The 57671-nt window shown below is 50.5% G+C and carries 52 protein-coding genes, 1 tRNA gene, 1 pseudogene and 1 riboswitch (1 of these 55 running past the window's edge); of the genes and pseudogenes, 28 read left to right on the forward strand and 26 right to left on the reverse strand.

Annotated features, from left to right (window positions below):
* Positions 1–272: pseudogene (locus QZ303_RS00600) on the reverse strand (cell filamentation protein Fic); the annotation flags it as partial.
* A gap of 123 nt (positions 273–395) precedes the next feature.
* Between QZ303_RS00600 and QZ303_RS00605 the strand changes: the two are divergent.
* A complete protein-coding gene (locus tag QZ303_RS00605; protein ID WP_363322812.1) occupies positions 396–1310 on the forward strand; it encodes an IS982 family transposase in 915 nt (304 codons plus the stop codon).
* A gap of 25 nt (positions 1311–1335) precedes the next feature.
* Here QZ303_RS00605 and QZ303_RS00610 read toward each other — a convergent pair whose 3' ends face one another.
* The 3 genes from QZ303_RS00610 to QZ303_RS00620 all read right to left on the reverse strand — a co-directional run bounded on the left by QZ303_RS00610 (position 1336) and on the right by QZ303_RS00620 (position 4748).
* Entirely contained in the window at positions 1336–2196 is an 861-nt protein-coding gene (locus tag QZ303_RS00610) for a DNA adenine methylase (protein WP_295727791.1), read from the reverse strand.
* A 9-nt stretch (positions 2197–2205) separates the two neighbouring features.
* Positions 2206–3798: an ATP/GTP-binding protein gene (locus tag QZ303_RS00615; RefSeq protein WP_295727793.1), complete on the reverse strand. Its 1593-nt coding sequence runs from the start codon at positions 3796–3798 to the stop codon at positions 2206–2208.
* Between the two features lie 878 nt (positions 3799–4676).
* Positions 4677–4748, reverse strand: a tRNA-Arg gene (locus QZ303_RS00620).
* A gap of 259 nt (positions 4749–5007) precedes the next feature.
* On the opposite strand from QZ303_RS00620, the gene ung reads away from it, so the two are divergent.
* The 6 genes from ung to QZ303_RS00650 are packed head-to-tail and all read left to right on the forward strand — an operon-like array spanning position 5008 to position 9672.
* Positions 5008–5682: a uracil-DNA glycosylase gene (gene ung / locus QZ303_RS00625; protein WP_295727795.1), complete on the forward strand. Its 675-nt coding sequence runs from the start codon at positions 5008–5010 to the stop codon at positions 5680–5682.
* Between the two features lie 20 nt (positions 5683–5702).
* Complete coding sequence (locus QZ303_RS00630) at positions 5703–6122, forward strand: C-GCAxxG-C-C family protein (RefSeq protein ID WP_295727797.1); 420 nt, start codon at positions 5703–5705, stop codon at positions 6120–6122.
* A 25-nt stretch (positions 6123–6147) separates the two neighbouring features.
* Positions 6148–7425, forward strand: a complete 1278-nt coding sequence (locus QZ303_RS00635; protein ID WP_295727951.1) for a DUF5103 domain-containing protein — start codon at positions 6148–6150, stop codon at positions 7423–7425.
* 45 nt (positions 7426–7470) lie between these two features.
* Positions 7471–8055: a DUF3109 family protein gene (locus tag QZ303_RS00640; protein WP_295727953.1), complete on the forward strand. Its 585-nt coding sequence runs from the start codon at positions 7471–7473 to the stop codon at positions 8053–8055.
* Positions 8045–8815 carry a polyphenol oxidase family protein gene (locus QZ303_RS00645; RefSeq protein ID WP_295727799.1) on the forward strand — a complete coding sequence of 257 codons (771 nt, stop codon included), beginning with the start codon at positions 8045–8047 and terminating at the stop codon, positions 8813–8815. The genes QZ303_RS00640 and QZ303_RS00645 overlap by 11 nt, the downstream gene beginning before the upstream one ends.
* Before the next feature lie 56 nt (positions 8816–8871).
* On the forward strand, positions 8872–9672 hold the full coding sequence (locus QZ303_RS00650; RefSeq protein ID WP_295727800.1) for an RNA methyltransferase: 801 nt from the start codon (positions 8872–8874) through the stop codon (positions 9670–9672).
* Positions 9673–9684: 12 nt separating this feature from the next.
* Here the strand turns inward: QZ303_RS00650 and QZ303_RS00655 are convergent, their stop codons facing one another.
* The 11 genes from QZ303_RS00655 to yihA form a co-directional block, all read right to left on the reverse strand.
* Complete coding sequence (locus QZ303_RS00655; protein ID WP_295727801.1) at positions 9685–11178, reverse strand: hypothetical protein; 1494 nt, start codon at positions 11176–11178, stop codon at positions 9685–9687.
* A gap of 33 nt (positions 11179–11211) precedes the next feature.
* Entirely contained in the window at positions 11212–11847 is a 636-nt protein-coding gene (locus tag QZ303_RS00660; protein WP_295727802.1) for a hypothetical protein, read from the reverse strand.
* A gap of 30 nt (positions 11848–11877) precedes the next feature.
* Positions 11878–12756, reverse strand: a complete 879-nt coding sequence (locus QZ303_RS00665; RefSeq protein WP_295727803.1) for a hypothetical protein — start codon at positions 12754–12756, stop codon at positions 11878–11880.
* 1 nt (position 12757) lies between these two features.
* Entirely contained in the window at positions 12758–15265 is a 2508-nt protein-coding gene (locus QZ303_RS00670) for a caspase family protein (protein ID WP_295727804.1), read from the reverse strand.
* 102 nt (positions 15266–15367) lie between these two features.
* Entirely contained in the window at positions 15368–17473 is a 2106-nt protein-coding gene (locus tag QZ303_RS00675; protein WP_295727805.1) for a WD40 repeat domain-containing protein, read from the reverse strand.
* A 39-nt stretch (positions 17474–17512) separates the two neighbouring features.
* Entirely contained in the window at positions 17513–18394 is an 882-nt protein-coding gene (locus tag QZ303_RS00680; protein WP_295727806.1) for a hypothetical protein, read from the reverse strand.
* Positions 18391–19503, reverse strand: coding sequence for a CHASE2 domain-containing protein (locus QZ303_RS00685; RefSeq protein WP_295727807.1), 1113 nt, complete (start codon positions 19501–19503; stop codon positions 18391–18393). Before QZ303_RS00685 ends, QZ303_RS00680 begins: the two co-directional genes overlap by 4 nt.
* 216 nt (positions 19504–19719) lie before the next feature.
* A complete protein-coding gene (locus QZ303_RS00690; RefSeq protein WP_295727808.1) occupies positions 19720–20271 on the reverse strand; it encodes an NUDIX hydrolase in 552 nt (183 codons plus the stop codon).
* A gap of 20 nt (positions 20272–20291) precedes the next feature.
* Positions 20292–21161 (reverse strand): hypothetical protein, encoded by an 870-nt coding sequence (locus tag QZ303_RS00695; protein ID WP_295727810.1) that lies wholly within the window; start codon positions 21159–21161, stop codon positions 20292–20294.
* Positions 21142–23346 (reverse strand): RelA/SpoT family protein, encoded by a 2205-nt coding sequence (locus QZ303_RS00700; protein WP_295727812.1) that lies wholly within the window; start codon positions 23344–23346, stop codon positions 21142–21144. The genes QZ303_RS00695 and QZ303_RS00700 overlap by 20 nt, the downstream gene beginning before the upstream one ends.
* Before the next feature lie 51 nt (positions 23347–23397).
* On the reverse strand, positions 23398–24024 hold the full coding sequence (yihA, locus tag QZ303_RS00705) for a ribosome biogenesis GTP-binding protein YihA/YsxC (protein WP_295727813.1): 627 nt from the start codon (positions 24022–24024) through the stop codon (positions 23398–23400).
* 95 nt (positions 24025–24119) lie between these two features.
* On the opposite strand from yihA, the gene QZ303_RS00710 reads away from it, so the two are divergent.
* A complete protein-coding gene (locus tag QZ303_RS00710) occupies positions 24120–24848 on the forward strand; it encodes a methyltransferase (RefSeq protein WP_295727815.1) in 729 nt (242 codons plus the stop codon).
* A gap of 24 nt (positions 24849–24872) precedes the next feature.
* Here QZ303_RS00710 and thiC read toward each other — a convergent pair whose 3' ends face one another.
* The 10 genes from thiC to QZ303_RS00760 all read right to left on the reverse strand — a co-directional run bounded on the left by thiC (position 24873) and on the right by QZ303_RS00760 (position 32273).
* Positions 24873–26579, reverse strand: a complete 1707-nt coding sequence (gene thiC, locus QZ303_RS00715) for a phosphomethylpyrimidine synthase ThiC (protein WP_295727816.1) — start codon at positions 26577–26579, stop codon at positions 24873–24875.
* A 19-nt stretch (positions 26580–26598) separates the two neighbouring features.
* Positions 26599–27369, reverse strand: coding sequence for a thiazole synthase (locus tag QZ303_RS00720; RefSeq protein WP_295727818.1), 771 nt, complete (start codon positions 27367–27369; stop codon positions 26599–26601).
* Between the two features lie 49 nt (positions 27370–27418).
* Positions 27419–28036: a thiamine phosphate synthase gene (locus tag QZ303_RS00725; RefSeq protein WP_295727820.1), complete on the reverse strand. Its 618-nt coding sequence runs from the start codon at positions 28034–28036 to the stop codon at positions 27419–27421.
* Positions 28037–28105: 69 nt separating this feature from the next.
* The gene (locus QZ303_RS00730; RefSeq protein ID WP_295727822.1) at positions 28106–28696 is read right to left on the reverse strand and encodes a thiamine phosphate synthase; all 591 of its coding nucleotides are present in this window, start codon (positions 28694–28696) and stop codon (positions 28106–28108) included.
* Complete coding sequence (gene thiS / locus QZ303_RS00735; RefSeq protein WP_295727823.1) at positions 28686–28886, reverse strand: sulfur carrier protein ThiS; 201 nt, start codon at positions 28884–28886, stop codon at positions 28686–28688. Before thiS ends, QZ303_RS00730 begins: the two co-directional genes overlap by 11 nt.
* A gap of 58 nt (positions 28887–28944) precedes the next feature.
* Positions 28945–29760, reverse strand: a complete 816-nt coding sequence (gene thiD / locus QZ303_RS00740) for a bifunctional hydroxymethylpyrimidine kinase/phosphomethylpyrimidine kinase (protein WP_295727825.1) — start codon at positions 29758–29760, stop codon at positions 28945–28947.
* Positions 29761–29835: 75 nt separating this feature from the next.
* Positions 29836–29932, reverse strand: a riboswitch (TPP riboswitch).
* A 31-nt stretch (positions 29933–29963) separates the two neighbouring features.
* Complete coding sequence (locus QZ303_RS00745; RefSeq protein ID WP_295727826.1) at positions 29964–30791, reverse strand: nitrilase-related carbon-nitrogen hydrolase; 828 nt, start codon at positions 30789–30791, stop codon at positions 29964–29966.
* Complete coding sequence (locus QZ303_RS00750; protein ID WP_295727827.1) at positions 30788–31336, reverse strand: 1-acyl-sn-glycerol-3-phosphate acyltransferase; 549 nt, start codon at positions 31334–31336, stop codon at positions 30788–30790. Before QZ303_RS00750 ends, QZ303_RS00745 begins: the two co-directional genes overlap by 4 nt.
* 15 nt (positions 31337–31351) lie before the next feature.
* Positions 31352–31699, reverse strand: a complete 348-nt coding sequence (locus QZ303_RS00755) for a hypothetical protein (RefSeq protein ID WP_295727828.1) — start codon at positions 31697–31699, stop codon at positions 31352–31354.
* A gap of 136 nt (positions 31700–31835) precedes the next feature.
* The gene (locus QZ303_RS00760; RefSeq protein ID WP_295727829.1) at positions 31836–32273 is read right to left on the reverse strand and encodes an energy transducer TonB; all 438 of its coding nucleotides are present in this window, start codon (positions 32271–32273) and stop codon (positions 31836–31838) included.
* 291 nt (positions 32274–32564) lie between these two features.
* On the opposite strand from QZ303_RS00760, the gene porQ reads away from it, so the two are divergent.
* From porQ to QZ303_RS00855, 19 genes are all read left to right on the forward strand, one after another.
* Entirely contained in the window at positions 32565–33584 is a 1020-nt protein-coding gene (gene porQ, locus QZ303_RS00765) for a type IX secretion system protein PorQ (protein ID WP_295727831.1), read from the forward strand.
* 43 nt (positions 33585–33627) lie between these two features.
* Positions 33628–34188, forward strand: a complete 561-nt coding sequence (locus tag QZ303_RS00770; RefSeq protein ID WP_295727833.1) for a hypothetical protein — start codon at positions 33628–33630, stop codon at positions 34186–34188.
* 95 nt (positions 34189–34283) lie between these two features.
* Positions 34284–36116, forward strand: a complete 1833-nt coding sequence (locus QZ303_RS00775; protein ID WP_295727835.1) for a transglutaminase family protein — start codon at positions 34284–34286, stop codon at positions 36114–36116.
* Positions 36117–36173: 57 nt separating this feature from the next.
* Complete coding sequence (locus QZ303_RS00780; RefSeq protein ID WP_295727836.1) at positions 36174–38381, forward strand: DUF3857 domain-containing protein; 2208 nt, start codon at positions 36174–36176, stop codon at positions 38379–38381.
* A 184-nt stretch (positions 38382–38565) separates the two neighbouring features.
* Positions 38566–39270, forward strand: coding sequence for a (d)CMP kinase (cmk, locus tag QZ303_RS00785; protein WP_295727838.1), 705 nt, complete (start codon positions 38566–38568; stop codon positions 39268–39270).
* Positions 39267–40133, forward strand: a complete 867-nt coding sequence (locus QZ303_RS00790; protein ID WP_295727840.1) for a 4-hydroxy-3-methylbut-2-enyl diphosphate reductase — start codon at positions 39267–39269, stop codon at positions 40131–40133. The genes cmk and QZ303_RS00790 overlap by 4 nt, the downstream gene beginning before the upstream one ends.
* Entirely contained in the window at positions 40126–40650 is a 525-nt protein-coding gene (locus QZ303_RS00795; RefSeq protein ID WP_295727841.1) for an exonuclease domain-containing protein, read from the forward strand. The genes QZ303_RS00790 and QZ303_RS00795 overlap by 8 nt, the downstream gene beginning before the upstream one ends.
* A complete protein-coding gene (locus QZ303_RS00800) occupies positions 40647–41129 on the forward strand; it encodes a hypothetical protein (RefSeq protein WP_295727842.1) in 483 nt (160 codons plus the stop codon). The genes QZ303_RS00795 and QZ303_RS00800 overlap by 4 nt, the downstream gene beginning before the upstream one ends.
* A 22-nt stretch (positions 41130–41151) precedes the next feature.
* A complete protein-coding gene (locus QZ303_RS00805) occupies positions 41152–42120 on the forward strand; it encodes a polyprenyl synthetase family protein (RefSeq protein WP_295727843.1) in 969 nt (322 codons plus the stop codon).
* A gap of 12 nt (positions 42121–42132) precedes the next feature.
* Positions 42133–42915, forward strand: coding sequence for a TatD family hydrolase (locus QZ303_RS00810; protein WP_295727844.1), 783 nt, complete (start codon positions 42133–42135; stop codon positions 42913–42915).
* A 95-nt stretch (positions 42916–43010) separates the two neighbouring features.
* Positions 43011–44186: a glycosyltransferase gene (locus QZ303_RS00815; protein ID WP_295727845.1), complete on the forward strand. Its 1176-nt coding sequence runs from the start codon at positions 43011–43013 to the stop codon at positions 44184–44186.
* A complete protein-coding gene (locus QZ303_RS00820) occupies positions 44170–45321 on the forward strand; it encodes a lysylphosphatidylglycerol synthase transmembrane domain-containing protein (protein ID WP_295727846.1) in 1152 nt (383 codons plus the stop codon). Before QZ303_RS00815 ends, QZ303_RS00820 begins: the two co-directional genes overlap by 17 nt.
* Before the next feature lie 15 nt (positions 45322–45336).
* Positions 45337–46104 (forward strand): 3-deoxy-manno-octulosonate cytidylyltransferase, encoded by a 768-nt coding sequence (gene kdsB, locus QZ303_RS00825; protein ID WP_295727847.1) that lies wholly within the window; start codon positions 45337–45339, stop codon positions 46102–46104.
* On the forward strand, positions 46097–47389 hold the full coding sequence (locus QZ303_RS00830; RefSeq protein WP_295727848.1) for a pitrilysin family protein: 1293 nt from the start codon (positions 46097–46099) through the stop codon (positions 47387–47389). The genes kdsB and QZ303_RS00830 overlap by 8 nt, the downstream gene beginning before the upstream one ends.
* A 211-nt stretch (positions 47390–47600) precedes the next feature.
* Entirely contained in the window at positions 47601–48779 is a 1179-nt protein-coding gene (locus tag QZ303_RS00835; RefSeq protein WP_295727849.1) for a hypothetical protein, read from the forward strand.
* A 59-nt stretch (positions 48780–48838) separates the two neighbouring features.
* On the forward strand, positions 48839–50521 hold the full coding sequence (locus QZ303_RS00840) for a hypothetical protein (RefSeq protein ID WP_295727850.1): 1683 nt from the start codon (positions 48839–48841) through the stop codon (positions 50519–50521).
* 171 nt (positions 50522–50692) lie between these two features.
* Positions 50693–52402, forward strand: a complete 1710-nt coding sequence (locus QZ303_RS00845; RefSeq protein WP_295727851.1) for a glutamine--tRNA ligase/YqeY domain fusion protein — start codon at positions 50693–50695, stop codon at positions 52400–52402.
* Positions 52403–52457: 55 nt separating this feature from the next.
* Positions 52458–53954 (forward strand): hypothetical protein, encoded by a 1497-nt coding sequence (locus QZ303_RS00850; RefSeq protein WP_295727852.1) that lies wholly within the window; start codon positions 52458–52460, stop codon positions 53952–53954.
* A complete protein-coding gene (locus QZ303_RS00855) occupies positions 53951–55990 on the forward strand; it encodes a putative porin (protein ID WP_295727853.1) in 2040 nt (679 codons plus the stop codon). The genes QZ303_RS00850 and QZ303_RS00855 overlap by 4 nt, the downstream gene beginning before the upstream one ends.
* 253 nt (positions 55991–56243) lie before the next feature.
* On the opposite strand, the gene rbr is transcribed toward QZ303_RS00855, so the two are convergent.
* On the reverse strand, positions 56244–56825 hold the full coding sequence (gene rbr, locus QZ303_RS00860; protein WP_295727854.1) for a rubrerythrin: 582 nt from the start codon (positions 56823–56825) through the stop codon (positions 56244–56246).
* A gap of 140 nt (positions 56826–56965) precedes the next feature.
* Here rbr and prmA point away from each other — a divergent pair, with 140 nt between their 5' ends.
* Positions 56966–57671, forward strand: partial view of a 50S ribosomal protein L11 methyltransferase gene (gene prmA, locus QZ303_RS00865; RefSeq protein ID WP_295727855.1) — the 5' portion only. Its footprint extends 143 nt past the window's final position; 706 of the gene's 849 nt are visible here — the first part of the coding sequence; the start codon lies at positions 56966–56968; its stop codon lies off the right edge, out of view.

Here is a 57671-nt window from a genome sequence, read left to right on the forward strand (position 1 = left end):
TGTAACAGACCGCTCTCATACAACTGATATGCTTTTTTACGGCTTTGCCCGTCCAATGTATTGTCACTATATGTGAACCAATCAAGAAATTCATTTGCCCGATTGTTAGGATAATGTTTAGCCAATAGCGAAACACCTTCACCGTTAAGCACATCCGCGATACGGAGTTTACCATCAGGAGCCTCAAATTTGAACTTGTGAGTGTCACTCACGACTTCAATACCTTCTTTCAGCAATTTGCGTTTAAGCCACCTCCAATAGTTTCCTGATTTTTCAAATTAAATAGATTTAGCTTAACGTGAGTTCGATGAAAATTAAGTAGTTGAAAAATTGGTGATTAGCGATAAAAGTATTAATTTTAAAGTACTCAATTTCAAACAAATACTCTTATCGCTATGCTCACCGATGACAAAATTACCGAAATTTTTGTGATGGCAGACGAATTCTGCAAGGTTTTTAATGCAATGTTACATCGCAGGGGGCTTGAAGAACCTCGCAAAGACAAAATGCGGGAATATCACCGAGACGGTCGTCTGTCACAAGCCGAGGTTATCCTCATCATGATCATGTTCCACTGTTCCAATCACAAATGCCTGAAACACTTTTATCTTAACGAGATCTGCGTCAGATACAGGCATTTGTTTCCCCGGGTTGTTTCTTACAACAGATTTACGGAACTGGAGAAGTCCGTAGTCGTGCAGTTTGTCATCTTCGTCAAGAAGTGCCTGTTGGGCAAATGCACAGGCATCTGCTTTGTAGACAGTACATTGCTGCGGGTGTGCCGCAACCAACGCATACACATGCACAAGGTTTTCAAGGGCATTGCGCAACGTGGCAAGTGCTCGTTGGGGTGGTTCTACGGCTTCAAGTTGCATCTGATATGCAATGACAAAGGAGAGATTCTGAACTTCATGATTACTCCCGGTGATGTAGATGACCGCGAACCGTTAAAAATGAGGTCATTTGTTGAGTTTATATACGGTAAACTTGTCGGAGACAAAGGGTATATCGGCAAAGACCTGTTCAACAAACTTTTCATTGACGGCATACAGATGATTACCAAGCTGAAAAACAACATGAAAGGCGGAGTGAGGTCAATGTACGACAGAATCCTGCTGAGAAAGAGGGCTATAATCGAGACTATCAACGATGAACTGAAAAATATAGCCCAGATAGAACACTCCCGACATCGATCATTCCCAAATTTCATCGTAAATCTGATCGGAGGAATCGCAGCATACTGCCTGTTCCCGAAGAAACCAATGATCAATCTTGAACGCGTCTATGATAATCAGCTGACGCTCTTTTGATTATTTTCATCGAACTCACGTTAGCTTAACATAAACGTTTAGGATTTTTGAGATAATTGATAGAATCTTCAAACCTCAACAGATGAGAGCATATCAATATTTCTGTATCAGTCCTATTGGACGCGCATTGTGATAGCCTATATAAGACACTTTCATATATCGAGTACAACTCTTTTATGATATCTTGGTTATCATATGAAATGAGCCATTTCTTGCGAAGTTTAGCTACTGCATTTCGTAATGCAATATGATCCTCACGGATGAAATAGTTCATGTAAAGTTCTGCTCCTTTTTTGACATACGGAGGATCAAGATATACAAAAACATCATTATGTTTACGATTGATTTTCCTAAGAAAATCCATTCCTTCTAAATTAGAAATCTCTATGCGCTTTTTATATTGTGCAATTTTCTCAATACGATCAATCAAATCAACTTTCTTAAACCTCGCATCAATCTTGTATTTGCCGAGCTGTTCATTTCCTCCAATTGGACCTCCAGTAATAATACCTGATACGTTGGTGCGATTTAGGAAAAATGTCGCCTTTGCTAATTCAAATATATCTTCTCTCCTTTGTGTATAAACTTGTTTCGCCCACTCCCAAGTACGCATGGATACCTCAACATCCCTTATCCATTGACAAAGTCTATCCGTTTCGTTAATAACAGCGTGCCAAAAAGCATATATGGCCCTATCGTAATCGTTGATATATATTTTATCTACGAATCCTTCAAGAAGAAGATGCAATGCCAACCCGGCGCCGCCGGCAAAAGGTTCAGCATAGCTACACCCAACCATATGGTTCATTTCTAGGAATCGAACCATAAAAGGAAAGATGCAGTTCTTTCCTCCAGGATATCGTAATGGAGAATAATACTGGGCCATTTAATATGATTATCTCTTTACTATTTGAGGTATACTCAATTCCTTTGCTATCTTATTAAACAATTCAACAAAAGAATTTACGAAATCTTGAGCTGCTGTTTTATTTTGATTGGATTCCTTAATCCATCGCCTGATAGATTTGTTACACCATGAGGATGAAATTGCCTCCTGCTGCCTGAACCATTCCTTCGCTTTGACGCGGTCGGCCAAGATATCCTCCAAGTTATAATCACGGAAGCAAACTTGCTTCCTATAATCCGGATGTATTGATGACCAATATGAATCTGCTTCGGGAAGGGCTTCTAGGAAAGATGCAATCAATCTCTCTGGCGATGTAACGGATGGCAACACCAACCAATTATGAGATTTAAGTTTTTGCAGTTTTACCCACAATGCATGGTCTTCTTTGACATCACCGTCAAGAATAACGATGCTGTCAGGGAATGTAAAGGTTGGAATATGTCGCTGTATTAGGTCAACAATAAGATTACAAGAGATTGGCGATTTAATGAAATTCAACCTATTTACAAAACCCTTCAGAAGACATTTTGCCATTTTGACCGCTTCCTCATCTTCCGTATAGACCGGAATCCGAGTTGTCTTGGTTGTAGATATGGAAACTTTCAGCCTATTATCAATTGTGGCGTAGCTTACATCCTGCAATATCGAGATATGGTCATCCTCTTTTTCCAGGTAGACTAACTGAATCTGATTTGCCGTGTGCAGATTCTCTTGCGCCTCCTTGTAGAGGTTGCTTGCTAATTGAAGCAATCTCAAGGAATGGGTGGTGAATACAATCTGTATGCCAAATTTAGATGAATATTTACGAAGAATTTTCAATAATTTCTCTTGGGAGCCAGGATACATTGTCGCATCTAATTCATCTATGAACAATAGACCTCCCTTATAATCCTTTTGGTACTTCTCCTTCAACCTTTTGAACGAGAGAAGTGCTAAAATAATTTTACCAACATTGTCTTGTCCGGCAGAATTAAGCATCCAATCATACCTATCAGTATTGACACCCAAAGTTGTTTTGTTTGAACTTTCCAGGACCTCTGCCGCATTGATATTATCCCTGCTTATGAGAATTTCATTGTGCAATTCTTTGAATAATTGTTTTTCTTCATCAGAAAAAACAGCAGTAGCCTTGGTGTGTATTTTGTTGTCTTCGCCGATAGGCAAGAGACGCTTAAGACTCAGATAGATTACGGGATAACGAAGATAGCCAGAATCTGCTTCGTGCGTTCCCTTTTGCCAAAATCGAGCGGTTCCCTTTCGTTTATCGCGGTTAATGCTCACTACTGTATATGGATCATCATATTTGGTGAAGATAGTCCATTCATGGGAGCCTACTTTGTCATAGACTGGCGATAGCTTGAATTTTTCAGAGAACGATGATTTATAGTTTCCACCACATAGCGGGCTTTCATCAGCCATAAGAGGATGCCTTACCAAACTGAATGGCTGACTAAGTAATCCCAGTAACGTGGTCTTCTGGGTGCCATTCTGTCCGGATATAATAGTAATTTGAGACCCAAGATTAAATCCTACGTCTTCAAAGCCTCGAAAATGCTTAATATGTATCTTTTCTATAATCATCTTAATCGGGGATAAAATATCCTGTCACAAAAGTAGCTAAAAAAATTCACCTTGACAAATCCATTCTACACATACTTGCCATATTATGAGGATTTTGATTCGACAAAATTTTGTTTGGTCAAAATTTATTCCTAATTTTGCAGTTGACAAGACGAGAGAGTTTGTTGCCAACAATTAATCAAAGCACTACGGTGAGGCAATTCGCAGAAGAGCGATGCAAACGGTCTTAGGAGCAGATGTTGGACTTAAAGCGAACAAGGATTGTAAATCTTTGATTTCAAGGATATTCCAAAATATAGGTTTCCCAAGTGGGACCACTTTCGAAATTGATGAAAACCAGTTTGCACTGTACAGCATGTGTGGACTGGTTTTTGTCATATATGATTGAAAAACCGTGGATTAGGCCTGCCACGGACCGCCGCGAGCTATGTACAGCTTGGCGTGGTTCACGCAGTTTGGAGGCCCCGTCAGTCGGATTTGTGCATTTTTTGTTACTGCAAATTTGTGATCATTTTTCGACTGATAAAAAACAATGTATGATAACTGTAAATTACCAGGCTTTCGGAACAAAGGGTTTCCAGTTGAGATTACGTCTCTACCAGGACGGGGAGACGAGGTTCGTTTCGGTCACAAAACTTCTGAAAGGTGCCATACTCAAACGAAACCATGATGATTATCTCACGAGCTTTCACTAATCTTGCACTGATATGAGAAGAGAAATCCTATCAGTTACAGTATGATTGGCTTGGATACCATAGCGCAAGCTGCGGAAAACAGCGATTTTTGTAATGCACCTATCCAGTAAAAAACGCGTAATGTTCACCCCTCCGAAAAGTGTGGAAACAAAAAAGCCAACTTCTGAAAGTTGACTCAATTTGTACTCCCGAAGGGAATCGAACCCTTATCAAAAGAACCGGAATCTTTCATTCTATCCATTGAACTACAGGAGCTTATGCCATTATTTTGACTTGGCAATCTCTTTTGCCAATTTGTGTAGCTCGGTGCTTGTCGGTTATTTTACGCTCTTGCATCGAAGTCTATTGTTCGTATCCATTGATACAGACACGTGGATATTTCAAGGCGTGCAGGTGTCGCATATCCGTCATCTTGACGCTCATGGAAGCTGTCTTGCGAAAGCGTCGGCAAAACTACAAATTATTTCGTATATTTGCAAAATAAAAATTATTTAATTAACGGAGACAATTACTCATGAATGTAAGGATAGACCCTTCGTGGCGAAATGAACTGGCTGAAGAGTGGGGGAAACCATATTTCTTGGCGCTCACGGACTTTGTTAGACATGAATACCGTGCAGGCACAGCATCGATATATCCTCCGGCTGGCAAGATTTTCGCGGCTTTCGATAGTTGTCCGTTCAATGATGTGAAAGTGGTGATTCTTGGCCAGGATCCTTATCATGGTCCCGGTCAGGCCAATGGTTTATGTTTTTCCGTGAATCGTGGGGTAGCGCTTCCACCATCACTTGTAAACATATTCAAGGAGGTAAAAGATGATCTCGGCCTTGCACAGACGCCTGTCGACGGGGATCTCTCGCGTTGGGCACGTCAAGGTGTGCTTTTGCTCAACTCCACGCTTACCGTCGAAGCGCATCGTGCCGCCTCGCATCAGGGACGTGGATGGGAGACCTTTACCGACGCTGTAGTACATCGTCTGAACGATGACCGCGACGGTCTCGTTTTCATTCTTTGGGGAAGCTATGCAATAAAGAAAGGTGCTTTCATCGACCGTACACGCCATTTGGTGATAGAGTCGGCCCATCCTTCGCCGTTGTCTGCCTATAGGGGATTTTTCGGATCACGTCCATTCAGCCGTGCCAATGATTACCTTGTCAAGCATGGTAAGACTCCGATTGACTGGAAATAAGTATTATCGAATTCATAGATATGGAATATACACTTGAATCACGGCTTGAACGAGCCAGAGGTCTTAGAAAGCAGGGACATACATGTTCGCAATGTGTCGTAATGGTATTTGATGACGTGCATCGCCTTCCGGAAGCCGCTGCCGCATCGGTGTCCATCGGTCTTGGCGGCGGGATAGGGGGTCAGCATCAAGCTTGCGGCACGGTAACAGGTATGGCCATGGTCAGCGGATTCTCAGTGCAAGGCAATCCTGCCGAGAAAGCGCGCGCTTATTCGGGAATCAAGGAAATGTGTGCGAAGTTCGCATCAATGAACGGGTCGATTGTTTGTGGTGAACTGCTTGCCGACAAGGCTACCAGAAAGCCATGCATGCAATATATCGAGGACTCAATTACAATACTTCACCACTATCTGGAGGATGCCGGCAACGTGGTGGAATAGCCGCCAAATGTGTGGCTTTTTGCGCATGAGGACCATGTCGGTACTCCTCGCACTCTCCATATGCGGTGTCTCCGCGATTTGCTCGGAAGCGGTCGATACGCACACACGGACGGTTGATGCACGCGTAGGTGCGCTTCAGGTGCATCCCGCAGGGGCGGACATGCTCCCTCCCGTGGTGAGGATTGGAAGCGGACGTGCCATAGAGGTCTCGTTTGACATAATCGGCGACGAGCGTCTTTATCTGCGTTATAATCTGACACATTGCAGCGCTGACTGGCAACCCGATGCCTTGGTCGCAAGCGAATACCTTGATGGGTTCAATGACGCCGAGGTCGACGACTGGGAGTTTTCCGGAGCAACGACTGTGCCGTATGTGCATTATCGTATCGTCATTCCTGATGCTAATATGAATCCCCTCTTGTCGGGCAATTATCTGCTTAAGGTGTATGAGGACGGCAAGCCTGACGACACATTGCTTCAAGCGCGCTTTTCTCTTGAGGAAGGGGCTGTAGGCATCTCGGCGCAAGTATCAGGTGTGACCGACATAGACTATATGCAGGCTCATCACCAGCTTGAGATAGACGTAGACGGGGGAGATTTACTGAGTATGGATGACATTAACAATCGTTTGACAATCAAGGTGCGCCAGAATAGCCGAGAGGACGACGTGCGCACATTGTCCCGTCCTACTTATGCCGATGGGCGTGGGAGCAACGGTGGCGTATGTGCGCATTATTCCCATCAGCGACCGCTGATATTCAAGGCCGGTAATGAATACCGCAGGTTTGAGACCGTGTCGACAGACCATCCTAATATGGGAGTGACCGAGGTGGTATATGCCGACCCGTATTATCATTTCCGGTTACAGGACGATTCACTGAGGCACGCTTATGCATACGACCGCACTCAACAGGGCCGTTATCGCGTGCGTGAGCTTAATTCCCCGAATGGTGCTACCGGGGCCGACTATGCGGTGGTGCACTTTACGCTGGCAATGCCTGAGATAAAGGATGCCGATGTGTATGTCGACGGCGATCTTACCAACCGCAGGCTTGATTCGGCATCGCGTATGCATTATGACAGCTCTGCAGGTGTATATCGCCATGCAATGCTGCTAAAGCAGGGAAGTTACAACTATCAGTATCTTGTCGTGCCGGGAGGAGATTCGGTTGGGCGAACAACTCCTGTGGAGGGAGATTTCTCCTCGACTGTAGACGAATATCGTGTCGATGTCTATTACCGTGCGCCCGGTGTCCGCTACGACCGTCTGATCGGCAGCCGGACAGTGATGTCCATCCAATAATATTTGCGACATAATTTAATGGAAACAGAAAAGGAAGAAGTAATAATGCTACAGATTCAGAATACCCTGGTATCGCTCGACCTTGCTGAGCGGTTTTTCTGTTGCGACCTTTCTAAGTGCATGGGTGAATGCTGTATCGAGGGCGATGCCGGCGCTCCCATCACCAAGGATGAGTATGAAAAGCTCAAGGAGGTGTTCCCGGTTGTCAGCGACGATCTTACTCCTGCCGGGAGGAAGGCAATAGAGGCGAATGGAGTGGGCTATGTGGATGAGGAGGGTGATCTCGTCACCACTATAGTCGACGGTCGTGACTGCGCGTTTTGCACCTATGGCCCTGGCGGGGTGTGTCTGTGTGCTGTGGAAAAAGCTTACCGAGAAGGCCGCATATCCGATTTCCGCAAGCCGGCTTCTTGTGCGCTTTATCCTGTAAGGATTACGCGTTACCCTACGTTTACGGCTGTGAACTATCATAGATGGAAGGTGTGCCGTGCCGCTGAGGTTCTCGGACGCAAGGAGGGAATCAGGCTTTATCAGTTCCTTGCCGGCCCGCTTATTGAATATTTCGGCAAGGAATGGTACGACGAACTCTGCATGGCCTGTGACGCTTATCTTGAACAATATGGAAAATGATGGACGTCGCTCCCTTGAGATTCCGGTCAAGCCTCTCTACGATTCTCCGCAAGTGATTGCCGCCACCACTTCGCGCGGCTTGCATTCTGATTCTGATCCATACTCAGGCTTCTCGCTATGTCATTATGTAGGCGACCGCAAGGGGCATTGGACGCAATGCCGAAGAGCGTTGGCACGGTATCTTGGAATATCGTCCGAATACCTTGTAGTGCCGAGGCAGACTCATAGTGTGCGAGTAGCTTTGATAGGGGAGTTGCCTGCCGGCGATGACTGTCTTGACGGGGTTGATGCGGTGGTCACGAAGTTGCCGCGTGTGGCGGTAGGTGTGAATACGGCTGACTGTCTGCCTTTGCTTCTGTTTGACGAGCATGCGCATGTAATAGCGGCTGTTCATGCCGGATGGCGCGGTGCTGTAGGAGGGATTGTCGACAATGCTCTTGATGTGATGATACAGGCCGGTGCGCATATCGGAGACATCCATGCGTACATTGCTCCGCATATCGGCGCATGTTGTTTCGAAGTGGGCGATGAGGTTGCGGCCCGGTTTGACTCCGATGATGTGACGCGGATGGCAGGAAGGCGTCCTCATGTCAGCTTGGCGTCGTCGGTAGTCCGTTCGCTCATGGGATTCGGTTTGCTTGCGGATAATATCATCTCCTCTGGCGAATGCACTCGCTGTACTCCCGGACGTTATTTCTCTGCGCGTGCTCTCGGCATCGCGTCAGGACGCAATTTCTCATTCGTAATGCTAAAAGAGTGAGTTGATTAATCCCTCAAAAAAATAGCGGTATTGTTCCGCTTCCAGGTAAGTAAGATATGATTATAAGGATTGAAAGTCTCGATATAAAGGGTGTGGAGGTATTCGCTTCTCTTACTGAGGCTCAGTTGCGCAATCGCCTTGACCCTTCTCAGGCCATTTTCATAGCCGAGAGTCCTAAAGTTATAGGTGTGGCGTTGGATGCCGGTTATCAGCCCCTGTCGCTGTTGTGTGAGGAACGTCATATTACCGGCGACGCATCCGGCATAATAGCGCGTTGCGGCGATATACCGGTATATACCGGAAGCCGCGAACTGCTTGCGAGACTCACCGGATATACGCTTACGCGCGGCGTACTGTGTGCCATGCGTCGTCCTGTGGAGAAAACTACGGAAGAGATATGTGAGGGTGCACGCCGTATCGTGGTGATAGACGGTGTTGTCGACACTACCAACATCGGTGCCATATTCCGCTCTGCCGCCGCACTCGGCATAGATGGTGTGCTCCTCACGACTACATCGTGCGATCCTCTCAACCGGCGTGCGGTGAGAGTGTCGATGGGTTCCGTATTCCTTGTGCCTTGGGGATGGCTCCCTGCCGACGGCTATCGCCGTCTACAGCAGCTTGGGTTCAAGGTAGCCGCTATGGCGCTTACCGACGACTCGGTGAGTATCGATGACGAGAGGCTCATGGCAGAGCCTCGGCTGGCCATAACTATGGGGACTGAAGGTGACGGCCTTTCTGCCGGAGTGATTGCCGAAGCCGACTATGTCGTCAGGATTCCGATGTCGCATTGTGTAGATTCGTTGAATGTCGCAGCCGCTTCTGCTTTAGCTTTCTGGCAGCTTCGTTCCAGATAGTCTCCGCTTTATCTATTGATGTGCGTCGGAGCAATAAACGTTGTCAATAACGGGCGATTCATTGACGTAAACGGGCATGCACTGGCCCGTAGAGGCTCCTATATATGTTGGATCGGAGATGAGGTAGCGCTTCCCGTCATAATGGTAGGAGTCTCCGGATAAAAGTTCGTCCATTACCACCGAGGCGCTTTCATGGCCAGGATAGCCTATGAGGTGATTAGGAATCCCGAGTACGTTCCAAAGCATATAGGTATAGAAGATTGCTCGATCCTCACAGTCATTCTTCGGATAGAATAGGTTCTCTTCGAGGAAATAAGGTTTCTCATAGCCGTGAAATTCCTCGTCAGTCGCATAATCAAAGCCGTTTTGAATGAATTTCAGAAGCTCGTCGACGGCTTGTGGCAGCGGCTTTCCGGCGAGTTGAGATGAAAGTTGGGCGACAATCTCGTCACGTACCTGAGGCTGCACGGTTGAACGTGCAAAATCTCCTACGCGCATGAGAGGATAGCGGCGTAGTACCGGGAATATGTTGGCATTTATATCACCTTCGATATGAAGTGTGCCGTTGTCAATCTTGTAGTGATGTGGACGATAAGGCAGCGCAAGATTGTTCATAGTGCAATCGATATCGGCCAAAGACCCGTCGGATGTCACATCGCATGTACTTATGCCCATGTGTGCATAGTCAAAGTCACCGGCTTTCTTGTCGGTGAATATGTAATATTTTTTCCCGTCCAGCTTCAAAAAAGGATGTTCGGCTATATCTTGTTTCAAAGGCACGAGAAGTATTCCCGAGCGTTCGCAGGTCAGTCCAAGCCGTACATCGTATCCTAACCCGACTAATAGGAAATGTGATAGAGACGCGCGTGACGCGCTGCTTGACGAAGCATATCTGTCAGTCACATAGTCACGGATCAGTTCCAATGTAAGATAATCATTGAGATTTAATTCTGAGGCCAGTGAACGCAGTGAGCCAAGTAGGGCCATAGCTTTCTTGCTCTTGCATAATTGACGCCAGCGCGTTGCCAGATCCTGCTTGTCGATCACTGTCCGAGGGATTTCCAATCCTGATTCCGGGATATGCAGAGTTATCCCGTAGAAGTTGAATTCCACTTGTACATCAGTTGCCGCCGCGGTACTCTCGGGCGTGACGGGAGCTTTCGTACGCTCCCTGTCAGCCTGAGATTTGGGTATGTCAGTCGCCGTAGAAGATATCTCTGTTGGAGCTTTCATCTCATGTGGCGACATACGCACTGGAGCATCCTGTATTTTCGGAGCTGTGCGGGGTTTGGGGACGGGAGTGCGTTTCTGGCCGGCAATCACTTCATATTCAGACCATGCGCCGGCCAGGAACTCGTCATAACGCTCATACATCCCGTTGCGGAAGTCATTGTAGCGTTCATATATTCCTCGGCGGAACTCTTCGTAGGATGACGATGTTCCTTGGGCTGTGGCGTGGCTGACCGAGATGGCGGCGATAAATGGAATAAATATATGTAATTTCATCGGTAAGTGTGATTGCCGTAGTTTAGAATATTATTATTCGAAAGCTTCCTGCACGAAACCGGATATTTTCTCGGCATGTGAACGTGCCATGTCGCTCTCCTGAATGGAATTTTCCATTGCTCGCATGCGGGCTTTTGCGGCAGCGTTCTCGCTGATGATGAAATAGGATTGTACTTCATATGTACCGTCAGGATTGGTGCGGATTATGGTGAAGCTTTCTTCCATTTCACCTTTGATCTCTTTCTCGACTTCCCGTTCGTATGCCTGGAAGAAGTTCTCGAATTCTGTAGATGCATCGGCGGTATTGGCGTTAGACTCCGCAAGCACACGTCCGCGTAGGGTTGAACCGGCTTGTTGGCCATAGGTTATGCATGCGTTGTTTGTCGCGATTTGTTTCCCGTTGTTCTTCGATCTGACGGATGTCGCTATTCCGGCCACTTCACGACCGTCATCGCCGAGTTTATATAGCTTTTCATAGTGTCGCATCAAAGTTCCGTCGAGTGTACGCGTCGAGCCGAGAAGTTGCCATCCTTGTTTTTTGTATTCTTTCAACTTTTCTTTTTTCTCTTTCTCAAGACGTTTCATGGCTTTTTTGTCGAGTTCGGCGCCTAAAGCCACCGTGGACATCATGACGCATAGCGTCACCAAGATTGAAATAAATCTTTTCATATGATATCTGATTTTATTGGTTGGTTGATTTCAGGGTACTACGGTAATTCCGATGTTCTTTATCGAAACGGATTGGTCTCTATCGCTGATGCGTTGGAGCCAACGGTTGAAGTCGGTGAGTTTCAGTTGTCGGGGTATAAGTGTTCCGATGGAAGCGTCATTCGGCTTGACGAATCTGTTAGGAGAGTACACTACGCACAGACGGTAATGGTCTAGTTCGGAATCGGCGGTTAACCGCAGTTCGTCGACCAGATGTCTTTCGGCTTCCTTTACGAAGGCCGGGTCGAAGAATATGATGTCGGTGCCCCCTTTCAAGCGCACCGCGTCGGCCGATGCTTCGGAGTAGGGCAGGAGGGTGTTGACTGTGTGGTCGTCTCCAATAAGAAACACTGCGGCATATCCTGCGGACGGCGCATGCATTAGCAGCCGGAAAGAGTCCCCGCTATGGAACTGTTCCGTCGCATCACGGCGGTCCGTTCCATTGCGTAGAGGTATCGCTTCGAACTCCAGTCGTTCGTTGCTCAATGGACGTGCAAATCCGTTTACCTTACATGTGACCGTAAGGCATCCCTCGCTGTCGAATGCGTACTCGTATCGCGGTTCTCCGTCATCGGCAATCCATTCGCCGCGTGCCACACGTTGATGGTCCTGCTGGAAGTACAGATTCTCTTTTCCGTGTGAGGATGTCTCGACCTGTGAGGTTGTGCCGCTTACTATCCATCCGAACTTGTTGCCCACGGCTTCTACGCAAGCCCCGCGATAAGCTTTCTCGCGGCATGCGTCGCGGGATTCATGCCCTTGGCCTATGTAGGTGTATGTGCCGCTCACATGTTCGTTTTTCCCGGCAAACAGTGTGAGGAATGAAACGAATGCAAGCATGGATGTCAATACTCGTGTTATATTGGTCATTTCAGTCTTTTAGTTTCTCGTTGCGCCATTTCCCGGAAAGATGTCCGGAAGCGGAGGCTGTTGGTGTCTGTTTTTTGCTGTTGACGATTACCGACTGGCGGCTTACATTGTCGATTACATAGTCGGAAAGTTCACCGAGAGACACCTTTCCCTTGCTTTCCTGTAGTTTCTTAAGAAGGAAGTATGTGAAAAGTCCATGGGATTTCTCCTTATATGGAAGTGCCGTCTCGCTGTCTGAGGCAGCCGAGAGCACGAACATGTTGCCTTTCGGCACTTCCGCTTTAGGTTTTATTTCCACTCCACGGGCCTGATTGAGCATCTTGCCTTCGCGGGTAGAGCCTGAGAAGCATGCGTCGAGAAACACCAGTACCCGGCGAGTGTCCAGTCCCGCCAGATTATCATAAAGATTCCTGAGCGACAGGCATGTCTCCGTTACCGCAGCGTCTCCGTCGGTCGGAAGCAGGTAGGCATCCTTGGTGGCGTCGTCGGGCACACCGTGGCCGGCATAATAGAATATGAGGTCGGCTTTTCCGGATGTTACCGAGGCGATATTGCGCATGTCGGCCATTGCACGCAGCATTTCGGCAAGCGACGCGTCGTTGTATATGCGGATGTTGCTTTTGGGCAGTCCGAGGGTCAGATTGCAATAATCGGCGAATGAAGCGCCATCATGTGAAGCTGCCTCTACATTGACGGCTTTTGAATAGTTCTCGTTGGCGATAATCATTGCGAATGTATTGGCTGCGTCGGTCTTGTTGACAGGGATATCCCGGTCTACATCACTTGGGGCGTACGTGCGTTTTGACTTGACATGGGCGAGATTTTTCCCTTCTACAGCACTTCCGGAAAGCGTGATTTCCGGTTTTTCTATATCTACAGTGGTAGTCTTTGATGCTGCATCATAGTTTTCCGCGATATAGCTCTTGCCCGATGGCAGAATTACGTTGAGTCGTGCCAGTCTGACCTTGTTGTCATCGATTGAGTAAGTTGGCTCACGCAGTTTGGCCATCTCCCATTCGCTCTTGAATCCTTCGGCTTCTCCATTGTCAAGTGGAACGCGTATCGATACCGGGCCATATGACGTTTCAAGCGTATAGAGTTCGGTGTCGGTGTCGTATGGAAGAAGTCTGGTGTCAGATAATGTCAGACGTCGAGTATAAAGGGTAAGATATTCTTTCTCCGCATCTTTCAGCAATGCGGCTTCACGCTCTTCCATTCCATCGCCGCTTACGCGGTCTATGAATGCTTCCGTTCTCTCGAATTCGCCTTTCTTTGCCCAATCGGCAAGACGTTTCTCTACATAGCTTTTGGCAAAATCGCTGTAGCGCGGCGCATCATTGATTCGTTTATCAGAACTTCCTGAAGCGGAAGCGGAGAACGCGCTTCCATCGACACTAACCATTGCCGGCATATCCTTCTCCGAGACGGGATTGGAGCCTAAAGCCTTGATACGGTTGTTTACTTCGGCGAAACGGTCGAGACGACCGAGGCAGCCATAACTCACTCCTAACGCCTTTAGATATTTCAGCGAGAACGGATCGTTGGCTACCGCCGGTTCGAGATAATTGCATGCCGCCTCGAAAAATTCATTGCTCTGTCGCTTGAACTTGCGCTGGTTTTTCTCGTCGGTCTCGTAAATCATCTGGTTGTAGTTGTCGACGCCCAGGTTGAAGTAGGCGATAGCAACATGCCTTACGATGTTGAGGTTGTCGGGCCGCATTTCCAGAAGCGTCTGATAAGTGTCGAGGGCTTTTTGCAGTTCACCCTGTGACTCATAAAGCTGGCCTTGTATATTGAGCAACTGCTCGTCGCCGGGCTTAAGAATCATCAGTCTGTCGAGCAATCCCTGCAGGTGGTCGGGATTGTGTCCGTTCACACTCGCTTGCACACCTGCGAGCATAAGGTTCTGGTCATCCGGGAAGCGCTTCAGGCCTTCGATAGCCGTTTCCACGGCTTCGTCGAATTGCTTCAGGTTGGCGTGGGAGTGGAGTTTGAAAAGATAGATGCTCGCCAGCTGTTCTGCCGGCCCTACCTTTATGTATTCATCGAAATATTTCAAAGCTTTGGCATAATCTCCTCCGTTAAAGGCTCCGGATGCGGAGATGTAGACCAGTACCGGGTACATCCCTTCCGGTTCGATCAGCTTTTCATCCTTGAAGTCAGGGCGCAGTTTGGCATCTACGTAGGCCGAAGCGAATTTTTTCAACTCAGAATCGTCCTTCCCGGAATAATAAGATGCACCACGAAGAATATCAGGCATGATGTCGGCAAGTATCCCTCGTGCACGATTGCATAGCTCCGAGCCTGGAACGGTCGAGTCAAGAGCTTTTACGGATGCCTGATATGCCTTGTAGGCCAAGGGGTAGATTTTTTCATCGGTTTCGCCGTCATATTTTTGCCATTTGAACTGCTTGTATAGGTCCGTGGCCTGTTCGACGGCTTCTTCGGCACTTTCCGAGGTGACACCCGGAAGCCCCATGACCGGTACTGTCATTGCCGGCATTGGCATGGCTCCAGGTAGTGTTTCCGGATTCTGTGATTGTGAATCCAGCGACATTGCCGCAATCAGCACTGCGAAAAATAATTGTCTGTCCATTATTAAACACTCTTCTTAGAATGCGTCGATGAAAGTGAATTCGGTGGTTATACGTCGGTACTGGCCGCCCTTGTCATGCGCTACATTCACCTCGTAGCGATAATCTGTATTCATTTTGGCAAAGTCATCCACATTGTCGCTTAGATATTTCTTCACACCAAGAGCACGGAGAAGGGCGAGCTGTTCGTTTTGCATTGCTTTGTCGGTAATGGTTATTGATGAGAGGGAGCCATTCATCCACACCGGTACATCGACAATCTCTCCGAACGAGCCGTCATAGGTTATGCCATGGATTATCGGCGATGAATCGGCCGTGCCTGAAATGTTTATCCTCACCTTTTTGCCATCTTTGAGATATTGTGCGAAATCACCTCTGAAAGCTTCTTTGACTATGGTAAGCATGGAGGACGCGGCTCCGGACTGCTCCACATGATACTTCCCGGGAAGGAAATCCTCGTCGGCGGAGAATTCCGGGTCGACTTCGTAAGTAAACTTGACAAGGTAGTTGAGTATGCGCTCACCATCGGCGTTGACATCGGGAACCACACGGGAGTCTACCGTGATGTTCGTGTGGTCGGAAATTACATTCTGCTGTTTCGACCGTTCTACGACATCCTGGCGTATCTCCTGGAGTTTCTTTTCTTCCATCATCTGCTGCTGAATGATTTCAAGCGAGACAACGTTGTCATCTCCGTCCATGAAGCTCAGCGGCATGCGTTCGATATTATCATAGACATATGTCTGTCCGTTGGCTTTGTTGAGCACCTTCGCATAGATAATCTCGAAATTATCATCTGAAAGTACCCCGTAACGTACATCTGAGAAACTTAGACCGTCAGCATCGGTAAATGCTCCGATCTCGCTTTCCGGCACGGGCAGAAGGATGGAAGGCATGGAAGAGAAGTCGAGCTGTAGCATTCCGTTTGTACGGTTGTACTTTCCTAATGATACTTCAGCCATGGATAGTCTGTCTCCTGCCATCTGGGTCGAAATCTCCGACTCGAAAAGGCGTGTCTGTGCGGCTCGGCTCTGTTCGTTGACACGTGCCTGGTATTGTTCAAGTGTCTCTCCCGGTAGCATCTTCATCCACTCGTTCATCCGTTCTGCCACTTGTTCGGCGATTAGCTTGCCGTAATATGGCGCCAGATGCGCCATCCGTCGTGCGTTTGCCGTATTCCCTGAGTTATAGGCCATGAGGACATTACGTCGTGAGTCAGGTATGAAGTGCAGGTCAGATACAGATCCATCGATTATATCATAGGTCTCGCGTTTGCCGTCAAGCAGGTTTATGAGCACTATCTGGGTGGGATCAACTACTACCGCGAGATATTTCCCGTCGAAGTTGTAGTCGCACGATATGCCTTTTCCGAGATCATCAATGCTCTTTTTTATAAGCATCGTGCGTGTGTCGTAGATGCTTGCTACTCCGTCATCGGTCAGCACTGCGAAACGGCTGCTTTCGGTATTGAAAACCATATCGTTGACTTTAGTGCCGAAATCCCATTCCTTGCGCAGCTTCTTGTCATCAAGGTTGTAGATCGCCACCTTGTTTCCTCCGCTTACGGCAAGGAAATAGCCGTTGGGGCTGATTGTCATGGAGGATACTTCGAAAGGAATGTCGAACAGGCCTGTTTCTGAAAATTCGCGTGGCTCTATCTGGTGTATTCCGGTTGTGGTAGCTATGTAGATGTTGCGGGCATCGGGATAATACGCGCCTGCTGTGGGATTGCCGAGTTTTTTATTGTTGAAACGGAATTTCTTATTCGGACCTTTACTGTTGATTGTCCATACTTCGGCTACACTTTTTCCCTTGGTGTTGTATATGGTGATGAAAGTGTTGCCGGCAGGACTCATGGCTATATCGGCGATAGTGTCATTCTTTCCGGCTTCGAACAGTTTTTCACCACGTAAGGTTGTCATCTGCCTGGAGTCGACAGGATAAAAGGCGGAACTATATGTCATCAGTTCCGTGGGATTGAATCCAAGTTTAAAAGAATATTCTTTCTTGGGGATTGGATTATACGCTTTCTTGGCCTCGGCCTTTTTTTCTGCATGCGCCCCATAAGTGAGCGTCGCGGTAGCCATAATAGCTATAGCGACGGTCTTAAACCATTGGTTCATAGTGTATGATGATTGGTGTGATTAATTTGCGGCTGTTTTTCAAAGAGTCCCTACAAATACCGGAAGCATGCGGTCTGTGTTTCCTTCCTGGACGGATTGGGCGTTTTCCATGTGGGCATCGATGGACTCCAATAGCTTGTCTATATCAAAGAAGCATTGTGTGATGATCACTACATGTTTTTCTCCTGCGGCAAGTCCTCTCTGTTGACCTCGCATCAGCGTTTGCCCCGGACGCACCACGTAGTTTCCCGTAGGCTGGCCGAGTTCTGAAATCTCTACTTTGGGAACAACTCCCGATTTGTTTACTTTCAGTATGTTGAAATACACCGGATATGAAAGTGTGTTGGCCATGGTGAAAGTGGCTCCTCCACGTATTTCATCTGTCATGTGTGTGAAACTTACGGGACACTCTTCTTCTGAAAAGCTACCGTTGATTATTCTGGGGGAAATTATCGCAGCGAGTGAATCCGGATCAATCTGCATGTTTCGTGCATCGGGATCGAATTTAGCCATTGAGCGCGTAGTACGTCCTGCCGTGCTATAGACCGGTTGGCCTTCGGATGCACCACGTTTTGAGAATGTAGTGAATTTGTTGAATGCTCCGGAATTGTCGGCTGCGAGATTCTTGGCATTGATTATCAGGCTATTTACTGATATTGTTCCGGGTGTGTTCCAGACATATATCTTATGCATTGGCTTGTGGAGAATCTGTATTTCCCCTCCGTCTGCTATAATCACGTTGTCCGATCCTTTTACGCCCATTCCTTTCTCTGCGCCTTTTGTACCTCCGTTGACGGTTATTTTTACCGGACCACTTACCTCGTGTACGGTGTAGGGCATATTCTGTGCTGCCACAGATCCTGAGGCTAAGATAAGTGTGGCAACAGCGAGCATGTGGGTGATTGTGTGGTATGATTTCATGTCTGTGGTAGAGTTTTGTTTATCTGTTGCGTGTCTTGTTTCATGGTATCTCTTCCTTTATTGAAAAAAGTACAAATAAGATAGCGACCGAAAGCCGTTATGCCAAGCCAGATGTCGGCTGCGAACAGTCCGAAAGTTACCATAAGCAGTGAATACGAGAAATTCATTATCACCGAATGGTCGACGAAGAATGTATAGCCGACTCTTATGATAATATATAGAAGAGAAATCTGCAATATGCGTAGTATGAGTCCCTTCCCTGCCAATGGAAAAGCCAATGATGAGAATATTACTACGAAAGCCAAAATAAATGCTATAATCCAGTTGACCGAGTCCGGAAGTTTGTAATAGTAGCTGTTGTTGAGTATGGTGGATATGGAGTGTGCATGAATTTCGACACCGGACATTCGTCGTTTCACTGGCGTGGAGTGCATGTCGTTGACCTCGTGCATGGCTCCTACAAGCACGATCTTATTGGTCAGTTCATCCGCATTGGCAACCATCTCCTCAGGAGTGAAGATGAGATACGATCGTGACACGTAGTTGATGACTTCGTCTTTGTTTCCACGGTTGACAAGGCCTTTCCATCTTTCTGGATAGGCCAGACGTACGACCGCCGATGCGAATGACAGCGCTATGCTATCATCACTCATGAGGAATTGGGGTGAGAATTCGCGTACCGGGCTATTCTCCGATTTAGTAGGAAGGTTTACAATTCCACCGTTGTAATGAGGTAAGGAGTCGCGTAAAAATGATATTTCTTCGTAGTTGAAGTGTATGCGTCCATCGTTGTTACCGGCGCTGACTGTTTCTGCGAGAACTCCTTGAGGTAAAGATTGCAGCGCGGCAATAAGAAGAGAGTCATTCTCGGAAGGACTCTTGAATACAATATCGATACCTACGGCACGCGGCGAGCATTCACTAATGAAATCGAGCACTTGTGCCGTGCCGAGGCGGTCGCATTCTGTGATGTCTATTATGACTATGTCGGAATCAAGCGTGCGCACCGCACGGCCATCGGCCGCCATATTATAGAAATCGTTGATCGTGAAATCATTCTGTTCGGGGGCCGCAAGGAGTGCCGTGGCCGAAAATGAGAATGGTGACATGAGCACAAGCGAAAGCACAAACGCTAGAATTGTGATACCTAACGCTTGTAATGCTTTGATTATGAGAAAATTACCCCCCCCCTATGGGCGCGGGGACAACTTTATGTCTCATGTGTGCCGATGAAATGCTGATGGTTTATTTCGCAAATATAGTAACTTTTATGATTATTTTAGTTCGATTACTTCAAATTTTTAGATAAAGGTAAAGAAAGCCCGTTATTTTAGGGGACATTCGCCTCGTTGTGCGAAGTACTTCCATAGCGGGGCTGCCATGAGCGACTGTTTTATGCGATTATCAAGCAGAAGCCGCTTTACTTCTTCGGGATAGAGCAGATGTACGTTGATATCCTCCGTTTCATCGAGATGTTGCTCGCTGATGCGTTCCACTCCGGTGGCTATGAATGAATAGTTGAGATTGGTCATTGCCGATGGATTGGCGCTCGACACCATATTGAGAGTCCATTCGCCTCCGCCGAATCCGGTTTCTTCCGACAATTCGCGTCTGGCTGCCTCGATTGGTGTTTCGCCGTTCTCTACAGTACCTGCACACAATTCCATGAATATGTCGTCAAGCCCGTGGCGGTATTGCTCTACGAATACCATTTTGCCGTCGCGGGTTATAGCGATTACGTTGACCCATGCCGGGTACTCAAGGACGTAGTATTCATCGTTGACCCTTCCGTCGGGATGTCGGATGGTGTCGCATCGCGCCGTGAGCCACGGGCGCTGGATTATATATCGGCTATCGATGGTTGCCCACTTTTCCATGTGCGTAGTTGGCTATTGTGTTATTGTTGTGTCTGTTCGGCTGTACGGGCTATTTGGTCGCGGGTAAGAGCGAGCTTGCGTTCAAGGAAATCGCGTTTTACCCCGAGCCTACGGCGTTCTTTCATGAATGATGAGAGTTTCCAACCCTCGGCAAGCGAGCGGCGGTCGTTGGCCGAAAGCTGTGCGGAGTATGTGCGGTCACCTTTGAATATGAGCTTCACAGGACCGGCCGCAGTGTTGTTGCTGAGCCAGTTGCCGAGAGTGTCGCAGTCGGCTCCGATAAAAGTGATCATCTCGGTGCCCCCCGAACGGTAGTTGCGTTCACCGTCGTAGGGCACTGTGGCTGTAGTCACTTCTCCTGCTGCGCCCGAAAGGGATATGGATGTGTGGCGCACGGGCGATGCGGTGAGTGACGACAGTACCTTATATTCTCCGGATGGCTCGACGCGTCCTTCGACACCGGTACGCGAGAATAGGTTGGATTGCGCGTATTCCTTTATGACGTAGTAATCATAGTCGTCACCGAGCGAAGGATCGTGCACGAGCTTGAACTGAGGCATGATGGAATCTATGCGATAGGAGATATACGCGCTTAAAGAGTCGGTCTGCTCTATCTCACGGATGGTGCCGCCTTCCTCGACCTTGGGGCGCAAAGCCATGGCCTTGCGCTGCAGGGATATTTCCGTAGGAAACTGCGATTTGATGGTGTCGAGAAGTTCGAGTGCAAGAGTGAAGTCGCGCACGTTTGCGGCGCTGTCGGCCTGTTGTAGTAGCATTTCTCCCTGCTGCCCGTCTTTTGACGATCCTGAGCAGGAAGTGGTTAGGAGCATTCCGGCTGTGACTATGGCCGATGTGATAATTGAAAATGGTTTATTTGCTGCGTTGGACATCTTTTACGCCTTTTACGGTTTTTAGTTTCTTTATGAGGGTGTTGAGCGCGGAAGTGTCGCTGACTCCGACACCGATGAATCCCTGGAATATGCCGTCGTTGCTGTCGATGGATATGCTGCGCAGGGATGTGGATGATTCCTTGTTGATGATTGACGTGATGGAGGTCACGATGCCTATGTCATCGTTGCCGATGATGCGCAGGGTAGCTCCGAACTGCTCGCCGACTTTTCCCGACCATCTCGTCGGGATGAGGCGGTAGGGGTAGCGCTGACGGATATTGGCGGCGTTCGGGCAATCGTTGCGGTGGATCTTTATTACACCCTCGGAAGATATGAAGCCGAACACGTCGTCACCGTATATTGGATTGCAACATTTCGATAGCCGGTAGTTGACCCCCTTTATCCCTTCGCCGATGACAAGGATGTCGGATGACGTGCGTGAGTCGTCGGAAACCGGTTGTAGCTGGAACTCTTCCGCCGACACCTTGTCGGGCATCGTCTCGACAGGCTTGTCGATAGCGGCATATTGTTCGATGATATCGTTTATGTCAATCTGCTCGGCGGCTACGGCATTGAAGAAGTCGGTCACGGTGCGGTAGCCCATCTTTTTGATGAGCTTCATGAGGGTGGCTTCCACAAGGTCTATCTTGCGGTTCTTCATGCGGCGTTCGAGCATTTCCTTGCCCAGGATTGAGGCCCGGTTCTCCATCTCATGCACGCTTTGGCGTATGCGGTTGCGTGCTTTTCCCGTAACGACGAATGAGAGCCAGTCGATCTTCGGCATCTGCTGCGGCGATGTGAGTATCTCCACCGTGTCGCCGGACCGGAGTTTGTAGTTGATTTTCTGGTTGCGGTCGTTGACACGCGCGCCGGTACACGACATGCCGAGCTTCGTGTGGATGTGGAAGGCAAAATCGAGAACTGTGGCCCCGTATGGGAGTTTGAACAGGTCGCCTTTCGGAGTGAACACGAACACTTCCTTGTCGTAAAAGTCCATGCGCATGTTCTTCATCAGCTCCATGGGCCCTGTCTCGGCTGTCTCGAGGATGTCGCGGACGTTGTTCATCCATGCGTCGAGGGTCTCCTCGCTCTTTATGCCCTTGTATTTCCAATGGGCCGCAAGCCCTTTCTCGGCTATAAGGTCCATGCGGCGTGTGCGTATCTGCACCTCTACCCAACGGTCGCCCGGCCCTTTGACTGTGATGTGGAGCGACTCGTAGCCGTTGCTCTTCGGTATGCTCAGCCAATCCTTCATGCGCGAAGGGTTGGGCTGGTACATGTCGGTGATCAGCGAGTATGCGAGCCAGCAGTCGCTCTTTTCTTTTTCCGGCTCGGCATCGATGATGATGCGTATGGCGAAAAGGTCGTAGATGTGGTCAAGGTCGGTCTTTTGCTTTACGAGCTTGTTCCAGATCGAGTAGATTGATTTGGTGCGCCCCTTTATCTCGTATTTGAGTGGCGTCGCGTCAAGCTTCTCGCGTATGGGCGCTATGAACTCGGCGATATATGCATCGCGGCTCGCCTTGGTCTGGTTGAGCTTATGGGCGATTTCAGTGTAAGTCTGCCGGTTGGTATATTTGAGCGACAGGTCCTCAAGCTCGCTTTTTATGGAGTATAGTCCTAAGCGATGGGAGAGGGGGGCATAGAGGTAATTGCTCTCATAGGCCACATCGTGCACCATCTTCTCGTCGGGGTGATGGTTGATGGCACGCATCATTGCCAGACGGTCGACGATCATTATTATGATCACGCGTATGTCCTCGGCAAACGTGAGCAGGAGTTTGCGGAAGTTGTCGCTTTCCATAGCTGCTTGCTTTGCGTAGAGGGTCGATACCTTGAGGAGTCCTCGGATAAGGCGTGCAATATCGTCTCCCCATTCCTTGACAAGCTCTTTCTCCTCGATGAATTCGCTTTTGCAGAGGATAAAGAGGAGTATCGCCAGAACCATGTTACGGTCGGGTGATATCTTTTCGCATAGGAGCAGAGCGGTGTCGAGGTTGTGTATGACGGGATTTATGCCGAAACGGTCGCGCGGGCAATGCTGCTGTTCGATTCCATCGGCAATGATTCTACGCACTTTGGCGATATCTCCGGGGAGGGTGATGTCGCAGGTTAGCCGTAGCAGCCGACGTGCTGCATCGACAAGCTTCAAGCGTTCTTCGTCAGTGAAATAAGCGTTAGGCATTACATGATGGGAAGAAAATTCTTTATAGGTTTTAATCGCGTATCTTATGTGTCAGCATGTCGCCGGCGTGTCATCGCAAATGGTGGGTAGTTTGTTGAGTTCCTCTATGTAGTCGAGCAGCTCGGCACGTCCACGACCGTCATTGCTCGATGTATAGAATATCGGGGGAAGCTCTTCCCATGACTCTCTCAGGCGGTCGAGATATTTGCCCAGGACTATCTTGGACGCAGCCGACGACATCTTGTCGAGTTTGGTGAATACTATTGCAAACGGCACTTCGTTTTCAGCGAGCCATTCCATGAACCCGAGGTCGATTTTCTGCGGTTCATGGCGTGAATCAATGAGTAGGAACAGGCATGTCATCTGTCTGCGTCCAAGGATGTATTCGTCGATGATACGTCGTATCTGTCTTTGCTGTTCTTTGCCTCTTTGGGCATATCCATATCCCGGAAGATCCACTATGTACCATGAATCGTTGATGAGGAAGTGGTTTATCAGGGTGGTCTTGCCGGGAGTTGATGATGTCATGGCCAGACCTTTGTGCCGTGTCAGCATATTGATCAGGGATGATTTTCCCACGTTGCTTCGTCCGATGAACGCGTATTCGTGACGGCATGAGTCGGGACATTTGTTTACGTCGGAATTGCTTATCTCGAATTTCGATGATGTTATCTCCATAGGCCTGAATTTTATTTTGTAAAGGTAGTACTTTTTTTGTTATAACAACTCCGGTTATACGGTTTATGTTTAACTTTGATGCCAAAAAGGACAAGATGGGAACGAGTAAGACGCGTGAGATTGTATTCCGGTTCAAGCGGTTTGAGATTGCCAACTCGCTGAGCGCGATGAAAGTCGGCACCGACGGTGTGCTGCTCGGAGCATGGGCGGCGCTACCTGTTATGGATTGTGCGCCGCATGTGCTTGACGTTGGTAGCGGTAGTGGTCTCATATCGTTGATGCTTGCCCAGCGTTTTCCTGACGCGGTGATTACAGGTGTAGATATTGAGGAGGAGGCATGTGCCGAGGCACGGATGAATGCTGACAGGAGCGGGTGGGGCGACCGGGTGGAGATTGTATGTGATGATTTCGCAACATACGCTGCAAGCAGCGGTGCCGGAGTTTTTGATGCAGTGGTGAGTAATCCGCCATTCTTCAAGACCGATCTGAAAGCTCCGGATCGAGGCCGGATGATGGCGCGTCACGGATGCGGTCTTGATTATGCGGTGATAATGCGGGCATGTGCCTCGGGGTTGCTTGATTCCGGTGGCATATTGTCGATGATTTCTCCTGCCGATAGGGAGGGGGATATAACTTTTGATATGGAACTGGCCGGATTGAGCCTTTCGCGTATTACACGTGTATGGACAAAAAGCACGGCGCAGTCGCCGTCGCGTCTGCTCTGGGAGATGCGTCGCATGAAAATGGAATCGCCACCTGTCGTGGATGATCTCCTGATAGGTGGCGACGATTACAAGGCCCTTACGGGTGATTTCTATCTGTAATTAAAGTATATGGGATAGTGATACTCACTGTTTGGCACACTCCTCGGAGACCGATTGGGAGATGCGCATCGCACAGAAGTTTGGGCCACACATGGTGCAGAACTTCTCGCCGTCGGCTTTGTGGCTTTCGACATAATATTGGCGTGCACGAGCCGGGTCGAGCGACAGATTGAACTGGTCTTTCCATCGGAATTCATAGCGTGCCTTGCTCATAGCGTTGTCGCGCACTTGTGCTCCTGGATGTCCTTTGGCGAGGTCGGCCGCGTGGGCGGCGATTTTGTAGGCGATCACGCCGTTGCGCACATCCTCAAGATCGGGCAACGCGAGATGTTCTTTAGGAGTGACGTAGCATATCATGGCCGTACCCATCCACGCTATCTGTGCGGCTCCGATGGCAGAGGTGATATGGTCATATCCGGGGGCTATGTCGGTGGTGAGAGGCCCGAGGGTATAGAACGGCGCTTCGTGGCACGACGATATCTGTCGATCCATATTTTCACGGATTTTGTGCATAGGCACGTGTCCGGGGCCTTCGATCAGCACCTGCACTCCGTGTGCCCAGGCCTTTTCGGTAAGCTCACCGAGAACGTCGAGTTCGAGGAACTGCGACTCGTCGTTGGCATCATGTATTGAGCCGGGGCGCATGCCGTCGCCGAGCGATACGGCCACGTCGTAGCGGGCGAGAATCTCGCATATTTCGTCGAAATGGGTATATAGGAAGTTCTCTTCGTCGTGCATCACCGCCCATTGCGTCATTATGGAGCCTCCGCGGCTCACAATACCGGTAAGACGTTCGGGAATCAGTTCGGCATGGCGGCGTAGCACTCCGGCATGTATGGTGAAATAGTCGACGCCCTGCTCGGCCTGTTCGATGAGGGTGTCGCGGTAGATTTCCCATGTGAGGTTTCGCACGTTGCCGTTGACCTTCTCCAACGTCTGATAGACGGGTACTGTTCCCATGGGTACGGGACAGTTGCGGATAATCCATTCGCGCGTCTCGTGTATATTGTCGCCTGTGGATAAGTCCATCAGCGTGTCGCCGCCCCAATAGCAGCTCCACACGGCTTTGCTTACCTCCTCTTCTATGCCGGAAGAAAGAGCCGAGTTTCCGATGTTGGTATTGAGCTTTACCAGGAATTTACTGCCGATAATCATCGGCTCACTCTCGGGATGGTTTATGTTGGCCGGGATTACGGCACGTCCGGCGGCTACTTCCTCGCGAACCATTTCAGGGGTTATGTGCGACATGATTCCGAGCGCTTTGTTGTTCATGTTCTCGCGTATGGCTACATACTCCATCTCAGGTGTGACGATACCCTTGCGGGCAAGCGACATCTGGGTGATTGCGCATCCATCCTTGGCCCGGCGTGGTGCGTAGCGATGGGCAAAGCGAATAGAGTCGAGGCTCGGGTCGGATTCTCGCATACGGCCATATTCCGAAGTGATTCTCGGCAGTTGCTCGAGGTCGGTGCGCGCCGCGATCCATTTCTCCCGTGTGCGCGGTAGGCCTCGGTTTATGTCTACTGTCACGGACGGGTCAGTGTAGACGCCCGATGTATCGTAGACATATACCGGCTCGTTCTGGCGCGTCATGCGTTCGCCGTCGATAATCTTGACTGTGGGAGTAAGGTTGATGCGGCGCATCGGCACATCTATGTCGTGGATTTTGCCGTGGACGTATATTTTATCTGACGACGGGTAGTTGCGCACGTCGATATCGTTGATTTTCATTCTGTGTGTGGTTGTGTGGTTATGAAAGGAATGAGGTCAGCGGAGAGGAGGCTTCGGCGCGGTGGCTGACACGGCCCAGACCGGCCAGATATGCCTTGCGGCCTGCATCTACCGCCAGACGGAATGCCTCGGCCATCTCCACGGGATTGCCCGCGACTGCGATGGCGGTGTTGACGAGCACGGCGTCCGCACCCATCTCAAGTGCCTCGGCGGCATGCGATGGTGCTCCGAGTCCGGCATCGACCACGACGGGGACGCGGCTCTCTGCTATGATTATTTCGAGCAGGTCGCGGGTCTTTAGGCCTTTGTTGGTGCCTATCGGCGCGCCGAGTGGCATTACTGCCGCCGCACCTGCGTCCTCCAGTCTTTTGCAGAGCACGGGGTCGGCTTGTATGTATGGGAGCACGTGAAATCCTTCGGCGGCAAGTATCTCGGTGGCTTTCAATGTCTCGACGGGGTCGGGGAGGAGATATTTAGGTTCGGGATGTATCTCCAGCTTTAGAAAATCCGTGTGGAATATCTCGCGCGAAAGATGTGCGGCAAGCACGGCTTCTTTGGCATCGCGGACGCCCGACGTGTTTGGTAGGAATTGCACTTTGTCGCGGTTTATGTGGGCGAGCATGTCGTCGGTATCGGCATTATCCATGTCGATACGTTTCATTGCCACTGTGATCATTTGTGATCCGGAAGCTATGATTGCGTCGAGCATCAGGCGGTTGCTGCTGAACTTGCCTGTGCCCAAGAAGAGCCGTGAAGTGAATTCACGGCCTCCGATAGTAAGTTTATCCATTGCAATATGATTTTGTGATATTTATACTATGGTTTAGGGGACGGTCATGTCATCTGTCGAGCCGTTCAAGCACTTTGGAGGTATATTCCGCAGGGTCGTCGGCGTTGATTATGGCTCCGGACATCGCTATTCCGTTGATGCCGGTTTCCATCAGCGGCACAACGTCGTCAATGGTTATCCCGCCTATGGCAACCACGGGGAGCTCGCAGCCTGCGCCGCGTATCGTCGACATTATCTCGCGGTATCCTTCGAGTCCGATTATCGGAGAGAGGGCGCTCTTCGTGGTGGTGAACCTGAACGGGCCGAGACCAACGTAGTCGACGTCGATGCCGCGCATGGCTAGGATATCATCGGCGGTGTTGGCGGTGACGCCGATAATGGCATGTGGGCCGAGTTCTTCGCGTGCAGCTATTGGAGGCATGTCGTGTTTGCCGAGATGCACGCCATGTACACGCAGCTCGTCGGTGAGCTTGACATTGTCGTCAATCACCATTATCGCTTCGTGCTCTTTACACAAAGGGATTATCTCCAAGGCGGTGTCACGCATCTCGTCGTAGGTGGCGTCTTTCATCCGCAATTGGATCCATTTGCATCCTCCTTCGAGTACCATGCGTACTTCTTCGGTGAGCGTGAAGCGCGGGGAGGGGTGGGTGATAAACTGAAGCATATCTGGTTGGAATCTGAATTTTATGTTTAACAATATATTAAAATACAAGATGTGATGATTTACGCCTTGTTACTTTGTCGGGGCGAATGCATCAAGGCGTTCAGTGATATTTCCGGGAGTTACACCGTCAGCCCACAGATAGCCGAGGACGGCATATCCGACGAAAGGGTAGTCGGCAATCATGCCGATGCGATCCGGAGTTATTCCTCCGAGAGCCACCACTTTCCCCGCAGGCAATGCGATGAGATCATCGTGGCCTAACGTCCCGATATATCCCTGTTTGGATATGCTCGGGAATATTGGACTGAGTGTCACGTAGCGGCACGACGGAGCATAAAGCCTCACCTCGTCAATAGTGTGGCAGCTTCTGGATACCTCTCCATTAAAGTATGCCGGAATCTCAGGGCAACGGCGGTTGAGGTGCACTCCTCCGAGATTGAAGTCGCACAGCAGGTCAAAATGGCCGTGCAATTTCAGCCGCCGGTGGTGGCGCTGCGGAATCTCCTCCACAAGATTGCGCATGTCGCGCAACGATGCGGCGGGATGGCGCAGGTGCACGTAGTCCCATCCGGCATCGAGTATGGCTGTTATCACGGCAGCCTCAGCGGGGCATATCTCATGTGGCGTGATCGCTATCCTGAGCATCCTCTCAGCCGCCATAGAAAGGCTGTATGACGAGAACCGCGTCCCCGTTTTTAAGGATGGTCGAATCGCGTTGCGTTAGGGGCACTACTTCACCGTTAAGGGCCGTGGCTACACCTTCGGGGTTGATTCCTGCCAGGTTGAGAGCACCTTGAAGCGATGTGTTGTCGGGCACTGTGATCTTCTTGTCGTTGACTGTTACTTCCATATCTCAGATATTATATTTTATATTTAAAACGCATCGGACACGTAAAAAGATGCGCATGTCATGATTCTTCTTTTATGAGCGGTATCGGAGCGAAAAAATGATCGACCGGTCCGTGGCCGTGTCCCACCGATACATACGAGCCTGTAGATATGGCGCTTGAGATATATTCCTTCGCCTTGAATACAGCTTCGGCAACCGGATATCCGATGGCAAGGAATGAGGCTATCGCTGACGATAATGTGCATCCGGTGCCATGAGTGTTGAATGAACGGATACGAGACGAGTCGATTCTGACGGTTCCATCATGTGGAGTGTAAAGCCAGTCGGTAACGGTGTCGTTGGTGGTGTCTTTATCCCCTCCTTTTATGAGTATGGCACGTGCACCCTTGTCAAGCAACCTTTCTATCTGTTGCGATGGGTCTGTCGTGGCGGTTAGCGCTTCCGCCTCCATTGCGTTCGGGGTGATTATGTCGGCGATCGGTATCAGTTGGCGCACGATCACGTCTATGGCGTCCTCCGACAGAAGTCGTGATCCGGAGGTGGATATCATCACCGGATCGAGCACTATGTTGTATGCATGATGGCATGCGAGGGCGTCCGCGACAGCGCAGGCTGTGGCTGCATCAAAGAGCATCCCTATCTTCACGGCGTGTGGCGGGATGTCGGCGAACACGGCATCGATCTGTCCGGTTATTATCTCGGGACGGATGGCTTGCACGGCAGTCACGCCGAGGGTGTTCTGCACTGTTATCGCAGTGATTGCCGTCATGGCATATACACCAAGGGCCGACATTGTCTTGATGTCAGCCTGTATACCGGCGCCTCCGGATGAGTCGGAGCCGGCTATCGATAGCACGGGAATATATGTCGGCATATATCGGTATATCGTCGGGGCGATTCTCTGCCGAGATTATTCCTCAGATCCATCAGGATCATGTCTGCCGCATCATGCGGAGCGGAAAACAATCCCTTCGGCGGCATTATCCGCGTCAGGTTCGGAGGGTATGATCTCAGCGCACTGTGGAGTGGCACCCCTTTGTCATTAAATTTTTACGTATTACGTTTACGCTTGTGTATTCAGTCGAGCGTGAACATGTCGCCATGAAGATAGGCGGGGAACTTGTCGCGGAAGTCGTAGAGGGCGGATCGAGACAGGCGGCTGACCACACATTGTGTGCCGTCAGGAGTGTGTGCCTCGGTGCCGATATCGATCCCTTTGGGGTCGATTATGGCCGACGTACCGGCATATGTCCCGAAAACGTCTTTTCCGCAGCGGTTGCATCCGGCCACATAGGCCTGATTCTCTATGGCTCTTGCGATAAGGAGCTGACGCCATGCGTATGCACGGGAATCGGGCCATTCGGCGACTACGATCAGCAGGTCGTAGTCGCCGTGTATGTTGCGCAGCCATACCGGGAAACGGAGGTCGTAGCATACGGCGATGGCGATATTCCATCCGCGGAAACGCGCCAATGGTATCGGTTCGGTGCCCGGAGTATAGACTTTGTTTTCTCCCCCGGGAGCAAATAAATGCCGTTTGTCGTAGTAGGTAGTCTCGCCCGATGGTTCGGTAAAGAAAGCCTTGTTGAAGAGCCGGCCGTCGTGGTCGAGCGCTATGAACGACCCGGCAACGGCCATGTTGCAAGATGAGGCTACAGCTATGGCCCATTCTATTGTAGGGCCGTCGGACGGTTCTGCCAAAGCGCGTGCTTCACCGCTGTCGAGGATAAAGCCCGTGGAGAACATCTCGGGGAGAATTGCCACGTCAGCATGTCCTGACAGTTCTTTGATTGCAGCGGAAGCCCGATCCAGATTGGCTTTCTTATCGCACGGTAATATGTCAAGGCCGATTGCAGCTACCGTGAGTGGCCCGTTGAGCAATGGGCGTGATTCGCTTTCTGTCATGGCTGGTCGATGATGAATTTATCGGGGTAACGTCCGTGAAAGCGGCTGTAGTATTTCTTTATCGCACGCATATCTCTGTCGATGTCGCCTGTCGGTTTGTAGCAACGGTCTACAACTATGCGCTTGTCCTTGTAGTCGATTGCACCAAGTACAAGCGGCACATGGGCCTCTTGTGCTATATAAAGGAATCCAGTGTGCCATTTTGCATTGGCTTTTCGAGTACCTTCCGGGGTTATGGCAAGCACAAGACGGTCGGTCTCGTTGAATTTTTTCACAATCACTTCCGTAAGCGACTGCTTCTTATTCTTACGAGGGACTGGAATGCCGCCTATGGCACGGAAAATGGCTCCCAAGGGCCATCTGAACCACGACTCCTTCATCAGGAATCCTGCTTTCCGGCCGACAGAGCGTATAGTAAGCTCGCCGAGAATGAAATCCCAGTTGGAAGTGTGCGGCGCCACGCATATTATACATTTCGGATAGTCGGGGACTGTGTATTCCACTTTCCATCCGGCTATGTGCAGCAGCCATTTGGATAAACCCATATGCAGGTAATGTGGTTATGCTTCGGTGGCCTTGCGGTCGGCTGGTAGGGCTGAGTTCATCAGTGCTACGACATCCTCGATGCCCTTGTTGAAGTCGGCTGCCAGACGTGTGTAGGCTTTACGGAAATACTTGTCGCGGGCGGTGCGGTAGTCATGTGTGTTTTCGAACGACTTAGGCGTCTTGTCGAAAGAGAAAGACGTATTGGCTATTGTGACATACTGGAGATCGGCTACTTTTAGCACAGCTTCATTCATTTTCTCGACATCAATTCCGGGGATGAGATTACGGGAGATTATGCATTCGCCGGCTATATTGCCGCATACAGCCTTGACGGCTTTCTTGAGGTTGCGTTTGTTTGCCATGTCTGATATGTTGTTAGTTTATTTTGTTTGCGAATATAACACTTATTTCCCGAAAAAGGGTGAGAAATAGCAATAAAGTTAAGGCCGTGAACGAATCGATTCCGTTCACGGCCTTGTACGGTTATATGTAATGCTATTATAATCTGAATGTTATTGGGAAGATGCAATATACCGGCACATTGTTGCCATTCATTCGTCCTGCATGCCATCGGGGCATCTCGTCGAGCACGCGCACCGCTTCGCGGTCGAGCGACGGTTCTATTCCGCGCAGCACATTTACATGGGTTATGTCTCCGTCCGGCTGCACTATGAAAGAGCAAAGCACACGTCCCTGTATCTTTCGTGCATAGGCATTGGCTGGATAGGTGCGCGTGGCATTGATGAATTGCATCAGTGCACCGTAGCCTCCCGGGAAAGTCGGCGGTTCGTCAACTGTTTCGAAGTCGTATGCCTCGATTATGTCGGCGCAAAAATTATGTCCGTGACTTATCTCTGTGAGTGCAAGTGTCTGGTCGGTGGTATGCACAGCGATGCGACGCATTTGTGCGTCGGCAGATAATGCTGTAAGCAGCATTGTTATGATTAAGAAAGGAGAGGGGCAGGATAGGCGGCTGGGTATTTTTTTTATCATAAAATATGTGAGTAGAGTAATCCGGCAGTGGCGAGAGGGCGGCTTCAGCCGGGACTTTTGCAAATTTATAGCGCGGTTATGTTAAATGCAACAGATACACCGTGATTTTCGATTTGTTTAGTGATGTTTTAAGTTTATTTGCATTTTACTGTATGCTTCGTGCAATATGGAGTCTTGCGTAGCGTTTTATCCATATGGATGGAATCGCATACCGGCGATTCGAACACGATATAAATGACTGTCATAAAACGTATCATACCCTTGTTTGGCGCATTGGCGGCATGTGTGTTGCCGTGCTATGCTGCCGATGGCTCTACCGCCTATAACTTTCTGAACATCACGTCATCGAGCCGGATATATGGTCTTGGCGGGGTCAATATTTCTCTCGTCGACGATGACATCAACAGCGTAGACCAGAATCCGGCGCTTCTTGGCGCTGAAGTGGAAAAACAGCTCGGGCTGAACTACATGCATTATGTCGGAGAGTCGAATTTCGCCGGCGCGCGCTATGGTATGGCTGCCGGTGAGCATGGTGCGTGGGCTGCCGGATTGCAATATTTCGGCTATGGCGACATGAAGGCCACGGACGTGTCGGGTAACATCACCGGCACATTCTCTGCAAAAGACATAGCTTTTTCCGCGACATACAGTCATGATATCACCGGTAATCTGCGTGGCGGCATAACGCTCAGGGGCATTTATTCTTCCTATGAATCCTATTCGGCGTTTGCGCTCGGCACCGACCTTGGCATCAATTACTACGATCCCGACCGTGGTCTGTCGCTGTCGGCTGTAGTTGCCAATCTTGGAGGCCAGATAAAGCGGTTCAACGAACGCTACGACCGCCTTCCTGTCGATGTTCGTCTCGGGCTCAGCAAGCAGCTTGCGGATGTACCTTTGCGTCTGTCGGTCACCGCATGGAATCTGACAAAATGGCATCTGCCTTATTATGATGCCGGCGACGGCTCATCTACAGCCGAGATGGAGAAGAAAGATTCATTCGGATCCAACCTGTTTCGCCATCTGGTTTTCGGGGTGGAATGGCTGCCTTCCGAGCGCTTCTATGCCGGAATAGGCTACAATTATAAGACACGTACAGATATGGCGACTTACTCGCGCAGTTTCCTGAGCGGTTTTTCCGCATGCGCGGGTATTAATGTGCGTCAGTTCTCGGTGGGAATCGCGCTCGCGCAGCCTCACACCGGCGCCACTACTTTCATGGTCAATCTGTCTACCCGGCTTTGGGAATTCTGAACAGGTTTCGTATAATAAATGTATCCAGGAGTGACAGAAGCGGATGGCTGATCTTAAGCTTTATGACGTGTTCGACCTGACGCCATTGCGGGATTTCTTGCGCAGTAACGGCGAACCACGAGTATTCAGCAAGGGTGAATGCTTTTGTCGGTTCGGTACTCCCTCCCAGAAGATCGGGGTGGTTAATTCCGGCGGTTTCGCATTCATGCGCCCCGACTATAAGGGTGACAACCAGACTTGTTCGCTCGCTTTCAGAGACGAACTTGTCGGAGCATACATATCAAGAATGCCTGGACGTGTGGCTGAGTTCGACGTGTGCGCAGTCTGCCGTTCGGAGATATCGGTTATGCCTGTTGACGAGATGATAGCACATATATCCGACATCTCTCCGACCTATGGCTACGAATTCGTGTATGCTATAGCCTATGGATTTATGATGCGAGCTATCGCTTACAGGTGTGAGTCGGTGGACGCGCGCTATACGGAATTGCTTACACGTGTGCCGGATATCCACAGGTTCATGTCGAATTCTGCCATAGCGTCATATCTCGGAGTCACCAGAGAGACATTCGCCAGAATGCGGGCGAAAAATCGCAGCATGTAGCCTGTTTTTCTGATTTTGTGGCCGGTTTGTCGTGATGATTTCATGGGTGTGATTTAAATCACACATTTTTTTCATATGTATGTATATATTTGTGCATGCGATACACTGATACCATATGTGCCATGAAAAGCGGATTCATGGCCTCGATTTCATTATTCATATTTCCTACAGTGCTTTACGCCGCTTCTCCCGAAAGGAATGTGGTGATTGCGGAAGGAGAAGAAGTGTATAAATTTGTTTCCGGCAAGAGGGGAATTGAAGTAGTACACTCCGTTTCCGACGAATACCTCGCGACACGGCGTTCGGAGCGCATATGTCCGCATATATTCCACACAAGCAACATACGTCTTGACAAAGCTTCCGGGGGTAAACCGCTCTATCGTAATGTTAATTCCCCCTCGGTGTTTCATGATGACAGCAAAGTGTGTTACTTTGATATTTTTCTTGAACGAAAGGACAAGAAGGCCAAGGTGAACTTCAAACGTACGTTTACCGATCCGGCGCATTTTACCGGCATATTCCCTCTTGACGAATATCCTGTGCTTCATAAGACATTTACTGTGGAAATCCCCGCATCGTTGGCGGGGATAGAGCTTGTCGAGACAAATTTCCCCGACACGGGTATTACAAGGTCTGACGAGACTATGGCCGGAGGTGCGAGGCGCATCACTTACACTGTCACAGACGTGGACAAGGCTCCGGATGATCGGGCTTCACCGTCGCCCAAGGAATTATTGCCCTACATTATGGTGAAAGGCTATTTTCCTGACACGGATTCGCTTTACCGCTATCACGAACGGTTGCTCGCGGTCGATACTGTCATCCCTGATGTCGGAAAGCTTGTACGTTCAATTGTAGGTGGAATGGAGGATGTCGATGCCGGAATCTCAGCTTTATACCGCTATGTGCAGGACAATGTGCGATATGTGGCCTTTGAGGAGGGTGAGGCCGGTTATCGTCCCGATGCGCCGGCAGAGGTTCTGCGCAAGCGTTATGGCGACTGCAAGGGTATGTCGATGCTTCTCGCCACGTTGCTTAATCGCGCAGGAGTGGATGCTTCGGTAGCTATCACCGGTACTCGTTCCATACCGTTCCGCATTTCAGAAAATCCGTCGCTGTCGGCGGCTGACCATATGATATGCGTCGTGCCTCGCGGCGCGGCCGGATACCTTTTTCTCGATCCTACCAACGAGCAGATTTCATATCGTCACATACCTTGGAGCATCCGGGGTAAAGATGCCATGATGATACTTCCCGGCGGTGGCTACAGGATGGTTGATATCCCGGCGCAGTCACCTTGTCATTCTGAGGATGTCATCACATACCATTATAGTCTCGCTTCAGGCGGACCGGTAGGCCGGGCGGAAAGGCGTTGCACCGAGGATATGGCCGAGCGGTTCATAACCATTTTCAATGATGTTCCGCGCCAACATCTCGACGAACTTCTTGCAAAGTCATTGATTCCGGGGGCGCAGGCTATGGTAATGGAGGACAGTGTGGGATATGACAGATCAGTCCCGGGGATAGTGACGCTCTCCGCGCCTGTGTGCAATCCGGCGGCCGTGACTTTTGCCGGAGATGTGTTATATGTCGATCTTAATGCGTCAGGTGGACCGTTCGGGGCCCGCATCGACACCGAGGACCGTCGTTCCGACTATGAATTCTCAGTGCCTGCTACCATAGAACGGCGTACCATACTTGACGTCCCGGACGGATATGACATAGTGCTTCCGAGCGATTACGAATCGCAATCGCCGCAGGCACGCCTGTCGTGCACTTTCACGAAGGATGGACGCACTGTGACCATGACAAAACGAATGATCGTTGATGATACGCGCATTCCGCTCTCCGATATCCCGGCATGGAATCGCATACTTACTGAATGGACCGACGCATGCAACCGCCAAGTAGAGTTGAGAAGGCATTGACAAGGATTTTATTTTATACATATTAAATATAATATCTCAAATATAATATTTCAGAATATGAAACGGATTCTGCTGCTGACGGCGCTGGTTATGAGCGTCATTGCGATGCGGGCCGATGACATGGCCGAATATCGCGCATTTGCCGACACTGTCCGTGCGGATGTCTATTCGATGGATCTTCCTGCGTTCAAAATCAAGGAAATACCAGACAAGTATCGAAATGAATCGGCGGTCTATAAGGCCATATATGAGAATTTCGATGCCAAGAAAAAGACCGGTGTCGGTGTACGGCCCGGGCCACTTATGCTCCCTACGGTTTCTCGTCGTGCGCGTGTGGAAGCGGGGCATCTGACGCGCATGCTCATCCATATCAACGATAAGGCCGCCCTCGACAAATATTCGGAGTTTGACTTCGGTACCGACGACAAGAAGAGTTACTACGAGGGCTATGAGAAAAGCCGTCGTGCAATGGGTGTGCGACTCGTGAAGCCGGACGGTCGTATCATTGACATAGACACCTCCGAATTCGTAGAGGTGGAAGAGGGAAAGAAAGGGGAGAAGAAGAGCCGCAAGCTTGCTATCCCGGGCCTCGAAGTAGGCGATGATATCGATGTGTTCTTCTATACAGAGACACGCATGCAGAACGTCCACCCCGACCCCCTTACATTCTATATGAAAGAGGATGCCCCGATACTCAACTATCAGATACATTGTGTGATTGATGACAATCTGACCACACAATACCGTACCCTCAACGGTGCTCCCGAGTTTGCTGTAAGCCGCGATGAAGATGGAAACTATGTGCTCGACCTGATAATGACCGACATATCGTCAAAAGAGCCGAGATTGTGGTATAGCACGTCACAGCAGTCGCCGCAAGTGAAGATGTATGTGTTCAACCGGCGCAACAGCAGTGATTTCACTCCCAAGAGCGCCCGGTTCGACGGCATGCAATGTAATCCTCCCGCCACCTGGATTATTGGCGACCGTTGGGATGAGGATGACTGGTGGCTTGAAAGGGGTGCCGTGTCGGGTGATCTCGTGATGAAGAATTATCTCAAGGATGGCCGCAAGATAGTCAAGGATATAGAGAAAATGGTCAAGGAAGGTAAGATTACCGCACGCGAAGGCGCGGATTATCTTTACAATCTGCTATGCTATTTATATATCGGCAACCGTGCGCGGCTTAACGTGCGCGACTTCGCCATACAGTACAACAGTCTGCTGAAGTCCCACAAGTTCCCGGTAGAAGGGGGCATGTCGTCAATCCCCGACCAGGAGTCTCTCGACGAGGTTATAAACCTTAGCAATACTATATTCTTCACGCGTTTGCAGGGGGATACGACACGCTATTATTTCCCTCCGAGTGGAGGCATCTTTGCACCGTCGGAGATTATCACCGGGGCGCATGGCCGTAAAGCCATCATGTGGCGCAAGCCAAAGGAACGCAAGAAAGAGCCCGACGGTACGAACTATTTCAGGATTCCGGCTTCAACAGCTGCCGACAACCGCAATGTCACCGACGTAGATGCGACCCTTGACGGGACATCTGTTATGATTACTCGCAGGGAATCGCACCTGGGCTCTACCAAAAGCCATGCTTACGGTATTCTCAGCGAGGAGGATATGAACGAAGGCTATCGCAGATACCTCTCCCGTTACGGTCATACAGTCAATGTCAAAGAGAATAAGAAGGAGGCTGCCGACCGTGTCGAGCGTTATGCCGACGGACGCATGGAGCAGAAGGATGATTTCAAAAAAGAAATAGAGAATTACCATGGTTCTGCAGCAGCCGATTTTGTGGAGGGCAATGTAGTGGCTCTTGGAGTTGATCCCGCCGATCCGGCTTTGGTATATGAACTTACCTACCGCATGGACAATCTGTTGAAGCGTGCCGGCAGCAATCTGGTGCTGTCGATAGGTAAACTCCTCAATGACCAGATTGAGGTATTGCCTTCCGACCGTGATCGTGACGTGGATGCATGGATGCGCTCACCGAGGGAATATGTCACTCGTATAAACGTCACGCTGCCCGATGGATATAAGGTAAGCGACAAAGCGCTTGCAGCTCTTGATCGCTCGGTTGTCACGGCTGCCGGGACATTCACGGTAAAGGCCTCATCGTCTCCGGGCAAGCTGGCGGCGGAAATAACCAAGGTCTACTCAAAGTCCGTTGTTCCTGTTGCCGAATGGCCTGATATGCTTAAAGTGCTTGACGCGGCTTCGGCCTGGAATTCCGCCTCGATACTTCTTGAGAAAAATTAATAGCATAATATATTAAAGGAAGTAGGGTGCTATGGTTGATAGCACTATATTGTGGCATGCCCGTTAACTCGACAGGCATGCCATAATTTTGTTTCCTCTCGGCAAAGCTCAAAATAAATTTGGCTTTGCACTCGACTTATTGCTATCTTTGTGAAAATATTTTGCACGGAATAATAGGATACACATGTCAGAAACGGACAAAAAGATAATTATAGCTATTGACGGCTATTCGTCGTCGGGGAAAAGCTCCATGGCTCGCGCGCTTGCATCAGCCATCGGCTACAGATATGTCGATTCGGGCGCCATGTACCGGGCGGTTACTCTATGGGGGCTGCGTCATGGCCTTGTCATTGACGGTAAGGTCGACGAGGATGCTATTGTAGCCGCTCTTCCTGAAATAAACATAGATTTCCTCCCGATAGCCGGTGAAGGCCAGCATACGCTGCTTGACGGTGAGGATGTGGAGCGCGAGATACGCTCGTTGCGTGTGTCAGACAATGTGTCGCAGGTGGCGGTCATCCCAGCTGTACGACATCATCTGGTTGAACTGCAGCAACGTTTCGGAGACGAGAAGGGAATAGTGATGGACGGACGGGACATAGGTACCACGGTGTTCCCACAAGCAGAGATGAAAGTATTTGTGGATGCTTCGGCTGAGACTCGTGCACGCCGCCGTTTTCTGGAATTGCAGGAGAAAGGTGTCGAGTCCGCTTACGAGGATGTTCTCGCCAATGTGCGACAGCGTGACCATATCGATACGACACGTGCCGAAAGCCCTTTGGTAAAAGCTTCCGATGCCGTGAGTCTCGACAACAGCGAAATGACTATCGCGGAGCAGAACAAGTGGCTTATTGACCTGTATCACCGCACTCTCGACGCATTGATATGAGGGTAGAGATCGATCAGGCATCCGGATTTTGCAACGGAGTCGTCACAGCCATCCACAAGGCTGAGCAGGAACTTGACAGTTCTGCACGGCTCTATTGCCTCGGTGACATCGTGCACAACAGCGACGAGGTGGAACGGTTGCGTCGTCGTGGGCTCATCACAATCACACACGATGATTTTTCATCGCTGCGTGACGTTAAGGTGCTGCTACGGGCGCATGGCGAACCGCCATCGACCTATGCAGTGGCACGAGCCAACGGCATAGAGATCATAGATGCCACATGCCCTGTAGTGCTCCATCTACAGAAGCGCATCCGGGAGAGCTATGACCGCCGTACTCCGGGCCAGCAGATAGTGATATACGGCAAGCGTGGCCATGCCGAGGTCAACGGCCTTGTGGGCCAGACCGACGGCGAGGCGGTGGTTGTTGAAGATGTGGCGGGTCTCGACCGTCTCGACTTCTCGCGCGACATAATCCTCTATAGCCAGACCACAAAGTCCGTCCATGGCTTTCATGAGATGATAAGTGAAATCGAGCGCCGTAAGTCTCCTACAGCACGTTTTGAGTATGTAGATACCATATGCCGCCAGGTAGCCAACCGTGTGCCTCAGTTACGGGCATTCGCGGCAGAGCATCAGGTGATACTTTTCGTGAGCGGGCGCAAGTCGAGCAACGGACGTTTTCTCTACGGAGAGTGTCATGACGTGAATCCTCTTACGTATCTCATCTCCAATCCTGATGAGATTGAACCCGCGTGGCTTGTCGGAGTCGAAAGCATAGGAATCTGTGGCGCTACATCCACTCCACGATGGCTGATGGAGCAGGTGCGTGACCGTATCAACTCGCTTGCTACCGATGAATGACTTCATAGCCATAGACGTTGAGACCGCCAACAATGAACCTACAAGCGTGTGTGCCATAGGCGCCGTGCTAGTAAAGGGCGGTACGGTGGCATGCACGTTCTACAGGCTTGTAAAGCCGGAACCGGATTGGTATATCCGCTATTTCTCCACAAACATCCACGGGATATACCCGGCGGATACTGAAAACTGCCCGGGATTCGCCGCCGTATGGGAAAGCATGACCGAGGCGTTCAAGCCCTATGGTGTGGATATGGAGACGATACCTTTCGTGGCTCACAACAAAAGCTTCGACGAAAGGTGTATCCGTGCCTGTCACCGTATGTATCAGATGACATGGCCTGACAATCCATTTTTCTGCACCCTTTCCGCCGCACGGCGTTCCATCCGCAGGGCTGACATAGGAGGTAGTTACTCGCTTCCATATGTGGCCGATTACCTCGGAATACCCTTTAAAGACCACCACAATGCACAAGCCGATGCTCTTGCCTGTGCGAAAATAGCAATGTGCCTGTTATGAACGGAAAATATATAGTCAATGCCTGTGTGGCGGTGATTCTCGTCATGATTGCGGCCTCTTGCGGCTGTTCATCATCGCGGGAGCGTAAATATGTGAGTCAGCGTGGCGCCAAGGATGCCGTTGCATTCGTGGAGAAAGCTCCCTCGATGACCGTGATGCAGATGGAAAGCTTTCTTTTGCAGGTGCGTGCCAATGAACAGGAATATCGAGAGGCAGGCAAGGACAAGATTGCCGACGCATATATCGAGGCGTTCGAGACCACCCTTGCGCAGCGCGACGACAGTCTTGCCATGCGGATTCTCGGAACCGAGGTGGCAGTTGCCCGAAAGTCTGACGCTCCGGTGTCCGTTCCTGAGGCTTTGAACGGGACTGATACGGTCCGTCAGAGTGTCGTTGCACCACCATCATCAACGGTATTGGCTGATGACGATGGCGGCATAGTGAGCGATGAGTCGGGAAACGTGGCTGATATAAAGTAAAAAAACATTTAAAATTGAAAATATGAATACCACGGAATGGTATGCCGGTTACATCAACAAGGCCGTGTCGGAGATAAAATATCCGGCACAACCGGCCGGGCTGTATGAACCGATAGCCTATACACTCGCTTCCGGCGGAAAGCGTCTGCGCCCTATGCTCGTGCTTGCGGCGTGCGAGGCTTGCGGAGGTGATGCAGTCAATGCCCTTCACCAGGCTCTCGGCATAGAAATGTACCATAATTTCACTCTTCTCCATGACGATGTGATGGATCGCGCAGATGTTAGGCGCGGTCGTCCCACCGTGCATGTGCGTTGGAATGACAGTACTGCCATACTCTCCGGAGATGCTATGCTAACAATGGCGGGACAGTTGATGATGGAAGTGTCCTACGAACGGATATTGCGCCCGGTGATGGAGCTTTTCAACACTACGGCAATGGAGATATACGAAGGACAGCAGTATGACATGGACTTCGAGAAGCGTGCCGATGTCACAATCGAAGAGTATCTCGAAATGATACGGCTAAAGACGTCAGTCCTTCTGGGCGCGTCGTGCAAACTCGGTGCTCTTGTGGCCGGCGCACCATCCTCCACAGCCGATCGGCTCTATGAATATGGAGTGATGCTCGGCCTCGCTTTCCAGCTACAGGACGATTATCTCGACACGTTCGGAGATCCCGCTGTATTCGGCAAGGCCATCGGGGGGGATATACTCAACGATAAGAAAACCTACTTGCTTATTTCCGCCCTTCAGTGCGGCGACGATGTTGCGAGAAGCGAGATAGAGTCAATGTTCGGTACTCGCTCCGAGGAAAAGATTCGGCGCGTTCGCGAGCTGTATGTGCAGTATGGCATAGACCGTATGTGCCGCGACGCGATCGACCGCTACAGCGATCTTGCCGAAAAGGCTGTTGCGGAGACTGAAATCCCGGAGGAGTCAAAGAAATTTTTCATTGATCTCGCACGCAAGTCGAGTTCGCGCCATTCATAAGTAGAGGCCTACATGCTTGTAGATACGCACACTCATATTTATCTTCAGGAGGAATTCCCGGATGCCGGTGATGTGCTGCGGCGCGCCGCAGATGCGGGGGTAGGGCACATGGTTCTTCCAAACGTGGATCTCGCCTCGTTGTCTCCTCTGCTTGCCATGCACGCCCGTTATCCGGAACAGACATCTGTTGCCCTCGGACTGCATCCTACCGAGGTTGGCTCAGATTTCAAGTCAGCTCTTGCTGTTGTGAAAAAGCATATCGACGAATCGCCCGAGGGGCTTGTGGCCATAGGCGAGATAGGCATAGACCTGTACTGGGACTCCAGCTATCGCCAAGAGCAACGCGAGGCTTTTGCCATGCAGTGCGATTGGGCCGTAGAGAAAGACCTTCCTGTCATAATCCATTGCCGGGAGGGTCTTGATGACACGCTCGACATACTTTCCTCCATGCCTAAAGCTCCACGTGGTGTGTTCCACAGTTTCGGCGGCACGTGTGAGGATGTCGACCGGATTCGGGAGATTGGTGACTATTATTTCGGTATCAACGGTATCGTCACGTTCAAGAACAGCAAGCTCCGCGATGTCCTTCCGCATATAGGAATCGAACGCATATTGCTTGAGACCGATTCGCCATATCTGGCTCCGGTACCATATCGTGGACGTCGCAATGAATCGGCTTATGTGGCATATGTCGCTGCCGTAACGGCTCAGGCATTGGGAATGTCTGTCGAAGAAACCGGAGCGCGCACCACGGGGAATGCCGCCGCGCTATTCTCGCTCCCGGTTATAAAATAAATTATTCCGGGTGAGAAAAAAGCGGTAAAAAACCGTACATTTGCATCGATTTTAACATTATAGGCCTGAACGGTCAGTATTATTAAAGAACCAGAGTGGATATCGACGATAAAGTAATAGGACTGTTCAACGACAGCTTTCCTCCGGTGCTCGACGGTGTGACTCTTACTGTCGAGAACTATGTGCATTGGCTTACGGCCATGGGGTACCGCTCGTGTGTGGTCACACCTTGGAATCCCGTTCTGCCTCCGCACGAAGGATTCGACCTTTACCGCTTCTTCTCGCTCCCCATACCATCGCGCAACCCCTATCGCTATGGCTACCCTAAGGTGGATCCGTTCATATGGAGGAAGCTGCGGCGCACCCCTTTCGCGCTTGTACATAGCCATTGTCCATTTTCGTCCGGCCGCCTCGCCGTATATGCGTCTCGCTATCACGACGTGCCGCTTGTGGCCACATTCCATTCAAAATATCGTACCGATCTCGAGCATTCACTGCCGCCATGGATGGTGAAGCGTATAATGCGTCGTGTGCTTGACTTTTTCAATGCGGCTGATGAAGTATGGATTCCTCAGGCACAGGTCGAGGAGACAGTGCGTGAGTATGGCTACAAAGGCCCTCTTACTGTTGTCGACAATGGGATAGATCTCGAGATGGAGAGTTTCGACGCGATTTCAGCATACAAGAACGAATCGCGCGCGCAACTCGGGGTAGCTCAGGATGAGATGCTTCTGCTTTTTGTCGGGCAGCATATACTCGAGAAGGGTGTCGACGTGATCATCCGTGCAATGTCGCTTCTCCGCGATCTTCCGGTGCGTGTGGCCTTTGTAGGCACAGGATATGCCGTAGATGAGATGAAGTCGCTCATTGCGTCGCTCAATCTCGGCGACCGTGTGACGCTCCATGGCGTGGTAAGTGATCGTGAGGAGCTGAAACGTTACTATGCGGCTGCAAGTCTCTTCCTGTTCCCTTCATTCTATGACAATGCTCCTCTCGTGGTGCGCGAAGCCGCCATGATGGGAACTCCGTCTGTCCTTCTTCATGGCGCCACGGCTGCCGAAGTGATCGAGGATGGTAAAAACGGCTTTCTTGCCGACCGCACTCCTGAGAGTTACGCCGCGCTAGTGCGTGATTTATACCGGAATCCGGAACGCATAGATGTCGCGGCACGCGGAGCGGCTGCCACCTTGACACGCTCGTGGCGCGAAGTTATGCTGGAGGTAGTGGAGCGTTATAAAGAAATCATCGATCGCCATGCCAAACGAAAATAACAAAACAAATATATCCGGCTCCCCATCACCATTGCAGAAAAACGGCGGCATAACCATCTGGAAAGTACTTGTGCCGGTGATTATCGGCCTTACGGTGGTGGTCTGGCTTTTCCATCGGGAATTTAATGTCCAGGTTTGGGATTCGATACACTTCGACACTCGTGTTGTGGCGTGTATCCTTCTTGCGTGGCTGTTCATGGCAGGACGCGATTTCGGACTTACATGGAGATTCCGTTCCCTTACCGACCGCGACATTACGTGGTGGCAGGCCATAAAGGTCAATTTCATGTGTGAGTTTACCTCGGCTGTCACCCCGTCGGCAGTAGGCGGATCGTCGCTCGGTATGATATTCCTGCATCATGAGGGCATAGCTTTGGGACGCGCTACGACATTGATGATGACTACGCTCTTCCTCGATGAACTTTTCTTTGTAGTGTCATGTCCTGTAATCGTGGCCATAATTCCTTATGACGAGCTTTTCGGATTCAGCCATACCAAGTTCGAGATGGGGTTGAAATGGGTGTTCTGGATTGTATATGCGGTGCTGTTTGCATGGACGCTCATACTTTTCTGCGGTATCATCCTTAAACCCAATGGCGTACGCAAGGCTCTTGTGTGGCTTTTCGGGTTCAGGATTCTGCGCCGTTGGCAGCCTGACATAGTGTCCTTGGGCGACAGTATGGTAGCTACCGCCAGATCATTGCGTACGCGTTCATGGAAATGGTGGGGCGAGGTGTTCGGCGCAACAGCCTTGACATGGACATCCCGCTATCTTGTGGTGAATGCGCTATTTCTCGGCTTTGTTCCTGCTGCCGACCAACTTGTTGTGTTCGGTCGGCAGTTCGTGGTGTGGGTGGTACTGATGGTCAGTCCTACACCCGGCGGTAGCGGTGTCAGCGAATGGCTCTTCACGGAATATTACGGCGATATGCTCCACAATACATCAGTGGCGCTCATCATAGCCCTGTTTTGGCGTATAATCACTTACTATGTATACCTTATCGTCGGGGTGTTCCTTGCTCCGTCGATGTTAAGCAGCCGCACGGCACGCCCGGTGGTTGATGATCCGATGATACCGGCAGACAGTGTTACAGGATCCGGCGAAAAGACAGATGGACTCCATTCCGATAATTGACAATATCCTTTTATCATGACAAAATTCATAGGTATAATCCCGGCACGTTATGCTTCATCGCGCTTTCCAGGGAAACCGCTTGCCGACATATGCGGCATGACAATGATAGAACGTGTGTACCGTCAGGCTTCAAAGGAACTTGACGATGTGGTGGTGGCCACCGATGACGAGCGTATAGCGCGTACCGTAGAGGCGTTCGGTGGTCGCGTTGCCATGACTTCCGAATCACACCGTAGCGGTACCGACCGTTGCCGCGAGGCGTACCACATTGTCGGCTCGTCGGCCGATGTGGTCATAAACATTCAGGGCGATGAGCCGTTTATCGACCCTGCGCAGATTGCGGAACTTAAACAATGTTTCGATTCGCCTGCAACCGACATAGCCACTCTTGTGCGTCCGTTCGATGCTACAGGGAGCTATGAGGAGCTTGCCGATCCGAATCGCCCCAAGGTAGTACTTGGCGATGACATGTCGGCCCTTTATTTCAGCCGCTCTGTCGTCCCTTATCTGCGCAATCATCCTCGTGAGGAGTGGCCGAGGCGTGCGCAGTACTACACCCATGTGGGCATGTATGCTTACCGTGCCGACGTGCTGGAGAGTATCACGTCTCTTCCGCAGAGCACTCTTGAGCTGGCCGAGTCGCTTGAACAGTTGAGGTGGCTGCAGGCCGGCTACCGTATAAGGGTTGGTATCACTACTTGTGCGACAGTCGGGATAGATACCCCTGATGACCTCAGGCATGCTATAGAATTCTGTAAAAAATCGAATGGAGACAATGCTTGACCGCGCAGTTCCACCGGTTATAAAGCCTTTCGGGCGATTGACGTTGCCTGCGATGGAGCGTCTGACTCTCGACAACGGTATCAGGCTCAATGTCTATGACCACTCTTTCCAGGATGTCAGTGAACTTCTCGTGCTCGCCCCGGGAGGAGTTGTCGATGCGATGGGGTCGCCTGTCGCATCAATGCTCGTGCCTGTGATGCTTGATGGCTCGCGCTCTTATCCCGACAGCGCTCTTTCCGACATGTTGGAGTTTAACGGTGCGAAAGTCATACCGTCGATTTCCGATCATTTTACGGCTGTGTCGCTGCGCATGTTGAACTCACATTGGGATAAACTCCTTCCGGTGTATGCCGATATGCTGTTCTTTCCCCAGATCTCGGAGCGCTCGGTCGACACTTGCCGGCGTCGGGTGGCACAAGGGGCGGCGATAGCCATGCAACGCGTCGAGTACAAGGCCCAGAAGGCGCTGCGTGATCTTGCTTATGGCGCGGAGCATCCCAAGGCGCGCATGGACACTCCGGAAGCGGTAGAGGCTGTGGGGCGCGAGGACATAAGTGCCTGGCATGGCAAGGTGTTCGGTGACAATTTTGTTCGTGCCGAACTCTTCCTGTCAGGGCGTGTCACTCCAGGAATGATAGATGACATAAACCATCGGTTCGGCACCGTGAAGATAGAATCCTCCCTGTGCCATCCTCCATATATAGAGCCGTTTGACACCACTGCTCCGGTCGAGTGTTTCGTGGAAAGTCCCGGAGCATTGCAGAGCGCCGTGCGTGTGGCAATCCCCTCGATACCGCGCACGCATCCCGACTACATCATGCTCCGCTGTGCCATTGTGGCTCTCGGTGGATATTTCGGAAGCCGTTTGATGACGAATATACGCGAGGATAAGGGTTATACCTACGGCATTCAGGCCGGGCTTCTCGGTGCTCCTGAAGGCACATTCATGGAGGTGCAGACTTCCGCCGACAATGCTTACGTCGATTCAGTGCTTGAGGAGATACGGAGAGAAGTGGTGAGGCTACAGACGGGTGATTTCACCCAACAGGAGATGGAGCGTTTGCGACAATACCTGATGAGCAATCTGGCCCAGCATCTCGACACGGCTTTTTCAATTGTTGCATGCCATGTGACGGAGCGCGTCTCCTTTACCGGTCCTGACTATTTCGAGCGGCAGTTCCGTGCCATATCCGAAATGACTCCCCAAAGTCTCGGCGATGTAGCTCGCAGGCATCTCTCTTTGGAAAAAGAGATTGTGGTGGTAGCCGGTGGCAGGGGACAATAGTTCTGGCGAGAATCGGTTATAATTCCCTATAATTGTTAAATATTCTTGTAAAGTGTGTTAAATGAGGCGCTTTCTTGGGTTTCCCGCCGGAATTCGTTATTTTTGAGCGTTATTGCATTAGTTACATGTAGGAAAAAACTCGGATGTTTTAAACTTTTGCAGTTAAAGACAGTCGAATACTTAGATTCATTCAAAAGGAGTACAATCAATTATGAAACTAACGAAAGCATTTCTCACCGCATTTCTCGGTACGGCGGCCGTAGGCGCCTTCGCACAGGGATATTATGACGATGATATCTACTACGATGCGTCAAAGGACACCAAGGCCAAGCAGGAGATAGCCGCCCATAAAAAGGCTGTAGAGGAAGAGCGTATTCGTCAGCAACAGGAATATGAGGCACAGATGGCCTATCTCCGTTCGCTCGCCAATCAGCAGAATACATATAATCCGAATCTCGGAGGCGGTGACTATGCCGCTGCCGATACGTATGCCCTTCCCGGCACTGGGTCGGCGCGTAATGTCGACGAATACAACCGCCGTGGCTCGGCTTCCACTCAGGCCAAGACCAACTCTGGAAGCTATGCCGACACTGATGATTTCGCTTATACGCGTCGCATTGAACGCTTCCACAATGGAGATGTCATAGCGAGCGCCAACGATCCGGAGCTGGTCGATTACTATTATTCCTCTTCGGCCTCACGTCCGGATATCAATATCTATCTGGTAAATCCCGGATGGAATTCCTGGGGCTGGGGCCCGTCATGGTACGATCCGTGGTGGCCCTCATCGCCCTACTGGGCATGGAATTCCTGGGGCCCATCATGGTCATTCGGGTGGAACTCCTGGTGGGGTCCGTCGTGGTCGTGGGGCTGGGGCCCGTCATGGGGGTGGGGTCCGTCATGGTCCTGGGGCTGGGGAGGCCCGGCATGGCGTCCAGGCAATTATACTCCCAACGGACGTCGTTCCACAGGCATACGTAACGGCTACACCGGACTTGGCTCCTCACATCCCGGCTCTCCGTTCAACAGTGGTGTAGGCAACAGCGGCAACCGTGGTCGCGGCGGCAGCGGCCTCACCCGGCAGTCGCTTGGGAATTACCGACCCGGAAGTTCATCCGCTACGCCTGCCGGTAATCATGGAGGCATGGGCAACTATCGCCCGGGCAATAATTCTGCTCCGAGCTACACTCCTTCGCACAATTCCGGTAACGGCAATTACAATCCCGGAAACAGTAATTCAGGCAGCTATCGTTCCAACCGAGGTTCATCACGCTCGTCATCTCCATCCTACAACGCGCCTTCTTCCGGGCGCAGCAGTAGCGGATGGGGTGGAGGAGCTTCACGTGGCGGAGGTTCGCATAGCGGCGGTGGCCGTGGCGGACGCAGATAGTCCATATTTCCCGATGCATGATAATTCACTTTGTTGCATAACTTCAACTTAACTGCCATATGAGAAAACCATTAATAATTGGAGCGGCAATAGCGGTTCCTGCCATGGGCATGGCGCAGGTCGCCACGGATGTGGCCCGACTGTCGGAACTGGAAATGCGTGGTACAGCCCGTTTCATGTCGATGGGCGGTGCGTTTACCGCTCTCGGCGGCGACCTTTCCACCCTGGGACAGAATCCTGCCGGCATAGGCATATACCGGAGTAGTGAGGTAGGCATAACGTTCGACCTCAATTTCCAGTCGTTTCAAGCCTCCGCTCCTTCGATGAGCAATACGCATAACCAGACACGTTTCAACGTCAACAACTTCGGTTATATAGGCACGATGAAGCTCTACAGCGAGGCGACTCCGACATTTTCGTTCGGTGCCACTTACTCGCGTGTCAACTCTTTCGACCGTGTGTTTAAAGGTGGATTCAACAATCTCGGCGGTGCGTCTCTCTCGAACTATGTCGCAGCTATGACAAATTCAATGGGGGCGATGGGTGACGGCTACAGCCCGTTTACCCTTGATGACCTTGAATGGAGGGATGACAATAATCCTTATGACAATGCACCTTGGATGACTGCACTTGGATATCAGGGATTGATTATAAATCCTCGGGATATTAGCGAGAACGGACAGGTCTCTTTTCAGGGTCTGATGGGTAACGGCACGACAGGCTCGGCGAACTTTGACGTACGAGAGAAAGGATATGTCGACGAGTACAATATCACATTTGGAGGAAATATATATAATACGCTTTATTGGGGTCTCGGCTTTGGCATTACCGATATAGACTACACTCAATGGTCCTATTATGGTGAACGATTGAGCAATGCCTATCTTAATGTCCGTACTGATGAAGGTCCTGACGATATGTATCATCCTGATGTTCCGGGAACTGCCGATTACGGTTTGACAAATTATCTCCATTCATCCGGATCCGGATTCAATGTGAAACTTGGTGTGATATTGAAGCCTATCAATGAATTCCGTATAGGAGTTGCCGTTCATACTCCGACCTGGTATTCAATGACTGATTCATATTGGGGTGCCATCGACTACGATATGACTCCGCAGAATGGCCTGATTTCGCAGGATGGTGAACATTACAGCCGTGAAACAGGAAGCGTCGTCACCAATGATTCGTATGACAACTTCAATGACTACCACATGCGCACTCCGTGGCGTTTCATGGTGGGAGCTGCCGGTGTGATAGGCGGAAAGGCCATAATCAGCGCCGACTACGAATATCGCGGCACAAATATGCAGCTTTCGGATATCAACAACAACGAATATACCGATGTGGCCGATCAGGTAAAGACATACTACAAGGGTGTCAATATCTTCCGTGTCGGTGGTGAATATCGTGTTACTCCGCAACTCAGCCTGCGTGCAGGGTACAGCTATGAGTCATCGTCGGTGGAGAAGTGGGTGGCGAATGACGGCGAGAACATCCAGTTTGCCGGCACCATACCTTCATACTCCTTCAATAAATCGACTCAGTACATTACGGCCGGACTGGGCTATCGTATCGGTGGTTTTGCCATAGACCTGGCATATGTCAACAAGCATCGCGAATCGACATGGCATGCGTTCTCACCGATAGTCGTGGAAGGCACGATTGACATGGCATCTCCTCAAGCTACGGTCAAGTCCAACTACAATCAGGTGGTGCTCTCTGTAGGATATAAGTTCTGAATTCTTTTTACTGCATAAAACGACGATGTGTCAATTCAAATACGGCATATCGCCGTTTTTTTATGACCGGATCGGGAAGCTGTGAGTCATCTTTTGCGTGTGCTCCTCGTCGAGAAAACTATTGGCGGATTCATATAATATTGCTATCTTTGCGGGAAATATAATATTGCTATGTCGGAATTTATTGAACCCATAAATGAAGAAGAGGGCAAAAGCGGCCTCAACTTCGTGGAGCAGCTGGTAGCCGATGATCTGGCTGCCGGCAAGAATGGCGGACGACTCAACACCCGCTTCCCGCCCGAGCCTAACGGCTATCTCCATATAGGCCACGCAAAGGCAATATGCATGGATTTCGGTGTGGCCGAGAAATTCGGCGGCACATGCAATCTGCGTTTTGACGATACCAATCCTACCAAAGAAGATACGGAATATGTCGATGCCATACGTGACGACATACATTGGCTCGGATTCGACTGGGGCGACCGTGAATACTATGCGAGTGATTATTTCCCCCAGCTCTACGATCTGGCAGTACGCATGATTAAGGAGGGTAAGGCATATGTCGATCATCAGACATCGGAAGAGATAGCACGACAGAAGGGCACACCCACACAACCCGGGCAGAACAGCCCTTACCGTGACCGTCCCGTCGAGGAAAACCTCGACCTGTTCCGCCGAATGAACGCCGGAGAGTTTGATGAAGGTACCTACGTGTTGCGTGCCAAGATTGACATGGCCTCCGACAACATGCACTTCCGCGATCCGATCATGTACCGTATAATCAAGACACCACACCATCGCACCGGCACTACCTGGAACGTCTATCCAATGTATGACTTCGCCCACGGCCAAAGCGATTATTTCGAAGGTGTCACCCACTCGATATGCACTCTCGAGTTCGTGCCTCACCGTCCGTTATATGAATATTTTGTAAAGGAGCTTGCCGACGAGAGCTACTGCCCGCGCCAAATAGAGTTCAACCGCCTCAACCTCACCTACACCGTGATGAGCAAGCGCAAGCTCCTGCAACTTGTCAAAGAAGGTCTTGTGGCAGGATGGGACGACCCGCGCATGCCAACCATCTCGGCCATGCGCCGCAGAGGCTACACTCCTCAGTCGATACGCAATTTCGTGGATCTCATTGGCTATACAAAGGTTGAAGCACTCAACAGCATCTCGCTGCTTGAGCACGCGGTGCGTGACGACCTCAACCGCGTGGCTGCACGAGTGATGGCCGTAATGAATCCCGTTAAAGTGGTTATCACAAACTATCCCGAAGGGCAGGTCGAGACCGTTGAGATGGAGAACAACCCGGAGGACAGCACGGCAGGCACCCACAAGATGCCTTTCTCTCGCGAAATCTTTATCGAGCGCGACGACTTCATGGAGAATCCGCCGAAGAAGTTCTTCCGTCTGGCTCCAGACGGAGAGGTGCGTCTGAAAGGCGCTTACATTATTAAGTGTACCGATGTTGTAAAGGATGCCGAAGGCAACATTACGGAGATACATTGCACCTATGATCCGGAGACCCGTAGCGGTATGCCGGGCAGCATGCGCAAAGTGAAAGGTACGTTACATTGGGTGTCGGCTGCACATGCGGTCGATGCTGAGGCACGACTTTACGACCGTCTGTTCTCGGTAGAAAATCCGGCAGAAGAGAAGGATCGCGATTTCCGCGAGATGCTCAACCCCGACTCGCTTAAAGTGGTTGACGGAATCAAGATTGAGCCTTTCCTTGCCGAGAATGCAAAGCAGGGCGGACATTACCAGTTCCAACGCATCGGTTATTTCACTCTTGACCCGGACACTACTCCCGGCCATCTCGTGTTCAACCGCACGATACAGCTCAAGGACACCTGGGAAAAGATACAGAAGAAGTAAATCAGGCATTTGTCGCCATATCACGGCCAAATGCCGTCAATTCCAAACCATATCCATGGATCAGGAGCAGAAACGCAGAGAGAATCTCTACAGGAAATTTCGCGAAACGGCCTCTAAGGGCGACATACCGTCGACATTTGACGAGAACGACCTCGTAGACATATACGACTACGCCAATGACAATTATGACGAGGCCGTGCAGCTACAGGTGATTTTCGCCGCTGTAAGATATTTCCCGGACAATGACGAGCTGATGCAGCGTCGTGCATATTTCCTGCTTGAGAACCTCTCGATGAGCGATGCAGCGCTGTCCATTGCCGATAGCCACCGCAACGACAATGCATTGTGGGATCTCCTTGTCCTGCGGGTAAAGCGCCCGTCGGGACAGGAGGCTGCCGATGCGATGTCGGAGATACTAAACCGGTATGAGGACTACGATGACGAGACGATCATACAGCTTGTCACCACATTCTCCGAATTGGGGCTGCTCGATTGGCTTAAGGAACACAAGGACGTGATACAACAGCGGTGCATGTATAAAGACACGTTCCTTTACGAACTTGCCCAGGAGGTGGAGGATCAGGGTGACTACAATTATTCCATAAAGCTTCTCGATGAGCTGACAGGTATGGAGCCGTTCAATCCAACTTACTGGCACATGCTTTCGCAAGAATATCTCAACGTGGATGATTACGAGAATGCCCTTGGCTCGATAGACTATGCCGTGGCGCTTGATCCTGAGTCATCCCCGGTGCTCACCACCAAGGCCCAGATCCTCTTCGACATGAAGAAGGACACTCAGGAGGCCTACCGCATGATGCGCGATGTCGTGGCCCGTGACAAGGAGTATGCCCCGGCGCTTTTCACCCTTGCCGCCATGCTTGCAATAGATGGCAGCGAGGATGAGTCGGCCGATCTTCTTGAAGGATACCTCCATGTGCATCCTGCCGAGCGTGAGGCTGTGGAACATATCCTGAAACTCGGTGATTCTCTGCGCAACCTAAGGGTGCTAAGAGAGTATCTGCCCGCTTCCGGAATGACCCAGGATGAATGGACCGCCTGGGCGCGGGGATTCTATGAGCGAGGCAACTGGCAGGCTGCCGCCGACATTTTGCTTACATGGCTTTATATGAAAGGAGTGTCGGACGATTGGAATGTACTTGTCGAGTCGCTTTATCGTCAGAGGAGAGTGGGGGAAATAGCTCAGCTCTACAGGGAGTATCTGCTTAAAATCGAGGATCCGCAGAGCACCAACATATCATTTATGGCCTATCTGTTGCTGATACTCGCGCTTGTGCGTGCCGGTCAGATGGGCGTGGCCCGCAATATGGCAGAGTATCTGCTTTCAGTCGACTCGACCGTGGTTGATTCGCTTGAGCCGCGAATGCAGCTCATCGGAGCGCAGAGTATTCTCCGCTCGATGCACGCAGTGCTGCTCGAGGACGTGCCTGCCGATATCGACAGCATTGACCCGTTCATCACAATTCATTCCGATGGCCATGGGGCTTCGGACAATATCACAGGCTCTACGCCCAAGGCTTCGGATAAATGAATCTGAAATTATCAATATCTGTCCTACTGCTGCTGTTGTCAGCCGGCCCGGCGTCGGCCCAGAGTCCGTCATTGCGTCCTGCCCCGAGTCCTTCCCTGCCTTTGCCTGAGCATCCGGAGGAAGCTGACGCGGTCGTGGCCGATGATGCTGCGTCGACAGCTCCTTACGCGTGGACGATTCTTCCACCTCTTGGCCTTCGAGAGCCATCAACCATCGACACGCTCTATCGGAACTATGCACAACGTTTCGTACCGTCGATGGTGACGGATGCATACGGTACAACCGGTAATTTAGGTGCCCCCGGACGCACTCTCCTTTATTTCGAGCGCGAGCCTATGAGCGACTTCTTCTTTGCCGACGCTCTGCGCTATTGGAAACCGTCCTTGTCTGGAATGCGTTTCTACAATACCCGCATCCCGATGACTCTCCTTTCATACAACAACGCAGGTGGTAAGGAAAACTCGCAGGACAGGTTGCATGGCATCTTCTCAGGCAATGTGGATGCGCGCGGACAGGTAGGCGCGATGATTGATTATCTATATTCCAAGGGTTGCTACGATTATCAGGCCACCAAGCATATCAACTGGGGATTCTCCGGCTCATACATAGGGGACCGATATGAATTCCAGGGATTTTTCAACCATTGGAACATGCTCAACATGGAGAACGGCGGTATCACTGACGATCTCTACATCACCGATCCCGCACAGTTGCAGGGTGGGCAGGCGTCGATTCAACCCAAGGCTATCCCGACCAATCTCACCGGTGCGTTCAATCGCTTGAGTGGCGCGCAACTATATCTCAACAACACATATAATGTGGGCTTCTGGAAAGAAGAGGAGGTCGACGACACCACGACGGTGCGGACATATGTGCCGGTGACCCGTTTCGTGTGGACACTCGACTATCAGAAAGGCCGTCACACATTCCGCGACACACAGGAATCAGATATCGAATTCTGGAAACACACCTACCTTTATCCCGACCAATCGGATGACCGCACATCTTATTGGTCGCTGTCAAACACGTTCGGTGTGCAGCTCCTTGAAGAATTCAACAAATTTGCCAAGTTCGGTCTCGCGGCCTTCGCCACTCATCAGGTACGCAGCTACAAGCAGACCACCGACACTATCGACCGTGTCGTGCCCCTCCCCGAAGGCTTGTCGCCATACCCCGTGGATAAGGTGCCCGGAAGCCATAAGGAGAACTTGCTGTGGGTAGGGGGTCAGCTTACAAAGCAGCGCGGCACTATACTCACCTATGATGCTACCGCCCGCTTCGGGCTTATCGGCCCGGTAGTCGGCGATCTTGAGATCGACGGACGTGTAAACACTCGTTTCCCGTTGTTCGGCGACTCGGTTAGCATCACAGGTTACGGACGTTTCCGCAACACTGCCGCACCTTATCTGATGAACCATTACGTATCCAATCATTTCATATGGGATAACGATTTCGGCAAGACGCGCTCCCTGCGCCTTGGCGGTATTTTGGACATACCCCACACGCGTACACGCATAAATGCCGGCGTGGAGAATGTACAGAACCTCATCTATTTCGGGCCTGACTGCCTGCCAGTGCAGGCCGGAGGAAGCGTGCAGGTGGTCAGCGCATCGCTTAATCAGGATTTCAAGTTCGGGCCGTTGGTATGGCAGAACCGACTGACGTTGCAGACTTCGTCTGATGAAACTGTGATACCGTTGCCAAAACTTGCGGTGTACTCCAACTTGTCGCTCAATTTCAAGATTGCCGGAGTGCTTTTCGTGCAGCTCGGTGTCGACTGTGACTACTACACGAAGTATAAGTCGATTGACTACCAGCCCGCGACGATGACGTTCTACAACCAGCGTAGTGTGGATGTAGGCGGTTATCCCTTGATGAACGCTTTTGCCAACATGAAACTTTCGAAGGTGCGTTTCTATGTGCTCATGAGCCACGTCAATCAGGGAATGACCGGTGAAAATTATTTCTCGTTGCCTCATTATCCCATCAATCCGCGCCGCTTCCAGATAGGCCTTTCGATTGATTTCCCCAATTGATTCGCACGATTCCCTGAGAGTAACCCGGATAGATAAAACATCGCCGGGGAATGCCTCACGGCGTCCCCCGGCGATGATCATATATTCCAACAAAACAGATTAATACAGTAAATGGCTAAATTTCATACTTTACTTTCTTAACTTATAGAAGCCCTGGCCTTGCGTTCGAAATGTCCGCACGCCGTAGGCGGTCTATTACAGAACATCAATATCTTTTTGTCGCTTCAGCCGTGACGGCCTCGTGCGATGATTGTCAATAATTGTCGGCTTTGCGTTCGAAGTAGCCTTGCGGTTTCTCGCATACGGGGCATTTCTTCGGTGCGTTCTTGCCGCGGTGGATATATCCGCAGTAACGGCATTGCCATAGGATTTCCTCTGCATCACCGAACATGGTGTCGGTGGCAAGACGGTCGAGCAGGCGTAGGTAGCGCTCCTCATGTCCTTGTTCCACCTGTGCCACCAGCTTGAAATTGGCGGCAATCTGCGGGAATCCCTCTTCCTGCGCCGTTTTTGCAAAAGCAAGGTACATGTCGGCCCATTCTTCATGTTCGCCGGCTGCGGCTTCCTGGAGATTCTGGGCTGTGGAGCCTACAGGACCTGCTGGATAAGAGGCGGTAATCTCAAGCATCCCTTCTTCGAGATAGCTGAAGAACTTCTTGGCGTGTGCATATTCCTGTGCCGCTGTTTCAAGGAAAATCTCAGCAATCTGTTCGTAGCCTTCGTTGCGGGCCACTTCCGCGAATATAGTGTAGCGACCACGTGCTTGTGATTCGCCTGCGAATGACTTCAGAAGATTCTTCTCGGTCTCGGTACCTTTGATACTTTTCTTATCCATGATTTTTTGAATTGTTCGTTTGAGTTTTATACTCTCTTAACGCCTGCTCATAAAAATAGTTCACAGATGTTACAAAAATCGAGACTTCTTCCGAGCGGATTCGGACTAAATGTCTAAATTTGCAAGAAAAAAGTGCGTATATGAATGACTATATAGAGCTGCGTGTTGATCTTGAGCCATGCAGTGAATGTGCCACTGATGTTCTTGCCGCCCTTCTTGCCGAGAATGGATATGAGAGTTTCGTGCCGGATGAAGCGGGACTCACGGCCTATGTGCGTGATGCCGACTTCAATGCCGACATTCTTGGCGATGTGGTCGGGGCTATGCCTTTCGACGGTATTACGGCCACTACCGAATGGAAGAAAGTAGAGGGCCGTGACTGGAACGCCGAATGGGAGAGGAACTACTTTCAACCGATAGCGATTGACGGACGATGTGTCATTCATAGCTCATTTCATACCGATGTGCCTGAGGCCGAGTATGATATAGTCATTGACCCGAAAATGGCGTTCGGCACCGGGCATCATCAGACCACAACTCTTATCATACGTCATCTCCTTTCTACCGATCTACTTGGCAAATCTGTCATAGACGTTGGCACGGGCACCGGCATTCTGGCCATTCTTGCTGCGATGCGCGGAGCTACACCCGTAAATGCCATAGAAATCGACGAATTCGCCCATGTAAATGCCGTGGAGAACGTGTCTCTCAACGGTCATCCCGAGATAAATGTACTGCTAGGCGATGCCAACACGTTGCAATCGCTGCCTTTGGCCGATATACTGCTTGCCAACATCAACCGCAACATCATCCTTGCCGACCTTGGAACTTATGCACGGGCAGTTG

The organism is uncultured Muribaculum sp. (assembly GCF_910583865.1).
Lineage (GTDB): Bacteria > Bacteroidota > Bacteroidia > Bacteroidales > Muribaculaceae > Muribaculum.

Excerpts from the sequence above, each read along its gene's own strand:
- QZ303_RS00755 (WP_295727828.1), bottom strand. The coding sequence starts at position 31,699 with ATGGCAAACAAACGCAACCTCAAGAAAGCCGTCAAGGCTGTATGCGGC.
- QZ303_RS00820 (WP_295727846.1), top strand. The coding sequence starts at position 44,170 with ATGCCAAACGAAAATAACAAAACAAATATATCCGGCTCCCCATCACCA.
- QZ303_RS00750 (WP_295727827.1), bottom strand. The coding sequence starts at position 31,336 with ATGGGTTTATCCAAATGGCTGCTGCACATAGCCGGATGGAAAGTGGAA.
- kdsB (WP_295727847.1), top strand. The coding sequence starts at position 45,337 with ATGACAAAATTCATAGGTATAATCCCGGCACGTTATGCTTCATCGCGC.
- QZ303_RS00725 (WP_295727820.1), bottom strand. The coding sequence starts at position 28,036 with ATGCTTCAGTTTATCACCCACCCCTCCCCGCGCTTCACGCTCACCGAA.
- QZ303_RS00810 (WP_295727844.1), top strand. The coding sequence starts at position 42,133 with ATGCTTGTAGATACGCACACTCATATTTATCTTCAGGAGGAATTCCCG.
- QZ303_RS00760 (WP_295727829.1), bottom strand. The coding sequence starts at position 32,273 with ATGCTGCTTACAGCATTATCTGCCGACGCACAAATGCGTCGCATCGCT.
- QZ303_RS00745 (WP_295727826.1), bottom strand. The coding sequence starts at position 30,791 with ATGACAGAAAGCGAATCACGCCCATTGCTCAACGGGCCACTCACGGTA.
- QZ303_RS00720 (WP_295727818.1), bottom strand. The coding sequence starts at position 27,369 with ATGGATAAACTTACTATCGGAGGCCGTGAATTCACTTCACGGCTCTTC.
- QZ303_RS00685 (WP_295727807.1), bottom strand. The coding sequence starts at position 19,503 with ATGTCACCATTCTCATTTTCGGCCACGGCACTCCTTGCGGCCCCCGAA.
- QZ303_RS00615 (WP_295727793.1), bottom strand. The coding sequence starts at position 3,798 with ATGATTATAGAAAAGATACATATTAAGCATTTTCGAGGCTTTGAAGAC.
- thiS (WP_295727823.1), bottom strand. The coding sequence starts at position 28,886 with ATGGAAGTAACAGTCAACGACAAGAAGATCACAGTGCCCGACAACACA.
- QZ303_RS00605 (WP_363322812.1), top strand. The coding sequence starts at position 396 with ATGCTCACCGATGACAAAATTACCGAAATTTTTGTGATGGCAGACGAA.
- QZ303_RS00730 (WP_295727822.1), bottom strand. The coding sequence starts at position 28,696 with ATGGCGGCTGAGAGGATGCTCAGGATAGCGATCACGCCACATGAGATA.
- QZ303_RS00695 (WP_295727810.1), bottom strand. The coding sequence starts at position 21,161 with ATGTCCAACGCAGCAAATAAACCATTTTCAATTATCACATCGGCCATA.
- QZ303_RS00710 (WP_295727815.1), top strand. The coding sequence starts at position 24,120 with ATGGGAACGAGTAAGACGCGTGAGATTGTATTCCGGTTCAAGCGGTTT.
- QZ303_RS00790 (WP_295727840.1), top strand. The coding sequence starts at position 39,267 with ATGAGGGTAGAGATCGATCAGGCATCCGGATTTTGCAACGGAGTCGTC.
- rbr (WP_295727854.1), bottom strand. The coding sequence starts at position 56,825 with ATGGATAAGAAAAGTATCAAAGGTACCGAGACCGAGAAGAATCTTCTG.
- ung (WP_295727795.1), top strand. The coding sequence starts at position 5,008 with ATGAATGTAAGGATAGACCCTTCGTGGCGAAATGAACTGGCTGAAGAG.
- thiC (WP_295727816.1), bottom strand. The coding sequence starts at position 26,579 with ATGAAAATCAACGATATCGACGTGCGCAACTACCCGTCGTCAGATAAA.
- QZ303_RS00650 (WP_295727800.1), top strand. The coding sequence starts at position 8,872 with ATGATTATAAGGATTGAAAGTCTCGATATAAAGGGTGTGGAGGTATTC.
- QZ303_RS00610 (WP_295727791.1), bottom strand. The coding sequence starts at position 2,196 with ATGGCCCAGTATTATTCTCCATTACGATATCCTGGAGGAAAGAACTGC.
- QZ303_RS00835 (WP_295727849.1), top strand. The coding sequence starts at position 47,601 with ATGAAACTAACGAAAGCATTTCTCACCGCATTTCTCGGTACGGCGGCC.
- QZ303_RS00635 (WP_295727951.1), top strand. The coding sequence starts at position 6,148 with ATGAGGACCATGTCGGTACTCCTCGCACTCTCCATATGCGGTGTCTCC.
- QZ303_RS00675 (WP_295727805.1), bottom strand. The coding sequence starts at position 17,473 with ATGAACCAATGGTTTAAGACCGTCGCTATAGCTATTATGGCTACCGCG.
- QZ303_RS00845 (WP_295727851.1), top strand. The coding sequence starts at position 50,693 with ATGTCGGAATTTATTGAACCCATAAATGAAGAAGAGGGCAAAAGCGGC.
- QZ303_RS00640 (WP_295727953.1), top strand. The coding sequence starts at position 7,471 with ATGCTACAGATTCAGAATACCCTGGTATCGCTCGACCTTGCTGAGCGG.
- QZ303_RS00850 (WP_295727852.1), top strand. The coding sequence starts at position 52,458 with ATGGATCAGGAGCAGAAACGCAGAGAGAATCTCTACAGGAAATTTCGC.
- QZ303_RS00780 (WP_295727836.1), top strand. The coding sequence starts at position 36,174 with ATGAAACGGATTCTGCTGCTGACGGCGCTGGTTATGAGCGTCATTGCG.
- QZ303_RS00665 (WP_295727803.1), bottom strand. The coding sequence starts at position 12,756 with ATGACCAATATAACACGAGTATTGACATCCATGCTTGCATTCGTTTCA.
- QZ303_RS00630 (WP_295727797.1), top strand. The coding sequence starts at position 5,703 with ATGGAATATACACTTGAATCACGGCTTGAACGAGCCAGAGGTCTTAGA.
- QZ303_RS00670 (WP_295727804.1), bottom strand. The coding sequence starts at position 15,265 with ATGCCAATGCCGGCAATGACAGTACCGGTCATGGGGCTTCCGGGTGTC.
- QZ303_RS00795 (WP_295727841.1), top strand. The coding sequence starts at position 40,126 with ATGAATGACTTCATAGCCATAGACGTTGAGACCGCCAACAATGAACCT.
- QZ303_RS00830 (WP_295727848.1), top strand. The coding sequence starts at position 46,097 with ATGCTTGACCGCGCAGTTCCACCGGTTATAAAGCCTTTCGGGCGATTG.
- porQ (WP_295727831.1), top strand. The coding sequence starts at position 32,565 with ATGACTGTCATAAAACGTATCATACCCTTGTTTGGCGCATTGGCGGCA.
- QZ303_RS00645 (WP_295727799.1), top strand. The coding sequence starts at position 8,045 with ATGGAAAATGATGGACGTCGCTCCCTTGAGATTCCGGTCAAGCCTCTC.
- QZ303_RS00770 (WP_295727833.1), top strand. The coding sequence starts at position 33,628 with ATGGCTGATCTTAAGCTTTATGACGTGTTCGACCTGACGCCATTGCGG.
- QZ303_RS00855 (WP_295727853.1), top strand. The coding sequence starts at position 53,951 with ATGAATCTGAAATTATCAATATCTGTCCTACTGCTGCTGTTGTCAGCC.
- QZ303_RS00680 (WP_295727806.1), bottom strand. The coding sequence starts at position 18,394 with ATGAAATCATACCACACAATCACCCACATGCTCGCTGTTGCCACACTT.
- QZ303_RS00700 (WP_295727812.1), bottom strand. The coding sequence starts at position 23,346 with ATGCCTAACGCTTATTTCACTGACGAAGAACGCTTGAAGCTTGTCGAT.
- QZ303_RS00660 (WP_295727802.1), bottom strand. The coding sequence starts at position 11,847 with ATGAAAAGATTTATTTCAATCTTGGTGACGCTATGCGTCATGATGTCC.
- QZ303_RS00805 (WP_295727843.1), top strand. The coding sequence starts at position 41,152 with ATGAATACCACGGAATGGTATGCCGGTTACATCAACAAGGCCGTGTCG.
- QZ303_RS00655 (WP_295727801.1), bottom strand. The coding sequence starts at position 11,178 with ATGAAATTACATATATTTATTCCATTTATCGCCGCCATCTCGGTCAGC.
- thiD (WP_295727825.1), bottom strand. The coding sequence starts at position 29,760 with ATGCCGACATATATTCCCGTGCTATCGATAGCCGGCTCCGACTCATCC.
- QZ303_RS00800 (WP_295727842.1), top strand. The coding sequence starts at position 40,647 with ATGAACGGAAAATATATAGTCAATGCCTGTGTGGCGGTGATTCTCGTC.
- QZ303_RS00690 (WP_295727808.1), bottom strand. The coding sequence starts at position 20,271 with ATGGAAAAGTGGGCAACCATCGATAGCCGATATATAATCCAGCGCCCG.
- yihA (WP_295727813.1), bottom strand. The coding sequence starts at position 24,024 with ATGGAGATAACATCATCGAAATTCGAGATAAGCAATTCCGACGTAAAC.
- cmk (WP_295727838.1), top strand. The coding sequence starts at position 38,566 with ATGTCAGAAACGGACAAAAAGATAATTATAGCTATTGACGGCTATTCG.
- QZ303_RS00840 (WP_295727850.1), top strand. The coding sequence starts at position 48,839 with ATGAGAAAACCATTAATAATTGGAGCGGCAATAGCGGTTCCTGCCATG.
- QZ303_RS00775 (WP_295727835.1), top strand. The coding sequence starts at position 34,284 with ATGCGATACACTGATACCATATGTGCCATGAAAAGCGGATTCATGGCC.